This is a genomic window from Sphingomonas elodea ATCC 31461, from assembly GCF_000226955.1.
In the GTDB taxonomy this organism is placed as follows: domain Bacteria; phylum Pseudomonadota; class Alphaproteobacteria; order Sphingomonadales; family Sphingomonadaceae; genus Sphingomonas; species Sphingomonas elodea.
Genome location: NZ_AGFU01000010.1, coordinates 1 through 43,188, shown reverse-complemented (window position 1 = coordinate 43,188; position 43,188 = coordinate 1). Strand labels below are relative to the sequence as shown.

Here is a 43,188-nt window from a genome sequence, read left to right as displayed (position 1 = left end):
CCCCCCCCCCCCCCCCCCCCCCCCCCGCCGTATCGGTGATGGTGCGGCCGTCCTCGACCGACTGGATCGCGCCGTTGGTCCGCTGCACCGTCGTCTCGGCCGCGCGGGCGGTCGCCTTCAGGCGCTGGTCCATCTGGGTGACGGCGGCGGCGGTCTCCTCCAGGCTTGCGGCGTTCGCCTCGGTCCGCTTGGCGAGGTCTTCCGAGGCGGCGGCTATCTCGGTCGAGCCGGTGCGGATCGAGGTGGTGCTTTCCAGTACCTGCGCGATCAGCGTGCGGAGATTGGTGACCGCGCGGTTGAAATTGCCCTTCACGGATTCGAACGCCGGGGCCACCGGCTGGTCGATCGTGGTGGTGAGATCGCCGCGCGACAGCGCATCGAGCTTGGTGTCGAGCGTGCCGAGGATCTCGGCCTGGGCGGCGTCGGCTTCGGCCTTTGCCGCGCGCTCGCTCTCCTGGGCAACGGCATTGTTGCGGAAGACGGTGACGGTGCGGGCCATTTCCCCGAGCTCGTCGCCCCGGTCGCTGCCGGGCACGGTGGCGCGCAGGTCGCCGCCGGCGAGCGCCTTCATCGCCCGCTGTAGTGCTGCGAGCGGCTCGGTGATCCCGACGCGCGCGACGTAATAGCCAAGACCGATGCCCAGCAGGATCGCCACGATGCTGATCGCCACCAGCAGCATCACGGTGCTCTTGCCTTTCGTCTGAAGCTCGTGCGACACGCGTGCCGCATCGTCGACCGACTGGTTGTTGAAGGCTGCCAACTTCTTGCCGAGTTCATCGATGGCGGGATCGGCGATTTGGAGAGCCTGTAGCGCCGGGCCATCGTTGTTGCGACGACCCTGCTCGATGGCTTCGCGCGTGCGGGCGTGAATCGTTTCCAGCTGCTCGCTCACGTCGCGCATCATGGGCGCGGTTTCGGGTGCCTCGCGCACCACCTGCGCGATCAGCTTCTTGGCCTGGTCGTAGCTGGCCATCTCGTCCTCGTCGGACTTGCGCGCCATCGAGGACGCCCCATCATACGCCATCACGCGATACCCGTCATAGGCCATCGCGACCAGGATGCGGTTCAGGCGGGCGAGGTGGGTGGTGCTCGGCAGCTTGGCGAGGGTGAGCGTCGAATATTCCTGGTTGGTGCGGGTGAGGCTGCTGGCGCCAAGCCAGGTGACGACCAGCGTAACCAGGCTGATCGCGGCAATGACCGACAGGATTTTCGCGGGCACCCCCACCCGCGCGAGCAGATTCTTCATTCGAGATCCTTGTTGCGGCGGCACCGAAAAGTGCCGGAGAGACACAGGGCATTATAGAGGCGGCGGCCGGCAACTTCCGGAGATGCGTCGCGGAATGCGCAGCTAAATGTTGGAAATACCCGGTTTTCTGTTGGGCTCCGGTAGTCCCGGCGCGGGTCGAACGCATCGCGACCTCCCGGCTCTCCGCGCGCCCTGGTCCTGGGCCTTCGGACTTGACCGACGGGCGAACCGCCGACACTCTGCGCGGCAACCGGTGTCATAGCCGGAGGCCACAGGAGAGGATCATGAGGTTCACGCCGTCTCGCCGTGCGTTGCTGGGGCACGCAGGTGCCGGTGCGGCGCTGTCGTTGCTGCCCACGGGCCTGCGCGCGGCCACGACGGACCCATGGCGCCGGGCCGAGGAAATCGCCCGGGCCGCGCGGCCACCGGTCTTTCCCGCCCGCGACTTCGACGTCACCCGGTTCGGCGCTCGCGGGGATGGGCAGACGCTCAACAGCACGGCGATCGCGCGCGCCATCGCCGCCTGTGCCGCGGCCGGGGGCGGGCGCGTGGTGGTGCCCGCGGGGCGCTTCCTCACCGGTGCGGTCCATCTCCGCTCGAACGTGAACCTGCACCTGCAGGCCGGCGCCACCTTGCTCTTCTCCACCGATCCCAAGGACTATCCGCTGGTCTTCACCCGCTGGGAGGGGATCGAGCTGATGAACTATTCGCCGCTCGTCTACGCCCGGCAGCAGCGCAATATCGCGATCACCGGCGAGGGGACGCTCGACGGGCAGGGAAGCGCGCGGCACTGGTGGTCGTGGAAGGGGCCCTGGGGCGGCACGGTCGATCACGGCTGGCGCGAAGGCATGCCAGACCAGCGCAAGGCGCGCGCGATCCTGTTCGAGATGGCGGAGCGCCGCGTGCCGGTGGAAAAGCGCGTGTTCGGCGAGGGATCGTTCCTGCGGCCCGCCTTCGTCCAGCCGTACGACTGCGAGAATGTGCTGATCGAGGGCGTGAAGCTGCGCGGCGCCCCCTTCTGGCAGATCCACCCGGTGCTCTGCCGCAACCTGATCGTGCGCGGCGTGGACGTTCTGGGCCACGGCCCGAACAACGACGGCTGCGATCCGGAATCGGTGGACGGTGCGCTGATCGAGCGCTGCACCTTCGATACGGGCGACGATTGCATCGCGATCAACTCCGGACGGAACGAGGATGGGCGGCGGCTCGCGATGCCGGCCCAGAACATCCTGATCCGCGATTGCCGGATGAAGGAAGGGCATGGCGGCGTGGTGGTGGGCTCGCAGATTTCCGGCGGCGCCCGCTGGATCTTCGCCGAACGCTGCGTGATGGACAGCCCCGATCTCTGGTACGCGATCCGTTTCAAGAACAATGCGTTGCGTGGTGGCCTGCTCGAGAATTTCTTCTACCGCGACATCGATGTGGGCACGGTAAGTCGCGCTGCGGTGACCTGCGATTTCAATTATGAGGAAGGCGCCAACGGGCGCTTCGTGCCCCGGCTGCGCAATGTCGTGATCGAGCGACTGCGGACGAAGAACGCGGCACGGGTGCTCGACAGCCAGGGCCTGCCGGGGGCGCCCGTCACCGGCGTCACGCTGCGCGACTGCAGCTTCGACGGCGTGACCCAGCCGAGCATCGTCCGCCACACCGAAGGGCTCCAACTCGAGCGCGTTCGCGTCAACGGCAAGCCCGTGGACAGCCTGGCTTGAGTGGCGATGCGGCCCCGCAGCCGTTGACGGCGGCTTTTGACACCGGTATCAAGCGCCGCGTGATCTTTCGCGCCCGGCATGGCGGCATATCGGAAAGGCGCAGGGGAGGAAGGCAGAATGATCAAGGCCATCGCGGCGGCGGCGAGCGTGCCGGGCGGGCGGATCCTGTCCGTGTCTTCCGGTCGCCCCTCCCTGTCGTGCCGGCGTTCGCGGTGGAGCGGTCCGGTTGCCGACTGGACTTCCGCTTCCTCTGCACAGGATCCACACGCGCATCATCACGGCAGGCCGGCGCCTTCCTGACGGAGGTGTTCCTGCGATCGATTTCACCCGGGAGCCGACCCGTTCGGCACCTCAACCTTGCGCTCCGGCCGGTTTCGGCCGACCGGGGCGCCTTTGAAGCACGTCGCTCGTGACTACCGGTGTCGACCGGTGCGCCGCGGCCGGGAAACCAGGCATGGAAAGGGAAGAAGCATTGGCGGAACAAGCGAGCGCGGAGGCCATCGCGCAGGCATTCGTGGCGGCGCGCCGCGCGCGGCAGGGGTTTGCCGACTATCCGGGCGCGATGCCGCAGACGCTGGACGAGGCCTATGCCATTCAGGCGCGCGCGATTGCCCTGTTCGACCAGCCGATCGCCGGCTGGAAGGTGGGCCGCGTGCCGGACGGGCTGGTCGAGCGCTTCGGGGCGAACCGGCTGGCCGGCCCGATCTTCGCCGACAGCGTGGTCTGGGCGGACGCGGGGCAGGTGCCGGAAATGCCGATCTTCCGCGACGGCTTCGGCGCTGCGGAGGCCGAGTATCTGGTGAAGCTCGGGCCGCTGCCCGCGGACTTCGATCGGCCTTGGACGAACGCGGAGATCCTGCCCTATGTCGCCGAGCTGCGCGTGGGCATCGAGATCGCCAGTTCGCCCTTCGCCGGCATCAACGAGCATGGCCCGGCGGTGACGATTTCCGACTTCGGCAATAATAATGGTCTCCTGATCGGATACGGTATATCTTCTGAAGAGGATTTCCTTAGTCTGCCCGTGTCGCTAACGATCGACGGGGAGGTCGCTGGAACCGGCATCGCGGGCAACATGCTCGACGGACCGATCGGAGCGGTGCGCTTCCTGTTCGAACGGGCGGCCAAGGGCTTGCCACTGGCCGAAGGGCAGTGGATCTCTACCGGCGCCGTCACCGGCGTGCATCCGGTGCAGGCCGGGGCGAAGGTCGAGGCGCGGTTCGGCGCGGAAATGCGAGTGCAGTGCACGATCGGGATCGCGTGATCCTGGTGCGGCGGAGTGGGATTGGAGAGTAGATGACGAGCAAGGGCGAGGCCGTGGTGGGCGGCGCTGTGGCGCGTGTGGGGCGCTACCGCTGGGTGATCTGCGCGTTGCTGTTTGCAGCGACGATCATCAATTACGTCGATCGGCAGATGATCGGCGTGCTGAAGCCCACGCTGATGGCGGACCTGCACTGGACCGAGAAGGACTTTGCCGGCGTCATCATCTGGTTCCAGATCGCCTATGCGGTCGGCTACATCCTGTTCGGCAAGATCGTCGACCAGGTCGGCGCGCGCGTCGGCTACACCATCGCCTTCGTCGTCTGGCAGGTCGCCCACATCTTCCACGGCGCCGCCCACAACATCACCCAGTTCGCCATCGCCCGATTCGCACTGGGCATCGGCGAATCGGGGAACTTCCCCGCCGGCATCAAGGCGGTGACCGAGTGGTTTCCGGCGAAGGAGCGGGCCTTTGCGATCGGCGTGTTCAACGCCGGCGCGAACATCGGCGCGGTGCTCACCCCGCTCGTCATCCCGTACATGGTGCTGGCCTGGGGCTGGCGCTCGGCCTTCGTCATCACCGGAGTGGTCAGCTTCGCCTGGCTGATCGCCTGGTGGACGCTGTACCGCAGCCCGCGCGAGCACCCCAAGGTGACGACAGGCGAACTCGCCTGGATCGAGCAGGACCCTGCCGACAAGGTGGAGAAGCTCGGCTACGGCTCGGTGCTCGCCAAGCGCGAGACCTGGGCCTATGCGCTGGGCAAGTTCTTCATCGATCCGATCTGGTGGTTCTTCCTGTTCTGGCTGCCCGGCTATCTGTTCGAGCGCTACCAGCTCGACCTCAAGTCGTTCGGCATCCCGCTTGCGGCGATCTACCTCGTCTCCGACATGGGCAGCGTCGCCGGCGGCTGGCTCTCCTCGCGGCTGATGCGCGCGGGCTACACCGCCAACGTCGCCCGCAAGATGACGATGCTGGTCTGCGCCTTCGCGGTGCTGCCGGTGCTGTTCGCGGAGTCGCTGAGCAGCGTGTGGATGGCCGTCGGCGTGATCGGCATCGCGACCGCGGCGCATCAGGCCTTCTCGGCGAACCTCTATGCGCTGCCGGCGGACATGTTCCCGCGCGGCGCGGTGGGCTCGGTGATCGGCATCGGCGGCACGGTCGGTGCGGTGGGCGGTATCCTGATGTCCTTCTATGCAGGCGAGGTCCTGGCACGGATCGGCAGCTACTGGCCGCTCTTCGCGGTCGCCGGCAGCGCCTATTTCGTGGCGCTTGCCTGTGTGCATTTCCTGTCGCCGCGGCTCGCCCGCGTCGACATGAGCGCCTGATTTTCAACACTGACGTACCCGGAGTATTCGATGGCCAAGCCGCTGAAGCTCGATCCCGACCGGCTGTTGCCGGCCGAGGACCGAACCCGTGCAATTGCGCGCGATCTCTACAAGGCGGTCGCGGGCCTGCCGATCATCAGCCCGCACGGCCATACCGATCCCACCTGGTTCTCGACCAACGCCAACTGGTCGAACGCGACCGAGCTGCTGCTCTCGCCGGACCACTACATCTACCGCATGCTCTACTCGCAGGGCGTGTCGCTCGATGCGCTGTGCGTGCCGAGCAAGGCAGGGATGCCGGCCACCGATCCGCGCGCGGCATGGCGTACCTTCGCCGAGCATCTCCACCTGTTCCGCGGCACGCCGTCCGCCATGTGGCTGGGCCATGTGTTCGGCGAGGTGTTCGGGTTCGAGGTTGCGCTCGATGCCGAGACGGCGGATTTCTATTACGACACGATCAACGAGAAGCTCGCGAGCGACGCGTTCCGCCCGCGCGCGCTGTTCGATCGCTTCAACATCGAGTTCCTCGCCACCACCGAGGGGCCGCAGGATGACCTCTCGCCGCACCACGCGATCCGGGAATCGGTTTGGGGTGGCCGGGTCGTCACCACCTATCGCCCGGATGCGGTGATCGACGTGGAGCACGAGCAGTTCCACGGCGCGCTCAAGATCTTCGCCGAGAAGACCGGCGAGGACGTGTACAGCTGGGACGGCTATCTCGCCGCGCACCGAAAGCGCCGCGCCGATTTCCGCGCGGCGGGCGCCACCGCGACCGACCACGGCCACCCGACCGCCCGCACCGCCGATCTGAGCAAGGCAGAGGCCACGGCGCTGTTCGCGAAGATCCTCGGCAGCGACTGGACCCCGGCCGACGCCGAGCTGTTCCGCGCCCAGATGCTCACCGAAATGGCGGCGATGAGCGTCGAGGACGGCATGGTGATGCAGATCCATCCGGGCAGCTTCCGCAACCATAATGGCGGCCTGTTCGCCAGCCATGGCCGCGACAAGGGCGCCGACATCCCGATGGCGACCGACTATGTGCATGGTCTCAAGCCGTTGCTCGATCGCTTCGGCACCTCGACCGAGCTGTCGATCATCCTCTTCACGCTCGACGAGACGGTCTATGCCCGCGAGCTGGCGCCGCTGGCCGGCCATTATCCGTGCCTGAAGCTGGGCCCGAGCTGGTGGTTCCACGACAGCCCCGAGGGCATGCGCCGCTTCCGCGAGCAGGTGACCGAGACGGCGGGCTTCTACAACACCGTCGGCTTCAACGACGATACCCGCGCCTTCCTCTCCATCCCCTCGCGCCACGATGTCGCGCGGCGGATCGACTGCGGTTTCCTGGCGCAGCTGGTCGCCGAGGGGCGGCTGCTCGACTGGGAGGCGGCGGAGCTTGCGTTCGAACTGACCAACGGGCTGGTGCGCAAGGCGTACAAGCTCGGAACACCCGCATAAGCGGTTGAAAATCGCGATGCGGCGGGCGAGATGTCAGCCGCATCCGCAAACATGGCAGCGTCGCCGGGACGGCTAAGGTAACCGGTGTCGCCACACGCAGAAGGGACGAGGACGATGAAGATTGCGCTGATCACCGAGAACAGCCAGGCCGCCAAGAACGGCATCATTCACCAGGCGCTGACCAATGTCGCCGAGCCGCTGGGCCACCAGGTGTTCAACTATGGCATGTATTCGGCCGAGGATTCCGCCTCGCTCACCTATGTGATGAACGGCCTGCTCGCCGGCATCCTGCTCAATTCCAAGGCGGCGGACTTCGTCGTCACCGGCTGCGGCACCGGCATGGGCGCGATGCTCGCCTGCAACGCCATGCCCGGCGTGTTCTGCGGCCTGGTGATCGACCCGACCGACGCCTTCCTGTTCGGCCAGATCAACGACGGCAACGCGATCTCGATGCCCTATGCCAAGGGCTTCGGCTGGGCGGCCGAGCTCAACCTGGAAGACGTGTACCGCAAGCTGTTCGAGGGCGAGCGCGGCCTCGGCTATCCGCGCGAGCGCGCCGAGATCATGCGCAAGAACCGCGGCATCCTGTCGGACCTGAAGCGCGTGACCTGCAACGACATGCTCACCGTGCTGAAGACCGTCGACCAGGACCTGCTGCGCGCGGCGATTGCAGGCGAGAAGTTCGCCGAGTATTTCTACGCCAATTCGCAGGACGCGGCGATCAGCGACTATCTGCGCAGCCTTTCGTAAGCCAGTTCAGCATTAACTCCTTCTCCCGCAAGCGGGAGGGGGAGAGGGGGACGCCATGACCAACCCGTTCGATCTTACCGGCCAGGTGGCCGTCATCACCGGCGCGAACACCGGCATCGGCCAGGGCATCGCGCTGGCGCTTGCCGCAGCGGGGGCGGACATCGCCGCCGTCGGCCGCACGCCCGCCGAGGAAACCGTCGCCAAGGTGCGCGATCTCGGCCGCCGCGCCGAGATCATCTCCGCCGATCTTTCGACCATCGAGCCTGTGCAAAGGGTTGTGGACGAGGCTGTGGATAAGCTGGGGAAAATCGACATCCTGGTGAACAATGCCGGGATCATTCGCCGCGCCGACAGCCTCGATTTCACCGAGGAGGATTGGGACGCGGTGGTCGATACCAACCTCAAATCGGTGTTCTTCCTTTGCCAGGCGGCAGGCAAGTTCATGGTCCGCCGCTTCGGCGAGACCGGCGAGCGGGGCCGCATCATCAATATCGCCTCGATGCTCACCTTCCAGGGCGGCATCCGCGTGCCGAGCTACACCGCGTCCAAGTCGGGCATCGGCGGGCTTACCAAGCTGCTGGCCAATGAATGGGCGGCGAAGGGCGTGAACGTGAATGCGATCGCGCCGGGCTATATCGCCACCAACAACACCGCCGCGCTGCAGGCCGACGAGACCCGCAACCGCCAGATCCTCGAGCGCATCCCGGCCGCGCGCTGGGGCGATCCGGAGGATCTGGGGGGCGCGGCGGTCTTCCTTGCCTCGCGCGCTTCGGACTATGTGCAGGGCCATGTTCTCGCCGTTGACGGAGGCTGGCTGGCACGATGACGTTCGCGTTCTTTGGGGAAATGATGCTGCGGCTGTCGCCGCCGGGCCGCGAACTGCTGCTGCAGACGCCCAAGCTCGACGTGGCGATCGCGGGCGCGGAGGCGAATGTCGCCACGGGCCTTGCCTGCCTGGGGCACGACGTGGCGATGATCAGCGCGGTGGCGGACAATCCGCTGGGCGGCGCGGCGATCGGCGAACTGCGCCGGCGCGGCGTGGATGCCGCCAAGGTGGTGTCCGAAGCCGGTCGCATGGGCCTGTATTTCCTCACCCCGGGCGCGGGGCTCCGCGCATCGGAGATCGTGTACGACCGGGCCCATTCGGTATTCGCCGACCGGCCGGCCGCGGCATGGGACTGGGATGCGCTGCTGGAGGGCGTGACGCGCCTCCACCTCTCCGGCATCACGCCCGCGCTGGGGCCGAACACCGCCGCCGCCGCCATCGCCGCGGCCGAGGCGGCGAGCGCACGCGGCATCGCCGTCTCCTTCGACGGCAACTATCGCGCCAAGCTGTGGGAAGCCTGGGACAGCGATCCGCGCGGCGTGCTGACCCGGCTGATCGGCCATGCCGACATCCTGTTCGGCAACCACCGCGACATCTCGCTGCTGCTCGGCAAGCCCTTTTCCGGTGACGGTGCCGATCGCCGGCGCGAAGCGGCGGAGGCGGCGTTCGCGGCGTTCCCGAAGCTCCAGCTGATCGCTTCCACCGCGCGCCATGTCGACGATGTCGACAGCCACCGGATCGCCGCGCGCGTCGATACCCGCGCGGGCAGCCACCAGACCGAGGAATTGCGCGTCAGCGGCATCGTCGACCGGATCGGCGGTGGCGATGCGTTTGCGGCGGGCGTGCTGCACGGCCTGCTCGAGGACGGCGACGCCAAGGCGATGGCCGAGGCGGGGCTGGCGCTCACCGCGCTGAAGCACTCGCTGCCCGGCGACGCGAGCCTGTTCACCCGCGCCGACCTGACCGCCTTCGCCGAGGGCGGGCTGGACGTGCGGCGGTGACCAGCCGGCGCGCGGTGCTGGCGGGCGGGCTTGCGCTCAGCCTGCCACCGCGCGCCTGGACTGCCGGCGATCCGGTGGCCGACGCGCCGGCCGGGCGGTTCACGGGCGCGCGGGAAGGGGGGCTCTCCCGCTTCCTGGGCATCCGATATGGCCGTGCGGCGCGGTTCCGCGCCCCGGTCGCCGAACCGCGCGTGGCGGCGGCGACGGCGCAGGCCTTCGGGCCGATCTGCCCGCAGCGCGGCCTGAAGAACGAACCCCAGTCCGAGGACTGCCTGTTCCTCAACATCTGGACGCCGGGTAGCGAACGCGCAGCGCGGCGGCCGGTGATGGTCTATTTCCACGGCGGGGCCTATTCGAACGGCAGCGTCACCTATCCGCTGAACGATGGTGCCACGCTGGCGCGGACCGAGGACGTGGTGGTGGTGACGGTGAACCACCGGCTCAACGCGTTCGGCTACCTCTATCTCGCCCGGCTCGACCCGCGCTTTCCCGACAGCGGCAATGCCGGCCAGCTGGACCTGATCCTCGCGCTGCGCTGGATCCGGGAGAATATCGCGAGCTTCGGCGGCGATCCGGCCCGCGTCTTCCTGTTCGGCCAGTCGGGCGGCGGCGCGAAGATCGCCACGCTGATGGGCATGCCCGCGGCCAAGGGCCTGTTCCACAGCGCAGCGACGATGAGCGGGCAGCAAGTCACCGCCTCGGGACCGCTGAACGCCACCGCACGGGCACAGGCATTTGTGGAGCGGCTTGGCGGCGGGCTGGAGGCTGCCGTCACCGCGCCGGCCGAGGCGCTGGTCGCGGCGCAGGACGCCCGCGATCCGATCCTCGGCGGCGGCGTCTATTTCGGGCCGGTGCTCGACATGAAATGGCTCCAGCGCCACCCGTTCTGGCCCGATGCCCATCCGCAATCGTTGGCGATCCCGATGATCCTCGGCAACACGCACGACGAGACGCGCGCGTTCATCGATCCCAAGTCCGAGCGGATCCGCACGCTGGCCTGGGACAATCTCGCCCCCCGGATCGCGCCGGATCTGAAGATCGACATCCTGCCCGAATGGGTGGTGGCGGAATATCGCGCGCAGTTCCCCTCGGACACGCCGCAGGACATCTTCTACCGCGCCACCACGGCGGGGCGCAGCTGGCGGGGGCAGGTGATGGAGGCGGATGCCCGCGCGGCGGCGGGGGCCAAGGCGACCTGGGTCTATCAGCTGGATTTCGCGTCGCCGACGCAACCGGAACGCGGGGCGCCGCACACGATGGACATCGCGCTTGCCTTCGGCACGCTGGGAGCGCCCGGATCCTTTACCGGCACCGGGCCGGCGGCGCAGCAGCTGAGCCGGCAGATGATGGGCGCCTTTGCCGCGCTCGCCCGCAACGGGATTCCCGCGGCGCCGGGCCTGCCGGCCTGGGCGCCCTACACGCTGCCCATGCGGGAGACGATGCTGTTCGACACGACCAGCCGCATGGTGAACGACCCGCGAGGCTGGGAGCGCGAACTGTTCGCGCGCGTCCCCTATATCCAGCCCGGGACCTGAAAGTTGTCGCGCTGCAGCATCTTATCTGCGCCGCGCCTGGCTATCGCAATCGTTCGTCGCGCCGTATAGCACCGGGTCATGGAGAAGACGGGAAAGCCCACCATCAACGATGTCGCGCGGATCGCGGGCGTCTCGAAGAAAACCGTCAGCCGCGTCATCAACCGCTCGCCCCTGCTCAACGAGGATACCCGCGCCAAGGTAGAGGCGGTGATCGCCGATCTGGGCTATATCCCCAACGTCCAGGCGCGGGCGCTGGCGCTTCGCCGGAACTTCCTGCTCGGGCTGATCCACGACAATCCCAATGCGCAGATGGTGATGAACGTCCAGGCGGGCATCCTGGAGGCCATACGCGACACGGAGTTCGAACTGATCGTCCGTCCGATCGACCGCGGGTCCTCCACCATGCTGTCGGACGTGCGCGCCTTTCTCGAGCGGCAGCGGCTGTACGGCGTGCTGATCCTGCCCCCGGTTTCCGAGAACGACATGCTGGCGGAGCTCTGCCGCGAGCTCGGCACGCGCTATGTGCGCATGGGGTCGACCGCGCTCGACGCGCCCGAGCATATGGTCGCCTCCAACGACAGCGACGTGGTGGTGGAGGCGATCAACCACCTGATCGCGCTCGGCCATCGCCGCATCGGCCTGATCGCCGGGCCGCACGGCTTCCGTTCCGCGCGCGAACGCCGCAAGGGCTTCGAGCAGGCGCTGGCGGAGGCGGGCATCAAACTGCCGCGAAGCCTGATCGCGGACGGGACCTACACGTTCGAAAGCGGCCTTGCCGCCGCGGATCGGCTGCTGGACCTGTCGCCGCGCCCGACCGCTATCTTCGCCTCGAACGACGAAATGGCCGCCGCCACCCTCCACGCCGCGCGTCGGCGGGGGATGAGCGTGCCCGAAGACCTGTCGATCATCGGGTTCGACGATACCGCCATCGCCTCGCACATATGGCCGCCGATGACGACGGTGCACTGGCCGATCATCTCGATGGGACGCTCCGCCGCGCTGAAGCTGCTCGCCGAGTTTTTCGGCGACGATCAGGGGGTTGAGGAGCCATCGCTGTTCCCCTCGACCCTGATCCACCGCGCCTCCGTGGCGCCGCCCCGTCGCACCGACGACTGATCGCCCCTGTTGCACTGGTGTCGCAACGTCCGAAATTGTTGCAATTCGGCTTATGACACCGGTTGACATGCGGGGGCAGGCTGCAACAAATACCGCCAACCAAGCGTGACGGAACGCTTGCGCCAAGGCGACCGCAAGAGTCGCCGGGAGCGTGGGAGAGGATAGTCGCGGCCGTATCAATGCGTTGGAGCGCCGGCACTTGCCGCGTCCGCGAGCACGGCTGTGCATCTACTTTCCCCCGGTGCCGGGCGCAGCAGATGGTCACGCGACCAACGGGCAAGGGGAGGTTCAGATGGCAAAACTCGGTACGTCGGCAGCGATTGCAGCGGGCAATTGGCGGTTCGGTGCGTCGCTTGGGGCGCTGGGACTGGCGCTTACGCTCGCCACGCCGGCCTTCGCGCAGGTGAAGGAGGGCAATCCCGTCGCCCAGGCCGATGCGCAGCGGGATGCGAGCATCCAGGAAGAGCCGTCGCCGATTGATCCGCAGACCGAGGGGGAGATCGTTGTCACCGGTTTCCGTGCCTCGCTGCAGAACGCGCTGAACCTCAAGCGCCGTTCCAATCAGATCGTCGATGCGATCACCGCGGAGGACATTGCCGACTTTCCCGACGCCAATCTCGCGGAGTCGATCCAGCGCCTGCCGGGCGTCTCGATCGATCGTGACAATGGTGAAGGCCGTTCGATCACCGTGCGCGGCCTCGGGGGCGACTTCCAGTCGGTTCGCCTGAACGGTGCGGATGCGCAGAACGTCGCGGGCGGCAACCAGTCGGACTCGGGCGCCAACCGCAGCCGCGGGTTCGATTTCAACACCTTCGCTTCCGAGCTGTTCGGGGGCGTGAAGATCACCAAGTCCACCGCGGCGGAGAATGACGAAGGCTCGCTGGGCGCGATCATCGACCTGACGACCGGTCGCCCGCTCGCCTACAAGGGCAATCGCTTCGCGATCGGCGCGGAAGGCGAGTATCGCGAGAACGGCAAGACGTGGAACCCGCGGCTCACCGCGCTCGCCTCGGTGAAGCTGACCGACAATTTCGGGGTGCTGTTCTCCGGCGCCTACCAGAAGCAGGAACAGCAGATCGATTCCTACCGCCGTGGTATCGGCGTGTTCGACTATCTCTACCGCAACTCGCAGATCAACGGCGTCACCCCGCCGGTCTATGGCTTTGCGCGGCCTGGCGGGACCGGCGCGACCTTCGGTTCGGATCCCGCCGCCTATGCGTTGCTTTCGCCCACCACGATCATTCCCGGCCTGCCCTCGGTCAACCGGCAGAAGCTGAAATATGAGCGGCTGGGCCTCACCGCCACCGCGCAGTGGCAGCCGACCGAGCGTACCGAGATCATCCTCGACGGCGTCTATTCCAAGTACGATCAGGACAGCGAACTGGCCGGCATCACGCCGATCGGCCTGAACCGGAACGGCACTAACACCCGTGTTACGCAGAATACGCTGCGCGCGCCGGGCACCGTCAACGGCAACGCCGATCGCGTGGCGCTCTACCCGAACTGCGTGCAGAGCGCGATCGTCGACTGCGGCCAGCAACTGAACGGCACGAGCGTGCTGCCGGGCTATTTCAACAGCTTTAACCCTAACAATCTGAGCGCGTTCGATTATTACAACAACCCTCTATCGCCCGGCTATGTCGCGACGGCCAACCAGACGGGCTTCTACAGCCAGCTGATCGGTCGCCCGAACACGGTGGTACGTGCGGCCAACGTCAATGCGGCGGGGCAAGCGGACTATCTGCAGCTCGATCGCGTCGACTGGCGCAGCTCGATCGACAGCCAGAGCGGCTCGACCGACTTCAAGCAGGCCACGCTCAACCTGCGGCAGGATTTCGGCGAGCGGCTGACGATGGAAGGCACGATCGGCTGGTCGAAATCGGTGTTCGATGCGACCGGCTATCTCGCCGAGGTGAACGCGATCGACCAGAACGGCTATGTGTTCGACGAGCGCGGCGGCGGCAAGATGCCGGTGTTCAACCCCGGCTTCAACGTCGCCGATCCCAATGCCTGGTCGCTGGTGAAGGGCCTGTCGACGATCCGCGTGTTCAAGAACCAGGTGACCAACGAATATCGCGTCGGCCGGTTGAACTTCGCGTTCGAGGCGGTGCCGGAAATGACGATCCGTTTCGGCGGCACCTACAAGAAGTTCAGCTATTTCGCCGACCAGCAGCGCCGCGCGCAGACGATCGAGGCGTTGAACCCGACGCTGGCCGAGGCCAGGCTGAACGTCACCGATCTGGGCCGCGTCTATGGCTTTGGCCAGGGGCTGAACCTGCCCGCCGGCACGCCGACCAGCTTCTTCGCGCCCGAGCTCGGCAAGTTCGTCAACGCATTCGGCATCGACTGCAACTGCGTCAACAAATGGGGCGACTTCCGGGTCGTGGCCGATGGTCGCCAGGGCGGCGGCGTCGAGGAGCGGGATGCCTCGGGCTTCTTCCAGGTCGATTACGACCTGACGCTGTTCGGGGGCCCCTTGCGCGGCAATGTCGGCCTGCGCGTCGCCAATACCAAGGTGAAGGGGCGCGGCAATGTCGGCGGCGCGGACGGCATCGCCGGTATCCCGGTGGTCGCCAACAACGAATATTGGGACTGGTTGCCCTCGACCAACATCAACTGGGAGGCCAAGCCCGGCCTGCTGATCCGCTTCGCCGCCGCCAAGGTGATGTCGCGGCCGCAGCTCTCCAGCCTCACGCCGGGAACCCAGGCCTTCTCCAGTACGCTGGCGGTCAACGGATCGGCGCCGTCGCTCACCGTCGGCAACCCGTATCTCAGCCCGTTCCGCGCGACCAACCTCGATCTCAGCATCGAGAAATACTTCCGCAACAACGGTCTCGTCGCCGTGGCGCTGTTCAAGAAGAATCTCGACAGCTTCCCGCAGCAGATCGCCGGCGAGGCACCACTTTCCACCGTGTTCGAACCGGCGATCTACAACCAGATCCTCGCCTCGATGACCGATCCGCTGCTGCGCACCTACACCCAGAACGGCGGCACCTGGGCGGTGCGCCAGTTCAACGACGCGCCGGGCGGCTCGATCAAGGGCGTCGAGGTCAATCTGCAGACCGATTTCTGGTTCCTGCCGGCACCGTTCAACAAGATGGGCGTGACCGCGAACTACACGCACATCGAATCGAGCCTGAGCTACCTGACCGGCACGGTGCTTGCGACCACCCAGGCGGGCGGCGCGGGGACGGCGCAGAACAGCTATGCGACGGGTCCGTTCCTCAACACCTCGCCGGATGCGTTCAACGCTACGCTCTATTACGAGAATGATTTGTGGTCGCTGCGCTTCTCGGGTGCCTATCGCACCCGGTTCGTGAACCGCTTCCCGCTGGCGACCGGCACCTGTTCGGTAGGCCTCACCACCAATGCGGGCGCCGCATGCAACTCGCCGGTGTTCGCGGACTTCGGCTACAACGAGAACCAGTTCAACCTCGACGCGGCATTCGCGATCAACGTCACCAAGTTCGCGCGCTTCACCCTCGAGGGTCGCAACCTGACCAATCAGCCGCAGTACCGGACGATGTATGCCGCCAACCCGGTGTCGCAGCTCTATGGCAGCACCGGCCGCATCATCACCGCCGGCGTGCGGCTGAGCTTCTGATGCGCAAGGCCGGCGTCGCCGCCCTGCTGCTCGCCGGCACCGCGCCCGTCGCGGCGCAGGAACGGGCGGTGCCGGCCTTTCCCGGCGCGGAGGGGGCGGGGGCCCATGCGCTGGGCGGGCGCGGAGGACGGGTGCTGTTCGTCACCACGCTCGCCGATAGCGGGCCGGGCAGCCTGCGCGCGGCGGTGGAGACGCCGGGGCCGCGGACCATCCTGTTCCGCGTTTCCGGCACCATCCGCCTCGCCAAGCCGCTGCGTATCCGCGAGGGGCGGGTTACGATCGCCGGCCAGTCGGCGCCCGGCGACGGCATCACGCTGCGCGACCATCCGCTGGAGGTGGACGCCGACGATGTGGTGATCCGCTACATCCGCTCGCGGCTGGGCGACGAGAGTCGCACCGAATCCGATGCCATCTGGGTGGCGGGCGGCCACCGCATCATCCTCGACCATGTCTCGGCCAGCTGGTCGGTGGACGAAGCGCTGTCGGCTTCGGCCAACTATACCAAGCCGGGGCAGGGCTTCTGGGACCTGACCGTGCAATGGTCGATCATCGCGGACTCGCTCACCCATTCGCTGCACGCCAAGGGCGAGCATGGCTATGGCAGCCTGATCCGCGGTGGTCGTGGCGCCCGGATCAGCTTCCACCACAATCTCTGGGCGAACCACGAGGCGCGGATGCCGCGGCCCGGCAATTACAGCGGGCCGGACGTGGATCCCGAAGGCGCCTTCTTCGATTTCCGCTCCAACGTCTTCTATAACTGGGGGAAGGGCTGGTCCGGCTACAATGCCGACAAGGCAACGCTCGCTCGCTACAATTTCGTCGACAACGCCTATGTGATGGGTCCGCAGTCGCAAAAGCCGATCGCGTTCCACGAGGGCAACATGCTGGCCAAGGCCTGGTTCGCCGGCAACAGCATGAACGGCACCATCCCCGCCAATCCGTGGAGTCTGGTCGATGGGATTGCACCCGAGGGCTATCGCCTGGCCGCCCCGGTGCCAATGCCGCCGGTGACGCGCGATCCCGCGGCGCAGGCGTACGAAAAGGTTCTGGCGGGCGCGGGCGCCTCGAAGGCACGGGACAGCGTCGACGCCCGTATCGTTGCCGGGGTGCGGAATCGCACCGGCCGCCAGATCGACAGCCAGCGCGAGGTGGGCGGCTGGCCCGAGCTGAAAAGCGCGCCCCCGCCGAAAGACAGCGACGGCGACGGCATGCCCGATGCGTGGGAAGCCGCCCACGGCCTGAACCCGCACGACCACCGCGACGGCGCCGCCGACCGCAACGGCGACGGCTGGACGAACCTGGAGGAATGGCTGGCGGACGTGGCGGCCGGGAGGGGCTGAACGCGGCCGCGGCTCGCCGCGCGGACTATGGGGCCGGACGCACGTTGTCGTGATGCCGGGAATCGACGAGCCCTTGATTTCCAGCACGTTCGGCCGGAGCAGGGCTGCTATCGTGCCGGGAAGTTGAATGGGGGGATGTTTATGAAGACCGTCGGATGCGCATCCATCGTGCTCGCCGTGCTGCTGGGCGGGTGTAGCGGGGGCGGGGGCGGGCCGGGCTTCATCACGGCGCCGGCAGGTCCCAGCGAGCAACGCAACCTCAGCCTGACCGATGTTCGCTTTACCGAGGGCTTCACGGGTGCCGGGGCACGCATCCGCTATTCGGTTTCCGGTACCGGCTCGGCAGGCGGCTTCGACTCCGGCGTCCCGCTTTCGAGCAACACCCTGGCGGTGCGGTACGACGCATCGACGCAGAGCTACACGATCGCCATGGACCAGTTCACATCGGCCGCCTTTGGGCCTGCCGACCGGACGTCGGGCTCGAACACGCTGACCAACTATGAAAAGCGTGTGCCCGGGCGGCAGGAGAATCTGTCCCTGTTCAATCCGGGGGCAGGCAATCCCCAGCTGGTGCTGACCTATACGAGCTACGGCGCCTATCAGTCGATCAGCGAGGGCAGCCCGATCGGCGTCGATACGATCTTCTTCGCCTATGGCGTCCGCACCGTGCCCTCGGACATGCCGAAGAGCGGGACGGCGACCTACACCACCCGCGTCGACGGCCAATTCGCCGGGACAAGCGGCGTCTATGCGCTCGGCGGCGACAGCAATTTCACCGCCGATTTCGCGGCGGCCACGGTACGGGCAACCCTGCAACTGCGCGGACAGAATGTGGTGACCGGCGGCCTGCGGGAGTTCGGCATCCATTCGCTGGCGGGCACGATCCGTTCGGAGAGCGTCGGCGTGTTCTTCAATGCCGCTGGCGGCAGCAACGGCACGACCGTGAACATGCAAGGCACCTTCTATGGCCCCGCAGCCGCTGAGATCGGGGCGAATTTCGGGATGCTCAACGCGGATGGCAGAGGCGTGGGGGTGCTGGTCGGCCGCAGGAACTAGCCTTGTGCCGGTGGCCCGAGCGCGGTCGGCTGGCGGTTTGGGTCAAGGGGGCGAGACTGCCGCGCAGCCGCGCCCCCTGGTCCGTCAGAAGCTGCCGCGCAGGCCGATCAGGAACTGGCGGCCGGGCTTGTACTGGGTGAACGTTGCGTTCGGGAACTGGAAGTAGGAACGCAGCGTCGCATTGGTGAAGTTCGACACGTTGATCGTCAGCTGCGGCGCCTTCTTCACGCCCAGCAGCTTGTCCAGGTCGAAGGCCGAGGAGAAGTCCCAGGTCGTGTAGTCGTCGCCGAACAGGGCGGCCGCCGGGATGCTGTTCTGCGAGCCGCCGCTGTTCTGCGAGCCCTCGCGCGAGGTGACCGCCACGCGCAGCATCACGCCGTTCCGCTCATAATAGCCGGTGACGTTGTAGGTGAACGGTGCCACGCCGAACGCCTGGGCCGGGCCGTCGCTGGTCTGATCAACGATCGTGGCGTTGGTGTTGAAGCCGAAGCCGCGCACCCCGAGCTTTTCGGTGAGGAAATCGAGCGGCTGGACCCACTGGAATTCAAGGCCGTTGATCTTCAGCTTGTTCGGCACGTTGACCTGGCTGGTGACCAGGACGCTCGCCGCACCCGGGCCGCCCCGGGCGTTGATCGCGGTCTGCTGCGTCGGGTTCAGCGTGTCGTAGGTGATGCCGTACTGGGCCAGCGCGGAGAAGGGCAGCGTCCGGTTCTCGTTGGTGGTGAAGCCCTCGATCGACTTGCGGAAGGCGTTGAAGCTGATCACGCCCTCGCGGCCGGTATAATATTCGAAGCCGAGATCGAGGTTGGTCGCGATATAGGGCTTCAGCGCCGGGTTGCCGATCGTCGCCTGGTCGGCCGAGGGCGCGCCGAAATTCACGCCGGGGAGCTGTGCCGACGGATCGGGACGCGTCATCGTCTTCGAGGCGGCGAGGCGGACCACCGCATGCGGGCCGACGTCGTAGGCGAAGGTCACCGCCGGCAGCCACTTGGTGTAGCTGTTGCGGGTCGAGACGATGTTGACGACGTTCGGGTAGCGGCTGCCATCGGCGATCTGCGTGCCCGATGCGGTCGCATTGCGGGGATCGGGGAAGGTCACCCGGCCGGATATGATCTGGATCGTGTTGACGTAGCGAAGGCCGACATTGAAGCGCAGGCTGTTGCCCCCCAGCATCTGCTCGCCGTTGACAGTCGCGAAGGCCGACTTGACCACTTCGCGGATGAAGCCGCCGCTGGCGCCGGTATTGGCCCCGCCGGTTTCGGGCGCGTTGTCGTGGTAGAAATCATAGTTGCTGTCCTTGCGGAAGCGGTCCCAGTCGACCGTCACGAAGCCGGCGGGCCCGGGCTTCAGATAGCTTTGCAGCGACGCGTTCGGGATCAGCGAGCCGCCATTGGTCACCGGGCCGCTCTGCCCGGCGGTATAGCCGGTGCCCAGGCCCGGATAGGTGGGATAGCCGGCGGGCGCCGCGCCCTTGACGCTCAGGCCTTCGCAGGGCGGCTGCGAGTTGGGGGAGGGCACGAAGACGTTGGGATTGTTGCCGCACACTGCGTTCTGCCACGCCTGGCTATTGTCGAACCCGCGGATGCGCCGCGAGATATCGTCATAGGCCCCGCCGACCTGCAGGTTCAGCGCGCGGTCGCCCCAGGTCAGGTCGCCGCGCACGCCCTTGTTCTTGTTGACGCGGCGCTCGTCCTGCAGGCTCACGCGGCTGCCCGTATACCAGCCGAAATTGGCCGGGTTGTTGAGATCCAGGCTGCTCTTGATCTCCGGGATGCCGCCGGTGACCGTATAGGTGACCGTGCCGCCCTGATTGAGTACGGTGGTCGCGCCCACGGTCGGGCTCTCGCGGTGGAAGGTCGAGCGGGCATAATTGCCCTGGAGGTTCAGCTTGAGCGTGTCGCTCAGCGTCCACTCGCCGCCGGTGTTGATGCTGTAGAGCTCGGTGGTTTCGCGATAGGGACGGAATTCGTTGAAGAACTGGGTGTTGGCGAAGGTGCCGCTGGTGACGGTGCAGCCCGCGCTGCAATCCGACTTGTCGAACTTGAGGTTGGTCGGGATCGCGGATGCTGGTGGTGCGACCGAGGCGCGGGACCAGCCCGTTGTCGATCTGCTGGATCGTGGCACCCGGATTGTTGGCCAGCAGGAAGGCGCGGTCGATCGTCGTCCCCGCCACGAGGCCGGCACCCGCGTTGGTCGGCACGGTGGCCGGGATCGTCCAGTTGTTGCCGCCGACCTGGGTGTTGCAGGTGGTCCCCGCGCCGCACTGGGCGGTGGTGAGCGAGGGGTTGGTATAGCCGATCGTCTCGAAGCCGCGCGTGTCGGTGAAGAGGCGCTGGGCCGAGACGCCGGCGAGGAAGCCGACGGTATCGTTGTGCCAGCTGCCGATCAGCGAGCCCCGCGCGCCGACCCGCTTCTCCGGCGTCTGGTTCGAGCCCTGGAGGTTATAGGCGATGAACGAATCCGCGCGATCGAACGGCCGGGCCGAGCGCAGGTCGATGTTGCCCGCCGCGCCGCCTTCCAGCAGGTTGGCGGTATAGCTCTTGTTGACGGTCAGCTTGGTGAACAGGTCGGTCGGAAAGAAGCTGAGATCGACCGAGCGATCGGTGCCCTGCGCGTCGGTCGCGCCCGAGGAGGCGACCGCGATCGCCGCGCCGTTCAGCGTCACATTGGTGAAGTTGGAGCCGAGGCCGCGGATCGCCACGTTGACGCCTTCGCCGGTCACGTCGCGCGAGATGGTGATGCCGGGAATGCGATTGAACGATTCCGCGATGTTGGTGTCCGGGAACTTGCCGATATCTTCGGCGAAGATGGAGTCGGTGAAGCCGGTCGCGTCGCGCTTGACATTGACTGCCTTGGCAAGGCTCTGGCGATAGCCGGTGACGAGGATTTCCTGCACGCTTGGATCGGTCGCCGCGGCATCGTTCGCCTGCGCCGCAGGGGGCGGCGGGGCGGCGGTCTGCGCCCAGGCGGTCGAAGCGCAGGCGGCGCTCAGCATGGTGGCGCACAGCAGCGCGGCGCGGCCAGGTCGGAAACTGCGCGTGATGGTGGTCATATCCAGGTCCCCTCTAAGTGACTTCGGCTTCTCGCCGTTCGTGGTGGTGGTTGCCATCGGCATCGCGCACGGCACGAAGCACCCCGCAGCGCGGAGGGGCGCTGCAGGCGGCGAACGTGATGGCAATGGCGATTCCGGGTCGGATCAGGGGCGCGCAAAGGCCCGACAGAGCCTAGGGCCCGGTGCTAGCTTCGCTTGGCAATTTGTGCGTGGATTGGCCCATGCATCCTCATCCCCAGCATGCGCAGGCTTATCGTGCCCGCCTCATGCTAGCGGTATCTTTCATGCGTTGGTCTGGCCGTCGACCGGGTTGTGGTCAGGCCAAGGCGGCCGCCGCCTGACAAGGTGGGACACGACACCGGTATCGACGAAAACGGGACCAGGCGAGCGGCCGGGTCGGCGGCGCGCAAAAAAAAGGGCCGGCACCTGGCCAGCCCCGAAGGTCTCCCGGGTGGGGAGGGGTCTCAGCGCGCGATCAGCGCGGCATAGGGGGGAAGACGGTCGAGGCTGGCGTCGTTCAGCGCCTCTACCGGCGCCGCGCTCCCGAGCAGGTCGGTGGGGATCGCAACGGTCGTGTCCGAGAAGTTGAAGGCGCAGACGATTCGCGTGTCGGCCAGCGTCCGCGCGAAAACGAGCAGCGACTCGTCCGCATGCAGCACCTCCATCGCGCCTTCGACCAGCGCAGGATGGGCGTGGCGCAAGGCGATCAGTCGCTGGGTCAGCCGCAGCAGCGACGCCGGATCGGCCTCCTGGCGATCCACGGCGAGCATGCCGTGATCGGGGCCGAGCGGCAGCCATGGGCGGGCGACGGAGAAGCCGGCATGGGGTGCATCCGCCACCCAGGGCATCGGCGTGCGGGCGCCGTCACGGCTGAGCGTCAGCGGCCAGTTGGCGATCGCCTCGGGATCCTGCAGGTCCTCATAGCCGATCTCGACCTGGGTAAGGCCCAGTTCCTCGCCGTAATAGAGGATGGCGTTGCCGCGTAAGGAGAGCAGCAGCAGCATCTTCATCGCGGCGAAGGCGGCGCGGTGCGGCGGTGCCACCCAGCGCGAGATGGCGCGGGGGGCATCGTGGTTCTCGAATGCCCAACTCGGCCAGCCCGTGCCCGGCGTGTCCGGCCACTCGGCGACGGCGTCGCGCACCAAGGTGGGCGTCAGGCGATCGGCATAGAGGAAATTGAAGCCATAGGCGCTGTTGAGGCGCGACTCGCCGGCGGTGAACAGGTGCATCTCCGCCTCTGGCGCGGGGCCGCCCACTTCGGCGACGGTGAACCGACCGGGATAGAGATCCGCCAGCGCGCGCAGCTTCTCGAGCAGCAGCGGAATGTCCGCATGGCTCTGGTTATAGATGTGCTGCTGGAAATCGAACGGACGGGTGCGGGGGAGCCCCGTGTCCGGCGCGGGCGGGTTATCGCGCAGTTGCGGATCGTGCATCGTGAAGTTGATCGCATCCAGCCGGAACCCGTCGACGCCGCGATCGAGCCAGAACTTCGCCGTGGCAAGGGTGGCCGCCTGCACCTCCGGGTTGTGGAAGTTCAGGTCCGGCTGCTCGCGCAGGAAATTGTGGAGATAATATTGGCCGCGCCGCGCGTCCCAGGTCCAGGCCGGGCCGCCGAACACCGACTGCCAGTTGTTCGGCGGGCTGCCATCGGGCTTGGCATCGGCCCAGACATACCAGTCGGCGCGGGCATTGGTGCGGCTGGTGCGGCTCTCCTGGAACCAGGGATGCTGGTCCGAGCTGTGCGAATAGACCTGGTCGATCAGTACCTTGAGGCCCAGCGCATGGGCACGCTCGATCAGCGCGTCGAAGTCCGACAGCGTGCCGAACACCGGATCCACGCCGCAGAAATCGGCGATGTCATAGCCGAAGTCCCGCATCGGTGACGTGAAGAAGGGCGAGATCCACACCGCATCCACGCCCAGCGCCGCGACATGATCGAGCCGCGCGGTGATGCCGGGCAGGTCGCCGATACCGTCGCCGTTCGAGTCCGCGAAGCTGCGCGGATAGATCTGATAGATCACCGCGCCGCGCCACCAGGGGCGGGTTTCGGTGGAAAGGTCACGCATCGACATCAGGTTCACTTGGAGGCTCCAGCCGCGCAGACGGCATAGCCGAACGCGGGAAGGGAAAGGGGGAGGCTGCCCGGGGCAGCGGCGCGGGCAGGGCAGGCGCCGGCCAGCGTGCGGAAGGCGGTGGAGCCGGTCTCGACCTGGACGTTGCCGGTCCAGGGCTCGGGGCTGGTGTTGAACGCGATCACGATCTCCGCGCCGGTCTTCGGATCGAAGCGCGAGACGGCGAACAGGCCGGGCTTCTCGCTGGCGAAGCGGGTGACCTGCCGGCCGCGGGTGAGCGCCGGGTGGCTGGTGCGCAGCCGGGCAAGCGTGGCGATTGCGCGGAACAGCGGGTGGCCGGGGTTGAAGCTGGGCGTGGCGGTGGTCGCCGTCGTGCCGAGCAGCCGGTTGTCGTTGTAGCTCGCCACCTTGCTGGCGAACATGTCCTCGCGTGCGTCCTGGTCGTTGCCGTCGCTCACAAAGCCCTGCTCGTCGCCCGAATAGATGGTCGGCACGCCGCGCAGTAGCAGCAGCATCGCCTGGGCGAGCTGGACGCGCTGGAGCAGTTCGTCCTGGCCGATCTTGGGCAAAGCCTTGCGGATGAAGGTGGCGATGCGGCCCGCGTCATGGTTGCTGACGAAGGTCGGCAGGCGGCGGGCGGTGGCTTCGCCGCCCTCGTACAGCACATCGGCGGCGAAGGCCTTGGCGAGGCGGTCGGTGCCCTTGCCGCTCGCGACATCGGTTACCGCCTGGTTGAAGGCGAAATCGAGCACGGCCGGGAATTTGTCGACCCGGGTGTGCCGGGTGAGCGCCGCCACCTCCGGATCGGCGACCTCGCCGAAGATGTGGAAGTTGGGGATGCCCCGGGCCTTGGCGCGGGCCAGCATCGCGGGGACGAAGGCCTGCCAGAATTCCGGGTTCACGTGGCGGGCGGTGTCGACGCGGAAGCCGTCGATGCCGAAGCGATCGATCCAGCCGCCGAAGATATCGATCATGCCGGCGACGACGCGCGGATGCTCGGTCATCAGGTCGTCCAGCCCGACGAAATCGCCCATGGTCGAACTCTCGCCCGTGAAGGTCGAGTTGCCGCGATTGTGGTAATAGATGGGGTCGTTGAGCCAGGCGGGGACCTTCATCCGCTTTTCCGCCTCGGGGACAGAGGGCGTGTAGGCGTAATCGGAGCGGGTCAGTTTGGCGAAATTGGCGGCGCTGTGGTTGTCGTCGCCGGCAAAGCCCGGATTGATGGGCGCGCCGGAGATGCCGCCCTTGCGCTGGTACGGATAGTCGGCGCGGCTGCGATAGGCGCAGTCGCCGCACTCCTTGAACTGGATCACGTCCGCGGTGTGGTTCACCACGATATCCATATAGACCTTGATGCCGCGCTTGTGCGCCGCATCCACCAGCGCCTTGAACTCGGCATTGGTGCCGAAATGCGGGTCGACCTGGGTGAAGTCGGTGATCCAATAGCCATGATACCCGGCCGATTCCTGCCCCTTGGGTCCCTGGACGGCCTTGTTCTTGAAGATCGGGCCGACCCAGATCGCGGTGGCCCCCAGCGCCTGGATATAGTCGAGACGCGCCACCACGCCCTTCAGGTCGCCGCCATGGTAGAAGGCCTTGGATGTCGGATCGAAGCCGGTGACGAGCCGGTCGCCGGTCAGGCCGCCGCGATCATTGGTGGGATCGGCATTTTCGAAGCGATCGGGGAGGAGGAAGTAGAGCACCTCATCTTCGGGCAGGCGGTCGCGGTAGCTCTGGGCGGCGGCGGGCGCCACGGCGAGCGCGCCGGCGAGCAGGGCGAGGGCGGTCTTGCGGATCACGCGGCAATCTCCGTGTCGGCGGCACCATGCGCGCGGACGAATTCTTCATGGCTGGGCATCTGCGCGACTTCGCGCGCATTGAGCTTGGCGAGCAGGTCGAGATATTCGGCGATCTGCGCGCGCGGCGGCTGGGCCGCGACGGGATGATATCCCCGGGCGGTGATGCCTTGGCCGGCAAGCACCTGCAGCCAGGCCACCTCGCCGAACAGATCGCCCTCGTCGCGCACGATGTCGCCGCTTTCCCGCCACAGCGCGATCTTCTCGGCGAGGCCGTCCGGCAGCGGCGCTTCGCGGCGCTCGCGCCAGAAGGGCTCGTCGCGGTCGTTTGCCGCATAGTGGAGGAGGATGAAGTCGCGGATGCGCTCGATCTCCTGCACGGTCTGCGCATTGTAGGCGTCGCGCAGCGCCGCGGGCGGACGGCGCCCGGGCAGCAGCTTGAGCACGCGCTCCACGGCGGACTGGATCAGGTGGATGCTGGTCGATTCCAGCGGCTCGAGGAACCCGCTGGCAAGGCCGATGGCGATGACGTTGCCGGCCCAGGCAGCCTCGCGCCGGCCGGCGCGGAAGCGGATCGGGCGCGGTTCGCCGAGCGCCGGCTCGTCCAGCCCGGCGAGCAGGGTCGCGGCGGCCGCGTCGTCGGAGAGGTGGCGGCTCGAATAGACGATGCCGTTGCCGGTGCGGTGCTGGAGCGGGATCCGCCACTGCCAGCCGGCGCCGTGCGCGGTGGCGCGGGTATAGGGGGTGAAGTCGCGCGCGCGGGCGCTCGGCACCGCCAGCGCCCGGTCGCAGGGCAGCCAGTGCGACCAGTCGCGATAGGCGACGCCCATCGCTTCGCCGATCAGGCGCGCGTGGAAGCCGGTGCAATCGAGGAACAGGTCGCCGTCGATACGGCGATCGCCGTCCAGGTGAAGCGCCTGCACGTCGCCGGCTTCGCCTGCGCGTGCCACGGCTTCGATCCGGCCCTCATGCCGCACCACGCCGCGTGTCTCCGCATAATCGCGCAGGAAGCGGGCGTAGAGGCCGGCATCGAAATGGAAGGCATAGGGCATTTCCGGCAGCACGCGGGCGGTGCGGGCGGGCCCGCGCTGCATCCGGTTGGCCAGCGCCGCGACATTGTTGAGCGCATAGGCCGCCAGCGGCTCGGCGACGCCCTCTGCAACCCCGCGCAGCCAGGTGTGGCGGAAGGCGAGCAGGCCGTTGTCGCGGCCGACATCGCCGAAGGCGTGCATGTAGCGGCCGCCCCTGGTCCAGCCTGCGAATTCGATGGCGAGCTTGTAGGTAGCCTGGGTGGCGGCGACGAAGGCGTCCTCGTCGATGCCCAGGCTCGCATTGAACATCCGGATCTGCGGGATGGTCGCCTCGCCGACGCCCACGGTTCCGATCGCATCGGATTCGACGAGCGTCACCGTGAAGCCGGGCCCGAGGAAGCGGATCAGCGCGGCCGCGGTCATCCACCCGGCCGTTCCGCCACCGGCGACGACGATACGATATGGTGCTGCGGTTGCCATGGCTCGCCCCCTCCGGCGTCGGCGGTACGGCCCAGTCCCCATACGGAGACCGGGCCGCCCGAAGATCAGAACTTGTACGTGATACCGAGATAATAATCCCGGCCGTAGCGCTGATATTCGCGCACCAGTCGCGGATCGGTCGCCTCGGTGGTGACGAAGGGCTGGTCGGTCAGATTCTTGGCCTGGGCCAGGATCGACAGACCCTTGAGCGGGCCGGCCTGGAACTCATAGCCGATCTGGGCATCGAGAACGCCTTCCGACCTGCCGGTGCGGAACTCCGGATTGGCCGAAAGACCGGCCAGTTCCGCCAGGAAGCTGTCGCGCCAGCGATAGGTGGCACGCGCCTGGAAGCCGTTCTTCTCGAAATAGGCGGTGCCGGTGGCGATCCACTTGGACTGGCCGGGGATGGTCACTGCCTGGGTCGGGTTGCTGCCATAGATGACGCGGCTGTCCACATAGGTGCCGCTGGCGAACACGCCAAACCCGTCGAGCGCGCTGCTGAAGGTGCTGAACGGCACCGAAGCGGTCGCTTCCACGCCGAGGATGTCGCCGCGGCCGGTATTTGCGGGCGTCGACACCAGACCGAACTGGGCATTCTGCGCGCGTACGATCGCCGCGGCAGCCGGGGGCAGGGCCGAAAGCAGCGCCGAGAAGTCATACAGCGTGCTGTTGTTCGGATCGACGAAGTCGGTGAGGTGCTTGTAGAAGCCGGTCAGCGCAAGATAGCCGCCGCCGCGCAGATATTTTTCCACCGAGATGTCGATGTTGGTCGACTTGTACGGACGCAGGCGGAAGTTGCCGCCGTTCGAGCTGAACGGGCTGTTCTGCGGCAGATTGCCGAGGCCGACCTTCGAAAGGTCGATGCCCACCGCCTGGGTAATGCGCTCCTGGTCGAGGCGCGGGCGCACCATCGTCTGGGCGGCGCCCATCTTGACGTAGAAGGCGTCCATCAGCTCGAGGCTGAACGTCGCCGAAGGCAGGACGTTGGTGTACTGGGTGCTGTCCTTGACCGGCGCGGTGGTGACGACGCCGTTCTGCAGCGCGGCGATCGCGCCCGCCGAGCCCTGATCGGTATGGACGACCTGCACGCCGATCGTGCCCTTCAGCGCCTTGCCGCCGACCATGCCGTCGATGTTGACCTTGGCGTAGCCGGTATAGACCTTTTCGGTGACGGTGTTGTCGCGCACCAGCGAGTCCGGACGGTTGTCGAACACCGAGCGGAGCTGGTTGTAGACCTTGAGCGGATCATAGGTGAGCATCTTCGGTACGCCCAGATAGGCGAGTGCCACCTGCTCGCTCAGTACCGCATCCGCCGGCACGGCGAAGCTGGTCGGCGTGCCGCTGGCGACGGTGCAGTTGGTGCCGCCGCCCGGCGGGCAGAGGAAGTAGGAGGTGTAGCGGCTCTTCTTCTCGCGACGGCTGAAGTTGCCGCCCACTTCCCAGCTCTTGACGATGCTGCCGCTGAACTCGCCGTTGAAGCTGGCGCGCAGCGACTTGAGGTCGTCCTCGAAGTCCGGGCGGTTGAGGAAGCCGGCCTGCACCACGGCCTGGGTACCGTTGTAGCCCCAGCCGCGCGGGTCGGTCAGCCGGATGATGCTGGTGTTGCTGTAGTCGAGCGTCGGCACGATGCTGTAGGTGCCGTTCGCGTTCTGATTGATCCTGATCGTGTCCTTCGCGCCCGACGAATTATAGCCGGTGCCCGAATAGGTCTCGAGCAGGAAGTCGGTGCGGGTCGCGTGGCTCCAGCTGGCGTCGACGACGAAGTGGATGCTGTCGCTCAGCTTGAAATCATTGTTCCAGCCCAGCGAGATGTTCTCGGCCTTGCGCTTGTTGTAGTCGTTGCGCTGGACGGCAACGATATTGCTGAGCGTCGCGCTGGTCACCAGGCCGTTCTGCACGGTGTAGCCCGGCTGGATGACGGCGCCCGAACCCCATTGCGGCGCGACCGGAAATTCGATGCCGCGCAGGCGCTGGGTTTCCTCGAAGTGCGAATACAGGCCGTCGAAGGTCGAGTGGAAATTCTCGCTCGGCTGCCATTCGACGGTGGCGACGCCACCATAGCGCTTGAGCAGGTTCGACTGCACATAGGGCTTGGCGCCGCCGAGGAAGAGGTTGCCGCCGGCCGCGGACTCGTTGGGGAAGCCCCAGGCGGCGTAGCGCTCGATCTGGGTCGGCGTGTTCTGGGCGGAGACGCCGATAGCGATGCCCAGCGTGTCGTTCATGAACTTGTCGACATAGGTCGCCGAGGCGCGATAGCCGTAGCGGGTGGCGTCCGGGTTGAGCTTCTTTTCCTCGTTCATCTGGCCGCGCGCGGCGACGACGAAGGTGCGCTTCTGATCGAGCGGGCGCAGCATGCGCAGATCGACCGTGCCGGCGATGCCGGCGGCGATCAGCGAGGCGTCGGCCGACTTGTAGACGTTGACGTTCTTGAAGAATTCCGACGGATACTGATCGTACTCGACGCCGCGGTTGTCGCCCACGGTCACCTGTTCGCGGCCGTTCAGCAGCGTCGTCGAGAAGTCCGGGCCGAGACCGCGGATCGACAGGCGCTGGTCGCGGCCTTCGAGGCGCTGGGCGGTGACACCGGGGATGCGGGCCAGCGAGTCCGCGATCGATACGTCGGGCAGCTTGCCGATGTCTTCGGACGAGACCGAGTCCACGATCATCGTGTTGTTGCGCTTGATGTTCGCCGAGGAGGCGAGCGCGGCGCGGAAGCCGGTGACGGTGATCGTCTCGCCCTGGCTATCGTCCTGCGCGGTGGTGGCGGGCGCGGCGGCGTCCTGTGCGAAGGCGGCGGCGCTGAAGCTCAAAGCGATCGCGGCGGCGCTGGCGCCGAGGGCAATGCGGGCGGCGCGACGGCCGCGGAACGTGCTGAGTACCATGTCTCTCCCCAATCTTGTCTATTCTGCCGGCTCTTGGGTGGCCGGATGATGCCCGCCCCATGCGGGATGCGCTGGATCTGCGCCGTGCCGCATTCAATCTTGCAAAAGGGGGTATGGAGGCCAGCCGCTCACATACGTATTCAGGCCCGATACGTGGCGACTATGGCGTTTTGGCACCATCCCCGCGATTGACGCGAGGCCTGCCCAGCGCCCATGCATAATATGCGATGCGGCGAGGACGGCCGTACGCGGGAGGAAGCGGGATGGGCATGCAACGCAAGCCTACGTCATTCGATATCGCACAGCTGGCCGGCGTTTCGCAGCCGACCGTGTCGCGCGCCCTGCGTGGCGAGGCCGGCGTCAATCCGGCGACGAGGCTCCGAATCGAGTCGATCGCGAAGCAGTTGAACTACCGCGTCGACAAGGCTGCATCCAATCTCCGTACGCGGCACTCGCAGACATTGGCGCTGCTGTTCTTCGAGGACCCGACCTCCGACGATTCGCTGATCAATCCCTTCTTTCACTCGATGCTGGGATCGATTATCCGTACCTGCGCGGAGCATGATCATGACCTGCTGATCAGCTTCCAGCAGCTATCCAGCGACTGGCACACCGATTACGAGGACGCGCGCAAGGCGGATGGCCTGATCCTGCTCGGCTATGGCGATTTCGAGCTCTATCGGGCCCGGCTGAAGGCCCTGCAGGATGCGGGCACGCATTTCGTGCGCTGGGGGTCGGTGCTGTCGGAAGGCGCCGGGCTCACCATCGGCTGCGACAATCGCGGTGGCGGCGCCGAGGCGACGCGGCACCTGCTCGGCCTCGGCCGCCGGCGCATTGCATTTTTGGGTACGGCCTCCAGCCACTATCCCGAGTTTCACGAGCGCTATCGCGGCCACGCCCAGGCGCTGGCCGGGGGGGGGATCGTCGAGGATCCCGCGCTCCAGATCGACGCGATCACCACGGAGGAATCCGGGGCGGCCGCAGCCCAGGCGCTGCTCGACAGCGGCGCGGACTTCGACGCGATCCTCGCGGCGAGCGACCTGATCGCGATCGGCGCGATGCGGACGCTCCAGGCCGCGGGCAGGCGCATTCCAGAGGATGTTTCGGTGATCGGTTTCGACGATATCCCGGCGGCCAGTTCCGCCAGCCCCCCGCTGACGACGGTGATGCAGGACGCGCGGCTCGCCGGGCGGACGCTCGTGGAGACGCTGATCGGGCGCATCCGCGAAAAGCCGGTGGGGCCTGCACTGCTGCCGACCAGGCTTGTCGTCCGCAGGTCGTGCGGGGCGTGAGCGTGGAGAAACCGCGCCAGTCCTTCGCCGGCCTGTGGAACATCAGCTTCGGCTTTTTCGGCATCCAGATCGGCTTCGCGCTGCAGAACGCCAACATGAGCCGGATCTTCCAGTCGCTCGGCACGCGGCTGGACGATCTGCCCGCCTTGTGGGTGGCGGCGCCGCTCACCGGGCTGCTGGTGCAGCCGATCATCGGGCACCTCAGCGACAGGACCTGGCTGGGCCGGATGGGGCGGCGGCGACCTTATTTCCTGGGCGGCGCGATCCTCGCCGCGCTCGCACTGCTGCTGATGCCGGAAAGCCCGGCGCTATGGTTCGCCGCAGGGCTGCTCTGGGTGCTGGATGCCTCGCTCAACATCTCCATGGAGCCGTTCCGCGCGTTCGTCGGCGACATGCTGCGCAAGGACCAGCACAGTGCCGGCTATGCGGTGCAGACCGCGTTCATCGGCGTGGGCGCGGTGCTGGGGTCGATCTTCCCCTGGGCGCTGGAACATCTCGGCGTTTCCAACGCGGCGGTGGCGCACGGCGTGCCGGACACGGTGAAATATGCCTTCTGGTTCGGCGGCGCGGCCTTGTTCTGCTCGGTCTTGTGGACCGTGCTGACCACGCGCGAATACAGCCCGGCGGAGATGGCGACGTTCGATGGGCCGGTGGTGGCGGACGATGGCGCGGCGGTGCGGCTTCTCGCCGGGCGGCGCCCGATGGCGGGATTGCCGTGGATCGTGGCCGGCGCGCTGGTCGTGCTGGGCGTGGCGCGGTTTGCGCTGGAGAAGGAGGTCTATCTGCTCGGCGGCCTGCTGATCGCCTATGGGCTCGCCCAGATCGTCGCGATCCTGCGCGCCAAAGCCGGCAAATCCAGCATGCTGGGCCATATCGTCGGCGACTTTGCCGGCATGCCCCAGCTCATGCAGCGACTGGCGGTGGCGCAGTTCTTCAGCTGGTCGGCGCTGTTCATCATGTGGATCAACACTACCCCGATCGTCGCGGGGGTGTTCTACGGCGCGCCCGACCCCAAGAGCGCCGGCTACCAGGAAGGCGCCAACTGGGTCGATGTGCTGTTCGCCACCTATAACGGCGTGGCGGCGGTGGCGGCGGTGACGTTGCTGCCGTTCCTCTCGGCGCGCTTCGGCAAGGCGCGGACGCATATCGTCGGGCTGGTATGCGGCGCGGCCGGCTATGCCAGCTTCTTCCTGGTGCGCGATCCGGCCTGGCTGATCGCCAGCGAGATCGGCATCGGCATCGCCTGGGCCTCGATCCTCGCCATGCCCTATGCGATCCTCGCCTCCAGCCTGCCACAGGCGAAGCTGGGCATCTATATGGGCCTGTTCAACGTCTTTGTTGTGGTGCCGCAGCTGCTGGTGGCGACGGTGATGGGGTCGATCATGAAGCGCTTCTTCCCCGGCGAGCCGATCTGGACGATGGCCTTCGCGGCGGCGACACTGCTTCTGGCGGCGCTTGCCATGCTGCGCGTCGCGGCGCTGTCGCGGGACTGAGGGGCTGCTGCACCGCGTCTAGCGCACCGTTCCCCGCTCCAGCGCGACGCGCAGCGTCTCTCGGATCTGCTGGACCTGGTCGGCTGAGGGCATTTCGAACATGCCCCGGGCGCTTGCCGGCAGATGCGCGGCCGGGTCGCCCCCGGTCTGGAATACCAGATGATCGAACATCGTGCGCCAGGCGGCGCGCTGGTCCTCGGGCAGCAGGCGCAGCGAGAACATCGCATGGAGCAGGGCATCCTGCGGGTTCAGCGTCGCTGCCGGAGCCGGCGCCCACCAGTAATTGGCGAACAGGTTGATCGGCTCCAGCGAATCCACCGCGTGCCACCAGTGGAACGGGATGTAGATCGCGTCTCCCGGTGCCAGCTCGGCGACCTGGGCGTGCGCCGCCGCCTCGGCAAAGCGCGGGAACCGTTCGAGGTCCGGTGCGGCAAGATCGACCAGACTGATCGGCGTGCCCGCCGGGGTTACGTCCAGCGGACCCATATAGAGATTGCCGACCTGATCGGGTGGAAACAGCGTGAAGCGTCTCCGCCCGGTGACGACGATCCCGATATTCTCCATCAGGTCGTAATGCGCCGCCACCCTGAGCGCCGTGCCGAGCCATAGCCGCGGGAGCGCCTCGCGGGGGACGAGATCGATGCCGTTCTCTTCCACAAAGCCCGGCAGCAACTCGGGGGCGAGGATCGACTGGATCGCCATGGCATAGCCGGTCGGCTGCTCGCGCTCGCGCAGCAGTCGGTCGAGAAAGGGGGCGAGCGGCGAGGTGCCGCGCACGAAATTGAGGCCGGTCAGGTCTTCGTTGTAGAAGAACCGGCCCTGAATCGAAGGATCGCCGACGATCGCGTTGACCGGGCGATCGTGGAGGAAGCGCTGCAGATAGGCGACCATCGCCGCGTCGCCATCGCGGTTCGCGCGGACTGCCGGCCAGTCGGCGGCGAGGTCGCGCAGCACCACCGGCTGGCCGGCGGCGCGTACTTCCGTGTCGAAGGTCGCCCGATCCATCGGCCCCAGTTCGCGCACCGGGCGCGGTGCGGGGAGGGCGATCACGACGCCTGCCGGAGCGGGGGCGGCGTGCAGCCCATCTGGCGGAGGATGTCGTCCTGAAGGGGCATGGCGTCGGCCGTTTCGTCAATCACTTGGGCGATGTGCTTGAGACGCTCCAGCGTCTCGGCATCGGATAGCAGATCGGCGACGGGATGATAGCCTCGCGGCACGATCCCCTGGCCGTTCATCACCGCCAGCCAGCTTGGCTCGGCGAACAATTCCTCCTGCCTGCGGAAGATCCGGCCATTACCGGCGAACATCGCCAGCTTCTCGGCGAGCCCCTCGGGCGGTGTCAGATCGCGGCAGCGGCGCCAGAAGGCGGAATCGTCGCGCTCGGTGGCCTTGTAGTGGAGGATCAGGAAGTCGCGGATGTCGACATAGTCCTGTGCGGTATCGCGGTTGAACCGGTCGATCTCCAGCGCATCAAAGCCGCGCGTGGGGAACAGCGCCATCAGCCGGGCGATACCGGACTGGATCAGGTGGATGCTGGTCGATTCGAGCGGCTCGAGGAACCCGCCGGCCAGACCGAGCGCCACGACATTGCCGATCCAGGCCTGATCGCGGTGCCCGGCGCGGAAGCGGAGCTGGCGGGGCTCGGCGAGCGGGGCGCCGTCGAGATTGGCGAGCAGCGTCGCCGCGGCCTCGTCGTCGGACAGATGGGCGCTCGCATAGACATAGCCGTTGCCGATGCGGTGCTGCAGCGGAATGCGCCACTGCCAGCCGGCGGCGCGCGCGGTCGATCGGGTGAGCGGTACCTGGTCGCCGCCGAGCGTGCAGGGCACGGCGACGGCGCGGTCGCAGGGCAGCCAGTGCGTCCAGTCGCGAAAGCTGGCGCCCATCGTCTTTTCGATCAGCAGCCCCTGAAAACCCGAGCAGTCGATGAACAGGTCGCCCGCGATCTCTACGCCGGAGTCGAGCCGCACGGCCGTGACATGGCCGCTGGCCCCGTCGCGCTGCACATCCACGATACGGCCTTCGGTACGGCGCACGCCCAGCCCCTCTGCCAGGCGGCGCAGGAAGGCCGCGTAGAGCCCGGCATCGAACTGGAAGGCATAGCCCAGCTTGGCGAGCGGCGAGTTGGGCTGGTCCGGCCGCGGATGCGCGAAGCGCCCGCGCAGGCCCGCCATGATGCCGATCGAATAGGCGTCGAGCGGGGTGGTGTCGCCCAGCGCGCGGGCCTTCAGCCAGAAATGGTGGAATTCCACCCCCAGCATGTCGATCCCGTACACCCCGAAGGGATGAACATAGCGATGGCCGATCCGCCGCCAGTCGACGAACTCGATGCCCAGCTTGTAGGTCGCGTTGGTCTCGCGGACGAACGCGGCCTCGTCGATGCCGACCATCCGGTTGAACAGCACGATGTGCGGGATCGTCGCCTCGCCGACGCCGACCGTGCCGATGGCGTCCGATTCGACCAGCTCGATCGACAGCCCCGGCATCCGGCCGATCAATTTGCCAAGCGCGGCCGCGGCCATCCAGCCGGCGGTACCGCCGCCGACGATCACCACGCGCCGGATAAGATCGTCCCTCACACCGGCGACCCTGGGGCGGCGAACGGCGATTCCTCGGCGAAGGAGAAGGCGGGCAGGGTGGCGGGTGCCGCAGGCGCCGGGGCCGCGGGCCGCGACTGCGGCGCGATCTGCGCGAGGAAGTCGCCGTGCGTCGGCATGCGCTGCGCGGTTTCCCAATAGCCCTGGCGCATCTGCTCCAGTGCCTGGGCCACGAGGTTCTCGTCCAGCGCGTCGGCGGCGGGCTCATATTCCTCGGGCACGATGTGCTGGCCGAGGCACACCGCGATCCAGCTGGGATTGGCGAACAGCTCCATCCCCTCGCGGAACAGTCGGCCCTTGGTGCGGAACAGCTCCAGCTTGCGGGCGAGGCTGTCGGGGATGTCCATCGTCCGGCAGCGGTTCCAGAAGGGCGTGTCGGTGCGCTCGGTCGCCTTGTAGTGGAGCACGATGAAGTCGCGGACGTCGTCGTACAGATCGCGCATCTGGCGGTTATATTCGGCGCGCTCGATCTCCGCGAAGCGCTTGTCCGGGAACAGTGCGATCAGCCGGGCGATGCCGCTCTGGATGAAGTGGATGCTGGTCGATTCCAGCGGTTCGATGAACCCGCTGGACAGGCCGAGCGCGACGACATTCTTCCGCCACATCTCGCGTCGCCGCCCGGTGACGAAGCGGATCCGCCGTGGATCCGCGAGCGGTTCGCCTTCCAGCGAGGCGAGCAGCTGCGCCTCGGCGGTGTCGTCGTCGAGGAACTCGCTGCAATAGACGAGGCCATTGCCGACGCGGTGCTGCAACGGGATGCGCCACTGCCAGCCGGCCGCGCGCGCGGTGGAGCGGGTATAGGGCGTCGGCTCGCGGACATTGGCGCACGGCGCCGCCACCGCGCGGTCGCAGGGCAGCCAGTGGCGCCAGTCCTCATAGCCGGTCTTGAGCGCTTCCTCGATCAGCAGGCCGCGAAAGCCGGAGCAGTCGATGAACAGGTCGCCGGCGATGCTGCGGCCGTCCGCGAGCGTGACCGACTGGACGAAGCCGTCCGCGGGGCGCAGCGTCACGTCGGTGATGCGCCCCTCGATCCGCTCGATGCCGCGCGCCTCGGACAGGCGGCGGAGCAACTGGGCGTAGAGCCCGGCATCGAAATGGAAGGCATAGGCGATCTCGCGCACAGGCGTCTGCGCATTGGGCGAGGGGCGGCCGAACTTGCCGAGCGAGGCGGCGACCGCGTTCATCGACCAGGCGGCGATGTCCGGCGTCGGCCGGCGGGCGCGCTCGCGCAGGTAGAGCTGGTGGAAATGCACCCCCTGCAGATCCTGGGCATAATTGCCGAAGGGGTGGAAATAGCTGTCGTTCAGCCGTCCCCAGTCGAGGAACTCGATGCCGAGCTTGAAGGTGCCCTTGGTCTCCGCAATGAACTGGTTCTCGTCGAGGCCGATCATCGCGTTGAAGTTGAGGATCGGCGGGATCGTCGCCTCGCCGACGCCGACCGTGCCGATCTCGTCGGATTCGATCACGGTCACCTTGGTGTAGCCGTTGTTGAGGAAGCGCGAAAAGGCTGCGGCCGCCATCCAGCCGGCGGTGCCGCCGCCGACGATGACGACGTCGCGAATGCTATGCTCGTTCATGCAATTTTCTCGACTGGGCGGCCAGGAAGGCCGCCGGGGTGGGGAGGTGCCCGATCGCCTGGGCTAGGTGGGTGCGATAGGTGTCCATCGCCTGCAGCGTGTCGGCGAGCGGCACGGCTTCGGCGAGCGGATCGATGCGTCGCGGGCGAACGCCCTGGCCGAACAGCACGGCGAGCCAGCTGTCGCGGTCGAACGTCTCTTCCTCGTAATAGGGCAGGCGGCCGCGCTCGCGGAACAGGCGCAGCGTATGGGCGAGCGATTCCGGCGGCTCGGTGCTGGCGACATCCTGCCAGAAGACACCTTCTCGCCGGCTGGTGACATAGTGGAGCAGCACGAAATCGCGCACGCGCCGGGCCTCGGCGAGCGCCTGGCGGTTGTATTCTGCGCGCTCCAGCGGATGGGGAATGCCGGCGGGCAGCATCGCGATCACCCGGTCGATCGCGCTATGGGCCAAATGGAGGTTGCTCCATTCGAGCGGCTCGATCGCAACGGCCGCGTCGCCGATGGCGATAACGTTGTCACGCCATGGCTCCAGCGACGCTCCGGCAGCGAGTTTTATGGTCTCGCCGTCGATGCTCGGGGCGCCCTCGGCCAGCACTTCGCCGCGATCGGCCGCGCCGGTCCAGCGCCAGCCGGCAGTCCCGGCTTCCACCGTCTCGCAGGGGGGGAGCTCGGCCGCGGCGCCGGGGGCGAGTACCAGCCGGTCACACGGTAGCCAGCGGCGCCAGTCCTCGCGCGGGGCGGCCAGCTGTCCATGAAGCCGTGCGGCAGGGCCGGTGCAGTCGAGATAGAGATCGGCGGCAAGCGTGCTGCCGTCGTCGCGCCGCACGCCCGCGATACCGCCGTCGGACGCGCGTTCCACGCCCGCCAGCGCGCCCGGTTCCACCCGGACGCCGACGTGGCGGCAGAACGCGCCGAGCATCGCGACGTAGCGTGGCAGGTCGAGCACCAGCCCGAAGCCATGGGCGGCGAGCGCTCCATCGCCCTGCGGCAGGACGAAGCGGCCCGCGCGGGCCATGGCGGCAGCGGCGGAAAAGGCATCGAACGGCGCGACTGGCCCGGCCTCGGCCGCCCGTGCCCAGAGCAGGTGGAAGGGCGCGCTGCCCATGGCCTCGCCATGCGGGCCATAGGCGTGGACATAGTCGTCCTCCCGGCCGGACCAGCCGTGGAAGCGCGTGCCCAGCCGATAGGCGCTGCCGGTCCGCAGCACTGCATCCTCCAGCCCGATGCCGAGATCGTCGTGAAAGCCGAGGATCGAGGGCAGGGTGGCCGCGATCCGATCGGCCAGCGCGTCGGACGAAGGCGCAATGGGAAGGATCGTGACGTCGAGCAGCGGCACACGCCGCTTGAGCGCCGCGGCTGCGGACCAGCCGGTGATCCCGCCGCCGACCACCAGAACACGCCGCGGCCCGCTCATGCCGCCGCCGCCATCGCGCAATAGCGATCGATATAGCGCAGATGCTCCGGCACCCGCGCGACGGTAGAGGTGATCTCCGCCTGCAGCGCCTGCATGCCGCGCATCAGCACCGCGCCGTCCGCCTGATCGGCACGCGGATCATAGCCTTGGGGCAGGATGCCCTGTCCGACATAGACCGCGATCCAGCTTGCATCGAGGAAGACGCCCTCGCGGTATTTCACCACGCGGCCGGCGCGGCGGAACAGCTCGATCTTCTCGGAAAGGCTGTCCGGCACCGTCATGGTGCGGACATAGTTCCAGAAGGCGGTGTCGTCGCGGGTGGTCGCGTGATAATGAAGGATCAGGAAGTCGCGGATGCGATCATATTCCAGGTCGATCAGCCGGTTGAACTCGTCGCGGTCCACGGGCGAGACCTGCTTCTCCGGAAAAAGCTCGATCAGCGCGGTAATCGCCTGCTGCACCAGATAGATGCTGGTCGATTCCAGCGGCTCCAGGAAGCCGCTGGCCAGGCCGATCGCGATGCAATTGTGCGACCAGCTCCGCCGCCGGCGCCCGGCGCGGAAGCGCAGCGGCCGCGGATCGGCGAGCGGCGCGCCTTCGACTGCGTGGGTCAGCGCGCGTGCGGCCTCCTCGTCCGAGGTGAAGGCGCTGGCATAGACATAGCCGTTGCCGGTGCGGTGCTGGAGCGGGATGCGCCAGCGCCAGCCGGCAGGCATGGCGATGGCGCTGGTATAGGGCGTGACCGCGGTCTGGGTGCGGCAGGGCATCGCCACCGCGCGATCGGCGGGCAGCCAGTGATTCCAGTCCTCGAACGGCTCTTCCAGCGCCTCGCCCAACAGCAGCGAACGAAAGCCCGAGCAATCGATGAACAGATCGCCCTCGATCACCTGTCCGTCCTCGAGCCGGATCGCGGCGATGTCGCCGCTTCTGCCGTCGCGCAGCACCTCGACCACACGCCCCTCGGTGCGGCGGGCACCCAGATCCTCGGCGATGGCGCGGAGATAGGGGGCGAAGAGCAGCGCATCGAACTGATAGGCATAGCCGAAGGTCGAGGCCAGCTTGTCCGGGTCCGCATCGGGCAGGTCGAACCGGTTGGCCCGGGCGAGCATGCAGGCATAGGAGAAGTGTTCGAGCGGCGGCACATCGGCGCCCTCGGCGCGCAACCGGGTCCAATAATGGTGGAAGTCCACCTCGCCCTTGCCCCGTCCGAAGGTGCCGAAGGGATGGATGTAGCTGTCGCCCAGCTTGCCCCAGTCCCGAAACTCGATGCCCAGTTTGAACGTGCCGCGCGTCCAGGCCATGAAATCCGCTTCGCGGATGCCGAGTTTTTCGACGAAGCCGCGAATGTGCGGCAACGTCGCTTCGCCGACGCCGATGACCCCGATCGCCTCGGACTCGATGAGATGCAGCGAAACGCGCCGGGGCAGCAGCCGCACCAGCGCCGCCGCCGTCATCCAGCCCGACGTTCCCCCCCCTACGATCACGACACGCAGCCGCTCCGGCCCGGCCATCCGACCACCTCGTTGATGTTTCTTGCCTGTTTCCAGCAATATCCCCGCCGCTGTCAAATCCCGAGTGCGGTTGACGCTTTACCGCGGTGCAGCAAGGCGTTGCATGGAAACCACAGGTCGTGCGGAAAAATTCCAGACAATGTTAGCGGTCGCATTGCAAAGTGGATGTCATTCTGGTGTACATGCCTGACAACCTTGTCGTGACCGGAGAGTCACACGCAACTGAGGAGGGGGAATATGCGAGCCAGGTCGCCGTCGCACATCCGTAATCTAAGCAAGTTCGATCTTCTCCTGCGCGGGGCTTCGGTAACGGCGCTTTGCGTCGCGGGCATGATGGGCACTGCCCACGCCCAGACCGCCGCCGCGCAGGATCCGGCCTCTGACCAGACCGTTCCTGCCGACCAGGTGCAGGCACAGGACCAGATCGTCGTCACCGGCATCCGCGCCAGCCTTGCCACCGCCCAGTCGATCAAGCGCAACTCCGACACCGTCGTCGACGCGATCACCTCGCAGGACATCGGCGCGCTGCCCGACCGTTCGGTGACCGAGGCGCTGCAGCGCGTGCCGGGCGTCTCGATCAACCGCTTTGCCGGTTCGAACGATCCGGACCACTTCTCGGTCGAAGGTTCGGGCGTCGCGGTGCGCGGCCTCACCTTCGTCCGTTCGGAGTTCAACGGCCGTACCGCGTTCGCCGCTGGCGTCGGCGGTCAGGCACTGAACTTCGCCGACGTGCCGTCGGAACTGCTCGGCTCGGTCATCGTCGCCAAGAACACCACGGCGGACATGATCGAAGGCGGCCTTGCCGGCACGGTCAACCTCAACACCCGCAAGCCGTTCGATCGGTCGGGCCTGCATGCCGCGCTCAGCCTCGAGGCGAATTACGGCGACATGCGCAAGAAGTGGACGCCGACGATCTCGGGTCTGCTCTCGAACACCTGGGATACCGGCATCGGCCGTTTCGGCGTGCTGGCCAGCGGCGCCTATTCGCGGATCCGCAGCCGTTCGGACGGTCTGCAGATCGCCAACTACCAGACCCGCGACAACACGCTGGTCAACGCCGCCAACACCAACGGCGTGCTGGTGTGCCGCAATCCGCTGCCATCCTCCAGCGACACCCGCACCCTGCCGGCGGCTGGTTCTGCCTGCGGTGCCACCGGTGCGGCCGGCGCGGACGGCTTTGCCGATTACGCCTCGTCGCGCGTGGCGCCTGCGGGCGGCCAGTTCCGCACCCAGGAATTCGACCGCAAGCGTGACGGCTTCACCCTGGCGACGCAGTTCGAGTCGATCGACAAGCGCACGCTGCTGACAGCGGAATATGTCCGCTCGCACACCACCCAGGAGTGGAGCGAGTACACGTTCGAAACCGCGCCGGATCTGGCGGAATACACGACCTATCCGAAGGGCTGTTTACAGAACTCGGACGGCCCGACGCTGCTCAACCCGGACGGTACCGCAGGCGCCTCGACGTCGCGCGCGCAGTGCCCCGTTGGCCAGTATCAGGACTTTGTCTATGACGCCAACGGGCTGTTCCAGTCTGGGTACATCGTCAACACCAGCAACGGCTGGCGCGGTAATCCCAATCAGCCGAACTTCTTCGTGCCGATCGGCGGCTTGCAGCAGTCGCTTGCCCGTCGCCAGTCGAGGGAAGAGACGACCAATCAGGACTGGAGTCTGCGGCTGCGTTCGGACCTTACGGATCGCCTGACCGTGATGCTCGACGCGCAGGTCGCTACCTCGCACCGCGAGCAGCTCGATTTCTCGGTGTTCGGTTCGAGCTTTGCCGATCAGGAACTGAACATTACGGGTAACCTGCCGACGGTGATCCCGCACAAGCCGCAGTATCTGGGCTACAACTGGTCTGGCGTGAACCCTGCCCTCGCCAGTGCGACGGATGCCCAGTACTTCACCGATCCGCGCTTCCAGTTCTGGCGGGCGGCGATGGACCATTTCGAGGATAGCCGCGGCACACAATACGCGTTCCAGGGCGACGTCGAATACAAGCTCGACGATGATGCTTTCCTGCGCAAGGTCAAGTTCGGTGCGCGGTACCAGGATCGCTCTCAGACCGTAAAATATTCCTCCTATAACTGGGGTATGCTGAGCGAAACTTGGTCTGGCTCCACTCCGGTGAACTTCGCTGATACGCCAGCCAATCAGATGGTTCGCTACAATTTCCCTAACTTCTTCCGTGGCCAAACAACGCCGCCGCCGGGCGCCTTCTACTACGGCGGCGACCTGATCCGCGACTATGCGGGTTCGACCAAGTTCTTCCAGTCGATTCAGGCGCAGACCGTCGCCAGGGGCGGCTCGGTCGGCTGGCTTCCGTCTGCTAGCCGCGCTGGTGTGATCGCAGGCTCGCCTTATCTGCCCAGCGAGATTCAGCCGGTGGCGCAGCAGGACTTCGCCGCGTACGGCATGGCGAGCTTCGGATCGGATACGCTGTTCGGACGGGTACGCTTCTCGGGCAATATCGGCCTGCGCTGGGTGCAGTCCGAAGTACGTTCGGAGGGACAGATCGGTGTGCCGAACCAGCAGCAGTTCAACATCTCCGATCCGTATAGCGTCCGCTGCGTCGCAACCGTGCCGCCGGGGGCGCCTCCGGGCACCCAGCCGACCCCGCCGGGCGGTGCGTGCCGGCTCGGGCCGACGGGCTATGCGCAGTTGCAGCAGTTCGCCGGTAGTGGTGCGCCGATCACGCGTTTCGACGCGGCGGTTAATCGCTACAATTACCTGCTGCCCAGTATCAACCTGAAGTTCGGGATCGGATCCGACCTGCTGCTCCGTTTCGCGGGATCGAAGGTGCTGACCCGTCCGGACAACGCCAATATCCGTAACTTCATCAATGTCGGCCTGGGTACAAGCGGTGAACTGACGGCGACGGCGGGCAACCCCTATCTGAAGCCGGCAACGGCGTGGCAGTTCGACGCGAGCCTGGAATGGTACTTCGCCCGCGTCGGCTCGCTGACGCTCAACGGCTTCTACAAGGCGATCGACGGCTTCTTCTACCAGGAGGTGAGCAACCGTCAGATCACGAGCAACGGCATCACCAAGGACGTGTTCGTCCGCGGTCCGGCCAACTATAGCGGTACCGGCAAGATCAAGGGCTTCGAAGTCGCCTATCAGCAGACCTACGAATTCCTGCCGGGTCCGCTGAAGGGGCTGGGTGTCTCGGCGAACTACACGTTCATCGACAGCTCGGGTTTGCCGAACAGCTTCCTCAACGGCGGTTCGCCGTCGAACGTTTCGACGATCACGCCTTCGGGCAACCTGCCGCTCGAGCAGCTGTCGAAGCACAACGTCAACGCGGCGGTCTTCTACGAGCGTGGTGGCATCTCGGTGCGCGCCGCCTATAACTGGCGCTCGCGCTTCCTGCTGACCGCCTCGGACGTGATCTTCCCGTACTTCTCGATCTTCAACGAGCCGGTCGGGACGCTGGACGCGTCGCTGTTCGTCAACCTCACCAAGGACATCCGCATCGGTGTGCAGGGCGTGAACCTGACGAACACCGTGACCCGGACGACGCAGGCCTATACGGGCGAGCCGAACAATCTGGCGCCGCGGTCCTACTTCATGAACGACCGCCGCTATTCGATCATCCTGCGCGGCAATTTCTGACGAGCTTCTGCCGAACGGCAGGGGGAGAGGGGGGCTCCGGTGCTTGGCACCGGGGCCCTTTTTTAATTGCTGACACTGCTGCGCCTGGATGTACCGAAACATGCCGGGCTGGAAGGAGATGCATACGCAAAGCGCGGAGGGATGCACTTCCC

Annotated in this window: 26 protein-coding genes and 1 pseudogene; 15 read left to right on the top strand and 12 right to left on the bottom strand. The window is 67.0% G+C overall.

Going from position 1 to position 43,188, the window contains the following annotated elements; genetic code table 11:
- Window positions 1-1,246, bottom strand: a 1,246-nt coding sequence (locus KK7_RS0104160; protein WP_010543386.1) for a HAMP domain-containing protein, incomplete at its 3' end; no start/stop codon positions are given.
- 284 nt (window positions 1,247-1,530) lie between these two features.
- On the opposite strand from KK7_RS0104160, the gene KK7_RS0104155 reads away from it, so the two are divergent.
- The 12 genes from KK7_RS0104155 to KK7_RS0104100 all read left to right on the top strand — a co-directional run bounded on the left by KK7_RS0104155 (window position 1,531) and on the right by KK7_RS0104100 (window position 18,221).
- Window positions 1,531-2,955 (top strand): glycoside hydrolase family 28 protein, encoded by a 1,425-nt coding sequence (locus KK7_RS0104155; RefSeq protein ID WP_029622770.1) that lies wholly within the window; start codon window positions 1,531-1,533, stop codon window positions 2,953-2,955.
- A gap of 472 nt (window positions 2,956-3,427) precedes the next feature.
- A complete protein-coding gene (locus KK7_RS0104150) occupies window positions 3,428-4,216 on the top strand; it encodes a hypothetical protein (protein ID WP_010543384.1) in 789 nt (262 codons plus the stop codon).
- Between the two features lie 32 nt (window positions 4,217-4,248).
- Window positions 4,249-5,538 carry an MFS transporter gene (locus KK7_RS0104145; protein ID WP_010543383.1) on the top strand — a complete coding sequence of 430 codons (1,290 nt, stop codon included), beginning with the start codon at window positions 4,249-4,251 and terminating at the stop codon, window positions 5,536-5,538.
- Window positions 5,539-5,568: 30 nt separating this feature from the next.
- On the top strand, window positions 5,569-6,993 hold the full coding sequence (uxaC, locus tag KK7_RS0104140; RefSeq protein WP_010543382.1) for a glucuronate isomerase: 1,425 nt from the start codon (window positions 5,569-5,571) through the stop codon (window positions 6,991-6,993).
- A gap of 114 nt (window positions 6,994-7,107) precedes the next feature.
- Window positions 7,108-7,743: an RpiB/LacA/LacB family sugar-phosphate isomerase gene (locus tag KK7_RS0104135; RefSeq protein ID WP_010543381.1), complete on the top strand. Its 636-nt coding sequence runs from the start codon at window positions 7,108-7,110 to the stop codon at window positions 7,741-7,743.
- 55 nt (window positions 7,744-7,798) lie between these two features.
- Window positions 7,799-8,569, top strand: coding sequence for a 2-dehydro-3-deoxy-D-gluconate 5-dehydrogenase KduD (gene kduD / locus KK7_RS0104130; RefSeq protein WP_010543380.1), 771 nt, complete (start codon window positions 7,799-7,801; stop codon window positions 8,567-8,569).
- Window positions 8,566-9,570, top strand: a complete 1,005-nt coding sequence (locus KK7_RS0104125) for a sugar kinase (RefSeq protein ID WP_010543379.1) — start codon at window positions 8,566-8,568, stop codon at window positions 9,568-9,570. Before kduD ends, KK7_RS0104125 begins: the two co-directional genes overlap by 4 nt.
- Window positions 9,567-11,105, top strand: coding sequence for a carboxylesterase/lipase family protein (locus tag KK7_RS0104120; RefSeq protein ID WP_010543378.1), 1,539 nt, complete (start codon window positions 9,567-9,569; stop codon window positions 11,103-11,105). The genes KK7_RS0104125 and KK7_RS0104120 overlap by 4 nt, the downstream gene beginning before the upstream one ends.
- Before the next feature lie 78 nt (window positions 11,106-11,183).
- Entirely contained in the window at window positions 11,184-12,221 is a 1,038-nt protein-coding gene (locus tag KK7_RS0104115; RefSeq protein WP_010543377.1) for a LacI family DNA-binding transcriptional regulator, read from the top strand.
- Window positions 12,222-12,513: 292 nt separating this feature from the next.
- Entirely contained in the window at window positions 12,514-15,825 is a 3,312-nt protein-coding gene (locus KK7_RS0104110) for a TonB-dependent receptor domain-containing protein (protein ID WP_010543376.1), read from the top strand.
- The gene (locus KK7_RS0104105; protein ID WP_010543375.1) at window positions 15,825-17,165 is read left to right on the top strand and encodes a pectate lyase; all 1,341 of its coding nucleotides are present in this window, start codon (window positions 15,825-15,827) and stop codon (window positions 17,163-17,165) included. Before KK7_RS0104110 ends, KK7_RS0104105 begins: the two co-directional genes overlap by 1 nt.
- A 141-nt stretch (window positions 17,166-17,306) precedes the next feature.
- Window positions 17,307-18,221, top strand: a complete 915-nt coding sequence (locus KK7_RS0104100; protein WP_010543374.1) for a transferrin-binding protein-like solute binding protein — start codon at window positions 17,307-17,309, stop codon at window positions 18,219-18,221.
- 84 nt (window positions 18,222-18,305) lie between these two features.
- Here KK7_RS0104100 and KK7_RS20075 read toward each other — a convergent pair whose 3' ends face one another.
- The 6 genes and pseudogenes from KK7_RS20075 to KK7_RS0104075 form a co-directional block, all read right to left on the bottom strand.
- A complete protein-coding gene (locus tag KK7_RS20075) occupies window positions 18,306-20,345 on the bottom strand; it encodes a TonB-dependent receptor (RefSeq protein WP_237709127.1) in 2,040 nt (679 codons plus the stop codon).
- A gap of 436 nt (window positions 20,346-20,781) precedes the next feature.
- Window positions 20,782-21,216: pseudogene (locus tag KK7_RS23330) on the bottom strand (TonB-dependent receptor plug domain-containing protein); the annotation flags it as partial.
- A 521-nt stretch (window positions 21,217-21,737) separates the two neighbouring features.
- Window positions 21,738-23,345 carry an alpha-glucosidase family protein gene (locus KK7_RS0104090; protein ID WP_051121253.1) on the bottom strand — a complete coding sequence of 536 codons (1,608 nt, stop codon included), beginning with the start codon at window positions 23,343-23,345 and terminating at the stop codon, window positions 21,738-21,740.
- A 5-nt stretch (window positions 23,346-23,350) separates the two neighbouring features.
- Window positions 23,351-25,144 carry an alpha-amylase family glycosyl hydrolase gene (locus KK7_RS0104085; protein WP_010543372.1) on the bottom strand — a complete coding sequence of 598 codons (1,794 nt, stop codon included), beginning with the start codon at window positions 25,142-25,144 and terminating at the stop codon, window positions 23,351-23,353.
- Window positions 25,141-26,652 carry a tryptophan halogenase family protein gene (locus KK7_RS0104080; protein ID WP_029622768.1) on the bottom strand — a complete coding sequence of 504 codons (1,512 nt, stop codon included), beginning with the start codon at window positions 26,650-26,652 and terminating at the stop codon, window positions 25,141-25,143. Before KK7_RS0104080 ends, KK7_RS0104085 begins: the two co-directional genes overlap by 4 nt.
- A 65-nt stretch (window positions 26,653-26,717) precedes the next feature.
- A complete protein-coding gene (locus KK7_RS0104075; protein ID WP_010543370.1) occupies window positions 26,718-29,534 on the bottom strand; it encodes a TonB-dependent receptor in 2,817 nt (938 codons plus the stop codon).
- A 263-nt stretch (window positions 29,535-29,797) separates the two neighbouring features.
- On the opposite strand from KK7_RS0104075, the gene KK7_RS0104070 reads away from it, so the two are divergent.
- Window positions 29,798-30,826, top strand: a complete 1,029-nt coding sequence (locus tag KK7_RS0104070) for a LacI family DNA-binding transcriptional regulator (RefSeq protein WP_010543369.1) — start codon at window positions 29,798-29,800, stop codon at window positions 30,824-30,826.
- A gap of 2 nt (window positions 30,827-30,828) precedes the next feature.
- A complete protein-coding gene (locus KK7_RS0104065) occupies window positions 30,829-32,319 on the top strand; it encodes an MFS transporter (protein ID WP_029622766.1) in 1,491 nt (496 codons plus the stop codon).
- 18 nt (window positions 32,320-32,337) lie between these two features.
- On the opposite strand, the gene KK7_RS0104060 is transcribed toward KK7_RS0104065, so the two are convergent.
- The 5 genes from KK7_RS0104060 to KK7_RS0104040 are packed head-to-tail and all read right to left on the bottom strand — an operon-like array spanning window position 32,338 to window position 39,421.
- On the bottom strand, window positions 32,338-33,369 hold the full coding sequence (locus tag KK7_RS0104060) for a cupin-like domain-containing protein (RefSeq protein WP_010543367.1): 1,032 nt from the start codon (window positions 33,367-33,369) through the stop codon (window positions 32,338-32,340).
- Window positions 33,366-34,898, bottom strand: coding sequence for a tryptophan halogenase family protein (locus KK7_RS0104055; protein ID WP_010543366.1), 1,533 nt, complete (start codon window positions 34,896-34,898; stop codon window positions 33,366-33,368). Before KK7_RS0104055 ends, KK7_RS0104060 begins: the two co-directional genes overlap by 4 nt.
- Window positions 34,895-36,493: a tryptophan halogenase family protein gene (locus KK7_RS0104050; RefSeq protein ID WP_010543365.1), complete on the bottom strand. Its 1,599-nt coding sequence runs from the start codon at window positions 36,491-36,493 to the stop codon at window positions 34,895-34,897. Before KK7_RS0104050 ends, KK7_RS0104055 begins: the two co-directional genes overlap by 4 nt.
- The gene (locus tag KK7_RS0104045) at window positions 36,480-37,910 is read right to left on the bottom strand and encodes a tryptophan 7-halogenase (RefSeq protein WP_086011751.1); all 1,431 of its coding nucleotides are present in this window, start codon (window positions 37,908-37,910) and stop codon (window positions 36,480-36,482) included. Before KK7_RS0104045 ends, KK7_RS0104050 begins: the two co-directional genes overlap by 14 nt.
- The gene (locus KK7_RS0104040) at window positions 37,907-39,421 is read right to left on the bottom strand and encodes a tryptophan halogenase family protein (protein WP_010543363.1); all 1,515 of its coding nucleotides are present in this window, start codon (window positions 39,419-39,421) and stop codon (window positions 37,907-37,909) included. Before KK7_RS0104040 ends, KK7_RS0104045 begins: the two co-directional genes overlap by 4 nt.
- A 330-nt stretch (window positions 39,422-39,751) precedes the next feature.
- Between KK7_RS0104040 and KK7_RS0104035 the strand changes: the two genes are divergently transcribed.
- Window positions 39,752-43,036 (top strand): TonB-dependent receptor, encoded by a 3,285-nt coding sequence (locus KK7_RS0104035; protein ID WP_010543362.1) that lies wholly within the window; start codon window positions 39,752-39,754, stop codon window positions 43,034-43,036.
- The last annotated feature ends 152 nt before the right edge of the window (window positions 43,037-43,188 follow it).

Coding starts and splice junctions, on each gene's coding strand:
- KK7_RS0104080 (WP_029622768.1), bottom strand. CDS start 26,652: ATGGCAACCGCAGCACCATATCGTATCGTCGTCGCCGGTGGCGGAACG.
- kduD (WP_010543380.1), top strand. CDS start 7,799: ATGACCAACCCGTTCGATCTTACCGGCCAGGTGGCCGTCATCACCGGC.
- KK7_RS0104035 (WP_010543362.1), top strand. CDS start 39,752: ATGATGGGCACTGCCCACGCCCAGACCGCCGCCGCGCAGGATCCGGCC.
- KK7_RS0104090 (WP_051121253.1), bottom strand. CDS start 23,345: ATGTCGATGCGTGACCTTTCCACCGAAACCCGCCCCTGGTGGCGCGGC.
- KK7_RS0104040 (WP_010543363.1), bottom strand. CDS start 39,421: ATGGCCGGGCCGGAGCGGCTGCGTGTCGTGATCGTAGGGGGGGGAACG.
- uxaC (WP_010543382.1), top strand. CDS start 5,569: ATGGCCAAGCCGCTGAAGCTCGATCCCGACCGGCTGTTGCCGGCCGAG.
- KK7_RS0104045 (WP_086011751.1), bottom strand. CDS start 37,910: ATGAGCGGGCCGCGGCGTGTTCTGGTGGTCGGCGGCGGGATCACCGGC.
- KK7_RS0104135 (WP_010543381.1), top strand. CDS start 7,108: ATGAAGATTGCGCTGATCACCGAGAACAGCCAGGCCGCCAAGAACGGC.
- KK7_RS0104100 (WP_010543374.1), top strand. CDS start 17,307: ATGAAGACCGTCGGATGCGCATCCATCGTGCTCGCCGTGCTGCTGGGC.
- KK7_RS0104155 (WP_029622770.1), top strand. CDS start 1,531: ATGAGGTTCACGCCGTCTCGCCGTGCGTTGCTGGGGCACGCAGGTGCC.
- KK7_RS0104125 (WP_010543379.1), top strand. CDS start 8,566: ATGACGTTCGCGTTCTTTGGGGAAATGATGCTGCGGCTGTCGCCGCCG.
- KK7_RS0104075 (WP_010543370.1), bottom strand. CDS start 29,534: ATGGTACTCAGCACGTTCCGCGGCCGTCGCGCCGCCCGCATTGCCCTC.
- KK7_RS0104050 (WP_010543365.1), bottom strand. CDS start 36,493: ATGAACGAGCATAGCATTCGCGACGTCGTCATCGTCGGCGGCGGCACC.
- KK7_RS0104110 (WP_010543376.1), top strand. CDS start 12,514: ATGGCAAAACTCGGTACGTCGGCAGCGATTGCAGCGGGCAATTGGCGG.
- KK7_RS0104145 (WP_010543383.1), top strand. CDS start 4,249: ATGACGAGCAAGGGCGAGGCCGTGGTGGGCGGCGCTGTGGCGCGTGTG.
- KK7_RS0104070 (WP_010543369.1), top strand. CDS start 29,798: ATGGGCATGCAACGCAAGCCTACGTCATTCGATATCGCACAGCTGGCC.
- KK7_RS0104105 (WP_010543375.1), top strand. CDS start 15,825: ATGCGCAAGGCCGGCGTCGCCGCCCTGCTGCTCGCCGGCACCGCGCCC.
- KK7_RS0104115 (WP_010543377.1), top strand. CDS start 11,184: ATGGAGAAGACGGGAAAGCCCACCATCAACGATGTCGCGCGGATCGCG.